Genomic DNA, 57,671 nt, shown 5'->3' with positions numbered 1-57,671 from the left:
CGAAGAAAGCGTGACCGGGGAAGACCTGATCGATTCGGACCTGTTTCAGGGCAACTACGACCCCCATATCTGGTTCGACGTGCCCCTTTGGCAGGGTGCGGCGCGGCGCGTACAGGAGATTCTTGCGGAAGCCGATCCGCTCCGTGCCGCAGCCTACCGGGAACGTCTCGCCAGCTACCTTGCCGAGATGGACCGCACGCATGCGTACGTCCGGGAACGGACCGCCGCGGTTCCGGCGGACCGACGCGTGATCGTCACGTCGCATGACGCGTTCGGGTATTTCGGCAGGGCGTACGGATTCGAGGTGCATGGGCTGCAAGGCATCAGCACGGCGGCGGAAGCCGGCACGGCGGATGTGCAGCAACTGGCCGATCTGGTGGCCGCCCGCAGGATTCCGGCCATGTTCGTCGAATCCTCCATTTCTCCGCGCGGCATAGAGGCCGTGCAGGAAGCGGTGCGGGCGCGGGGTTTCGAAGTAGGGATCGGAGGAACGCTCTACGGCGATGCCCTCGGAGATCCCGATTCGCAGGCGGGGACTTACCTCGGCATGATGCGCCAGAACATCGACACCATCGTGGCCGCCCTTGCCGGGGACCCGGTGTGAATATCCGCGTGAACGACACGGCGGCCATAGAAGTGCGCGACCTGACGGTCGCCTACCGGGACCGGCCTGTCCTGTGGGACATCGACCTTACCGTGCCCTCCGGCGTGCTCATGGCGGTCGTGGGTCCTAACGGCGCCGGAAAAACCACCTTCATCAAGGCCCTGCTGGACCTCCTGAAGATATCCGCCGGGCGCATCCGCTTCTTCGGATCCCCGTACGAGGCATGCCGGCAGCAGATCGCCTATGTGCCGCAACGGGGCAGCGTGGATTGGGATTTCCCGACCAGCGTACTCGACGTGGTGATGATGGGGCGGTACGGAGAGTTGGGGTGGATCCGAAGGCCGGGCAGACGCGAGCGCGAACGCGCCCGGGAAGCCCTGCGAAGGGTGGGGATGGAAGATTTCGCCTCCCGGCAGATCCGGCAACTGTCCGGCGGGCAGCAGCAGCGCGTTTTTCTGGCGCGCGCACTGGTGCAGGATGCCCGGGTCTACCTGATGGACGAACCGTTGCAGGGGGTCGACGCCGTCACCGAACGCGCCATTATCGACCTGCTGCGCGACCTGCGGGAAAGGGGGCGCACGCTACTGGTCGTACACCACGACCTGCAAACCGTCACGGAGTACTTCGATCATGTGATGCTGCTGAATGTGCGGCGGATCGCTTCCGGTCCGGTGGACGAAGCGTTTACGCCGGACAACCTGCGCCTTGCGTACGGCGGACGCATCGCCTTTCTGCGGAGTGCGGACGCCGCCGGAGGGAGTGGCCCCGCGGACGTTATCGCCCCGTAGATATTCCTCAGGACATTCCCCGAAACACGTCCGAAACATTCCCCCGTAAACCCTGCCCGAAACATTCCCCGGGAAACGCCGATGGAGCAACTGTTCAGCGATTATACGCTGCGGATGGTGGCGCTGGGCTCCGCCGTACTGGGCATCGTAAGCGGCGGACTGGGGAGCTACGCCGTATTGCGCGGGCAAAGCCTGCTGGGCGACGCCATTTCCCATGCGGCACTGCCCGGCATTGCGATCGCGTTTCTGCTGACGGGAAGCAAGGCGCCCCTTGCGCTGATGATCGGCGCGGCGCTGGCGGGATGGCTTTCGACGCTCTGGATCATGTCTGTCACCGGAACCACCCGGATCAAGTACGACAGCATGCTCGCCCTGACCCTGTCCGTATTCTTTGGCGTGGGCCTGGTGCTATTGACCTATATCCGGCAGCGGGGCGGAGCCGCACAGGCCGGCCTCGACACGTTTTTGTTCGGGCAGGCCTCCTCCCTCGTCCGGCGCGATGTCATTACGATGGCCATTCCGGGGGGTGGAGCACTCCTCCTGATGACCCTCTTCTGGAAAGAACTGAAACTGCTGGCCTTCGACCCGGAGTTCGGGCGTACGATGGGCCTCCCCATGCGCCGCGTGGATCTTTTTCTGACGGCGCTGCTCGTCGTGGCGATCGTGATCGGGTTGCAGACCGTCGGTGTCGTGCTGATGAGCGCCATGATCGTGGCGCCTGCGGCGGCCGGACGGCAATGGACGGATACGCTGTGGAAAATGGTACTGCTGTCCGCCGGGTTCGGCGCGGCGGCCGGCGTAACCGGCGCGGTGCTCAGCAGCGCGGAGACCGGCCTGCCCACCGGCCCGCTGATCGTGCTCTGCATGGGCGTCATCATGGTCCTGTCGCTATTGTTCGCGCCCAATCGCGGTTTGGCGGCGCGATACCTTCGGGCCCGCCGGAGCACGGGGCGTTTCCAACTGGAAACCGTGCTGCTGGATCTCTATGCCCTCGGCATGCAGCACAACGATCCGCTGCGCCCCCACCCGAAGGGGGCCGTGCAGGCCATGCGCGCGAACGAGGTCCCTGTGGAGCGCCTGCTGGGGCGTCTTGAAAAGGACGGCCTTGTCCGTCGAGCCAGAAACGGGTGGGCGCTCACCGACGCCGGCCTGCACAACGTGGAAACCCTGAAAGAGGAGCGGACATGACCCAGGGCGAGATTGAAATTCAACTCCTCGCGGTGGTGGTGGCCGCGGCGTGCGCGCTGCCGGGCACGTTTCTCGTGCTGCGCCAGATGGCCATGATGAGCGACGCCATCAGCCATGCGATCCTGCCGGGCATTGTAATTGCCTTCTTCCTGACCCACAACCTCAACTCCCCCCTGCTGATTCTGGCCGCAGCCGCCACGGGCGTGCTCACCGTGATGCTGGTCGAACTCCTCATGTCCACCCGACTGGTCCGGGAAGATGCGGCCATCGGGCTGACATTTCCCGTGCTGTTCAGCATCGGCATTATCCTTATTGCCCGCTATGCCGGCGACGTACACCTCGACACCGATGCGGTGCTGCTGGGCGAACCGGCCTTTGCGCCCTTCGACCGGCTGATCGTCGGGGGCAGGGATATCGGACCACGCGCCCTGTACGTAATGAGCGGCGTCGGGCTGGCGAATGTCGCCTTCATCGCGCTCTTCTACAAGGAACTGAAGATCGCCACGTTCGACGCCGGGCTGGCGGCCGCGCTGGGTTTCGGGCCGGTGCTTATTCATTACGGCCTGATGACCTTCGTGTCCATCACGGCGGTGGCGGCGTTCGACGCGGTGGGATCGATCCTGGTCGTGGCCATGATGGTGGCGCCGTCCGCGGCGGCCTACCTGCTCACCGACCGGCTCCGCGACATGATCCTGCTGAGCGTGGCCCTCGGGGCGGCCTCCGCCGTGGGCGGATTTCAGATGGCCCGCCTTTTCGACGTATCCATTGCCGGCGCGATGGCCACCGTATCGGGCATCGTGTTCCTAAGCGTCTGGCTGGGCGCTCCCCGGTACGGCATCCTTGCGGGACGGCAGCGGCGCATCCGGCAGAAGTGGGAGTTCGCGGAAAAGATGCTCGCCATCCACCTGTTCAACCACGAAGGACTGCCCGAGGCGGACATAGAACATCGTATCGGGCATCTCGAGGAACACCTCGCCTGGGAACGGGACTTTGCGCGGCGGGTCGTCCGCAGGGCGCAGTCGAACGGACTGGTGCGGCAGGTCGATGACGATATGCTGGTGCTGACCCCCCGGGGCCGCGAGGCAGCTTCCGAGGCGATCGAGAACCTGTAAAGGATACGCTGATCAAAATCGCTTCGCTCAGCACGTCACGTTCATGCGTGATGCGCTCTTCGGGAGGCTGAGAGAAGTGCGGTCTTAATCGGAGTATCCTTTGATTACGACGCGTCTCCGGCGCCGGATGTGCGTGCTGCCCGCCGTGCACTGTGGCGGTTATCCGCATAGCGCCGGTACGCCGCGAATCCGAAGCCGCCGGTAAGGAGCAGGAACCCGAACCACAGGAAGTTGATGAGCGGCTTCTCGTAGGCCTGCACGATGAGCCAGTCGTCGGCCTCTACGGCAACGCCTTCCAGAAAGAGGCGGATGGAGCCGGTATCCACGTTCATCCCCGTAAACGTGACGGTCAGGCCCCAATCGCTCACGCGATTCTGAATGTATTGCTGGGTGCGATCCTGCATGATCAGGTAGACCGGGCTCAAACGGCGGGTTTCGCCGGTTTCGAGGTGGGTTACGTCCAGCAGGGCCGCTACGCCGATCTCCGTGGAATCGGGCAGATCGGCAAGATCCGTCTGGTAATTGATGAACTGTATGGCGAATTCGTCGTCGCCCACCACGGTGGAATCGCCGCGTGAGATCGTGAGTTCGCCCTGCCGGGCTACGGGATTGGCCGGATCGTCGCCGGATGCCCTGGCGTCCTCCTGCATCACCCTCGGCGACACCGCCACGAAGATGTCCTTGTCCGGATACATTTCGTGGTCGGGGTGCTGGATCCACTGGGCCTGATCGCTTTTATACACGACCGGCCTGACCGTGAATTCCCGCCCGTTCGGATCGATGAAATCCAGCACGTACACGGGCCGGTTGCGCGCCGTGCGCTCGCGCCCCGAATAGGTCACCTGGTACCCGCCGATCATGCGCGTTTGGCCGCGCTCGAGGACAAAACTGTCGCGGCCATCTTCGATGGGCACGCCGCGTACGGCGCCGATCGGCTTGCTGAACCCGCTTGACGCTACAATGGCAAGGACCATAATGGCGAAACCCACATGCGCCGTCGCGCCGCCCGCCATGCGCGGATTGCCCCGGCCGACCTTCCAGAGCACCATGCCGTTCCCGTACAGGGCGAAGAACGCCATGAACACGAGCAGCAGCAGGAGAATCCCCGTTCCGTAGACCTCCCCGAAATGTTGGATACCTTCAAGGAATCCGCCGCCGGCCCCGAATCCCGCCTGGGAAACATCCTGCGCCGGGCCCGCTGGCGAAAGGCCCGATGCCGAAAAATCAGGCCGCTGGACGGTTTCCGCCACGAACGGAGTAAAGATCAGCACCGCGACCGTGCTGGCCACGGCCCCCGCAATCGGCTTGATGAGCACCCGGTTCACCTGCTCGACATCCATTCTGTGCCACCAGAAAAGCTGCCCCAGACCCGCCAGGAACACAAGCAGGATGGAAATCGGGAGCGTCCACTTGTTGTAGAAGTCGATCGGCACGGTGGAGGGCGCTTCGCGGAACAGTTTCCCCAGAATCGGAGAACTGGTGCCTACGGTAACGACCGCCGCCAGACAGGCCAAGAGCAGCGCGCCGCAAAACGTCATGAACTCGCGCGAGAGCAGGTGGGGCTCGCGATCAGGCGCGGGAAGCTCCCGGTAGCGGTACGCGAAAAGGCCGAACCCGACGACGCCCATAGCCAGGATCCAGAGCAGGAGCTGGTTCATCATCCCCAGATCGACGAAGGAATGCACCGATATATCGCCAAGTATCCCGCTCCGCGTCAGGAAGGTGGAGTAAATGACCAGCATGTACGAAAGAATGCAGAAGAGGAAGGTGGATTTATGGCCTCTCCCGCTTCTCTTCCGGATAATCATGGTGTGTACCGCGGCGATCCCCGTAAGCCAGGGCACCAGCGAGGAATTTTCCACGGGGTCCCATGCCCAGTAGCCGCCGAACGAGAGGGTTTCGTACGCCCAGTACCCGCCCATCGTAATGCCGACGCCCAGCACCGCGGTGGCAACCAGCGCCCACGGCAGCGCCTGCGGAATCCACTCGGTATACCGGCGTTTCCATAGCGCCGCGACGGCGAAGGCGAACGGAACGGCCATCAGGGTGAACCCCAGAAAAAGCGTAGGGGGGTGAATGACCATCCAGTAATTCTGGAGCAGGTCGTTGAGCCCGGACCCGTCCGCCGGTATGAAACCGGGGATCTGCAGCATGGGGGCGTCCGGGAATTTCTCGGCAAGTGTGGCGAAGGGCGAGGCGCCGATGCGCAGCGGCCCCAGTTGCAGCCCTGAGATCATGGAAATAAGGAACCACTGCGACCCCGCTACGATCGCCATGACCGGAGCTTCCCACGCGCGTTTCGTGCGCATCAGGACCAGCCCGAGGGCGCTCATCAGGAGGATCCAGAGCAGAAACGATCCTTCCTGACCGGCCCAGAAAGAGGAAACCAGAAAATGGGTCGGCAGCGCGCGGGACGTTTGCTGATAGACGTAGGAATACTGGAACTGGTGTGTCAGAAGCAGGACCATCAGGATCACTGCCGCCGCCGCAAGGCTTGCGGTCATGGCGCCCCAGGCAGCCCGTCCGATCCACCGCCATTCCGAATTGCCGGTGCGCGCGGCCTGAAGATAGGCGTAGCCCGCAAGCGCGCAGACTACAAAGCCGAAAAGGACCAGAATTTGTCCAATGACGCCGGACATGAGAATCTGTTTTACGTACGAATCGACGCCGGCCGCGGCAGCGGCCGCGATAAACAGGGGCGTATGCACACCCTGTCGTTGATATAAAGAAACGCCCCGGCCCGGTCAGGCGCAACGAAGCGCCCGAAATCGGCGCCGGGGCGGCTCCCGAAAAGGGCGCGCTCCCGAGCGGTGGATAGAAGAACCTCTACCTTACATGAGCGGGAGTCGCTCGCATTCTTTCGATCGTCCCTGCCTTTCCGGAGAAAGGACCTCGCTTGTTTGCACAAGGAGGGTGGGCCTGCCGTCCGAATGTGAAGACTAACTCCCTGAAGATATCCTTGTCAGGTTCTTATATGCATCCGCACCAGGTGCGCGATATCCGCGTCCCTTTACGGACACGAACAACATTTTTAACGGCAAGGGGGTCGTCTGTTCCCTGCGGGCGGGGTGTAGAAGTTTTTGAAATGTCTGGGGCTGGCCCGGACCCCGGTTATAGGAGTTTTTGAAATGTCCGCTCACCACTCCAGGCGGAACCGGACGTTGAAGGTGCGGGGGGTCAGGCGCGTGGGAATCCGCTCCCAGATACCGGCATTGTCGGGCGTCCAGGTATACGTGACCGTGTTCGTCATATTGAACGCATTGAGCAGTTCCGCGGTCAATTCCAGGTGCATTCCGGCCCCGACGCCCACGATTTTCGTCAGGCCGAGATCCACGCGCCGGTACGGGGGATAGCGGGCCGAATTTCTTTCGCCGGGCACCTGAATCACGAATCTGCCTATCTGACGGTCGGGAACGGGCGGCGTGTACGGGAAGCCGCTCCCGAAGAGGCCGCGCAGATGCACTCTCCATGTGTCATCCCCCGGGATATAATCCTGCACAAAGAGCGAAATGGTGTGACGCTGGTCCGAGGGGCGCGGGATCGTTCCTTCCAGCACCTCCGACCGGTACTCCGGCAGAAAAGTCTCGACGGCATTCAGGTACGCGTAATTCAGCCGGCTTTCGAGCCCAGGTACGAGTTCGCCGTACAGATGCACATCCAGCCCGAACGCCTCTCCCTCCGCGTCGTTTTCCCCGGAATACAGGAGGCGCACGTTCCGCACGTCGTACGATATGAGGCGGTCCATATCCTTGTAAAAAGCCGTAGCGCGTACGTACAGCCGCCTCGAAGGCAGGAAATATTCCCCGCCCAACACATACTGTACCGACCGCTGGGACCGGATATCCCGATTGAGGGCCCCAAGAATCGTTTCGCCCGGCACGGGTTTGCCGCGGAATTCGCGGTAGGTCGGGGTCTGGTGGTAGTAGCCCCACGAGCCGGAAGTCGTGATGCGCTCGCTGACGACGTACCGCGCCGAGATTCTGGGGGCGACCGTCCATGCGCCGTTGAAAGAGAACCGGTCCGCCCGCATGCCGCCCGTGACGAGCAACCCACCCCGCTGGATCGTGTCCTGCAGGTACACGCCGGTTTTCCATGCGGAAAGCGTGGCTTCGTCGGAGAGGCGGTTCGCTTCGATGCGAACGGATTCGCCGCTCGTGTTCCTGCCGTACAGAATGGAGTGCTCGTCGATGCGGTCGGAAAAAGAAAAGGCGCGCACGCTCCAGCCCGCCTCCATGACATGCCGGCTGGCCTGGAACCGGTACCGGCCCTGTCCGGTCCATGCGGCGCTTTCTATGAGATTATCGGCAAATTCCTCTTCGGTGACGTTGCCGGTGGGAATGTGCCCCGCACCGGTAGCGGGGTCGCTATTCGGATTGACGCGAAACACGATGGAAGCCCCCTGGATATCGAAGCGTTCCGTCTCCGAAATGCTGAAGTAGGCCGCGTCGTGTTCCACGGACCAGGAAGCACTGACCCGGTTGATCAGGCGCACGCCGGCGAACCGCGTTTTATATCCGTCGTTTTCGTCGCCCTCATAGCGGGTCCAGAAGGAACGCAGGTCCGACGGCCTGTTGGGGTCGGCGCTCACAATGCCGAAATAGGTCTTGCGGCTCTCCGGGTCGAAGCGGAATACGTGGTTGGCGTAAATACCCAGCGCTTCGATTTCATGTCCCGGTGCGAAGCGCCAGGTCGCCAGCCCCTGCACATCCGTGTAGTCGGGGCGATAATCCCCCTTTTTTTCTTGCGTGCGGAAGAAGTGGCGGGCGCGCGCTTTTCGGAAACCGGCATTCCACCCGAAACGCCCCCCCGCAACCGCGCCCCGGTGCGAGAGGCCTGCATCGAGAAGGGAGGCCGTCGCGGACCCGCGCATGGATTCGCCGTCCGGGCGGTGGTAGCTGGTTTCCAGCACGGACGACAGTTTCCCCCCGTACTTCGCCGGAAATCCCCCCGTGTACAGCACGAGCCGGTCCGCCAACTCCGGGTTAAGCAGGCCGAGCCCCTCCTGCTCCCCCTGCCTCGGACGCAACGGCATGTAAACCTCGAAGCCGTTGACGAAAATAAGGTTTTCGTGAAAGCCCCCGCCGTGTACCGAGTACTGGTTGGAGAGTTCGTTGTTGGCGGCGACGCCCGGGAGTACGCTCAGCGCCTGGAACCCCTTGAAAGGAGAGGGCAGGTTGCGGGCGACTTCGGGCTCCAGTGCATACACCCCGGGTTCGGGGAAGAACAACTCGTCTTCCACCACGACATCCTGCATCTGTACGACCGACACATCGAGGCGAACATTCAGGACCGTCGTTTCGCCGGGCTGAACTGCTATGCGGTGCTGCGCCGTCTCGAACCCCACTGCCGAGAACTGCAACAGGTGCTCGCCCGAGGGCAGGCGGAGCGTGTAGGTCCCGTCCTCCTTGCTCGCGGTGCCGAATTCGGTATCGCTTACGAGGATGCTGACGTTAGGTACAGGAAAATTCTCCTCTGCGGACAGGACGTGCCCGGATACCATGCCCCATTCCTGGGCAAGGATGCAGGAAGGCCACAAGGCGGCTGCGACGGCGAGAAGAGCGAAGGCAGTGCGCACGAGACGTTACGCTCCCGGTTTGAATTCATGGCCGGATGAATCGATGTAGCCGTCGGTCGATGGGCAGTCCGATGGATGTGTTCTCCTGTAAAGACGTGCTTCCGCTAAAGGATACCCTGATCAAGTCCGCGAAGTTCAGCCTATCCTTAATAAGCCCTGGCGAAAACAACGCGGCGCTCCGACGGGTTACCGGTCAGCATATCCTTGCCCGCTTCCTTGTCCCCATTCATCGGGATACACCGAATGGTCGCTTTCGTTTCCTGTTTGATGCGGGCCTCGGTTTCCGGCGTGCCGTCCCAGTGCGCCAGCACGAACCCGCCATGCCGGTCCAGGGTGTTCTTGAACGCATCGTAGTCGTCGACGCGCCGGGTGGAGGCTTCGCGCATTTCCAGCGCCCGGTCGAACAAGTGCTGCTGAATATCTTCGAGCACGGCCCCGATCCGGTCCGCAAGCCCCTCCTGCGAAACGATTTCCTTCCCGGGCTGGTCGCGGCGCGCCAATTCCACCTTGTTATTTTTGACGTCGCGGGGACCGATGGCGAGGCGGATCGGCACCCCCTGCACTTCGTATTCGTTGAATTTCCAGCCGGGGCGGTGCGTCTCGCGGGCATCCACCTTGACGCGAACGCCCGCGGCGCGCAGCGCTGCCTGGATGCGGTCGGCTGCCTCGAGCACAGCGGTCCGCTCCTCGTCTTTCCGGAAAATGGGCACGATCACAACCTGTACGGGAGCGAGGCGGGGCGGCAGGACCAGTCCCCGGTCATCCGAATGCGTCATGATGAGCGCCCCGATCAGCCGGGTCGAAACCCCCCAGGAAGTAGCCCACACATATTCGAGCTGGTTTTCGCGGTTCTGGAATTGGCAGTCGAACGCTTTGGCGAAGTTCTGGCCGAGGAAATGACTGGTGCCGGCCTGCAGGGCCTTGCCATCCTGCATCATGGCCTCGATACAGTACGTGTCCACCGCGCCCGCAAAACGTTCGCTGGCCGTTTTCACGCCCCGGATCACCGGCATGGCCATCCATTCCTCGGCGAACGTGGCGTATACTTCCAGCATGCGCCGCGTTTCCTCGATGGCTTCCTCTTTCGTTTCGTGGGCCGTGTGCCCTTCCTGCCAGAGAAATTCCATCGTGCGCAGAAACAACCTCGTACGCATTTCCCAGCGCACGACGTTCGCCCACTGATTGACGAGAATGGGCAGGTCGCGCCAGGATTGGATCCAGCTCCGGTAGGCGTCCCAGATGATCGTTTCGCTGGTGGGGCGGACGATCAGATTTTCCTCCAGCTTGGAATCGGGATCGGGCAACAGCCCGTCCCCGGACGGGTCTTCCATAAGGCGCGAGTGGGTGACCACGGCGCACTCCTTGGCGAACCCCTCTACATGCTCGGCCTCCCGCGCCAGAAAGGATTGGGGGATGAACAAGGGGAAATAGGCATTCTCGTGCCCCGTCTCCCGGAACATGTCATCGAGCGCCCGCTGCATGTTCTCCCACAGCGCACAGCCGTTCGGACGAATGACCATGCACCCGCGCACCGCCGAATAATCGGCCAGCTTCGCATGCTGCACAATGTCCAGATACCATTGCGCATAATCTTTCTCGCGGCTTGTGATTACATCGGCCATAATATCGCACAGTGGGTGTCGTTTATTTAATACACTACAGGAGGAATGCGGCGGAAAAACGAAGGCGGCCCGGAGCGGATTCCGACGATATCACAGGAGGGAAGACCAGATATTTCGTGGAGTATCCGGGAATGGCCCGATGTTTGCGTTATGCCGTACCAAAGCCGTTGGAGCCGGATAGACGTCGTTCTTTCTTCGGGGAGAGCAATAAGTTCCGTCGTTTACTTGCAACTAATCCGGCGCTTGTGCATCATAACCTGTATACACTGTAACGGGACCACTGTCGCCAAGTTTTCAACAAACCGGGTGCCATCATGGAACAATCGACATTACACGAGCGGGGAACCTCTCCCTTCGCCTTGCGCGCGGCGCCCTTCGCCGCCGGACTGCTTGTGGTGCTGCTGGCCGGTTGTTACACCCAGTTGGGCACCGTACAGTACGAACGGATTCCGGATTACGTCGAGGTGGTGCAAAGCGCCGAGGACACCGTCGTCACGGAACGCTACTACAACGACCGGTATTTCTACAGCGGACCCTACAGCTACCGCCGGTACTTCCACCGGTTCGATTACGGGTGGAGCCCGCGGTACTACCGGGACCCGTACTGGTCCTATGGCTCGTTTTACGGGCCTTCCTGGTACGATCCCTGGGGATATGACCCCTGGGGGTATGATTACTGGGGATACAATCCCTGGGGATACGGATACAGCAGCTTTTACGCAGGCATTTCGCTCGGTCCGGGTTGGGGCTGGGGCGGATATCCCTATTATTACAGCCCCTACCGTTACCGTGGATATTACCCGGGCTACGCGCATACCTGGAATCCCTATTACGGCGGGTGGCGGTACGATTATCCGGGAACGATTCGCTCGAGAGGCGGACAATGGGGCCCGCGCGGCGCCTCAATGGGGCGCGGTGCAGGAGCCCGCGGCGGATATGCAGGCGACTTCGGGGGCAGCGGGATTCGTGAGGTAGGTACCGCAGGAAGCGTTTCCGCCGGAAAGACGCGCGGCGCCTCGACCGTTTCCGGAGAGCGCTCGGCGCGTTCCGGGAGATCGTCGACCGTGCAGGGCAATCGCTCGGGAACGGGCAGATCGACGGGAACTACTGTCCGCGATACGCGCCGGACAACCACCACGCGCAGCACCGGGTCCAGTGGACGCACCGTCGGATCGACGCCTTCCTCGCGCAGCAGCGGATCGAGCGGCCGCACCGTCGGTTCGACGCCCTCTTCGCGCGGAAGCAGTGGATCAAGTGGGCGCACTGTGCGCTCCACCGGATCCTCCTCGCGCAGCAGCGGGTCCAGCGGCCGCACTGTCCGTTCAGCGCCCTCCTCGCGAGGCAGCAGTGGATCAAGCGGCCGCACCGTTCGTTCGGCGCCCTCGTCGCGCAGTAGCGGGTCCAGCGGACGCACCGTCCGTTCGTCCCCGCCGCCCCGGTCTTCGTCGGGCAGCAGCGGGCGGTCTTCGGGCCGGTCCTCGTCCTCTTCGGGTCGTTCCCGCAATCGATAAGCGCACCGCAGCAACCAGCTAACCACGGCGTTGCAATCTACCCTGGAAGTGTTGTCAGGATCGGGCTTTTCATACGATCCCTAACCCTACCTGTACCCATGCGAATCACCGGATAGGCTCCCAACCTGTTCGCAACTCAGAAAACCAGACAGATACTCCCATGAAAAGGCGCTTCTTACCGGTATTTGCCCTTGCCTTGTTCGCGGTGTCTTCCACGTACGCACAGACGCCCAACGACGCCTATATCTTCGCTGCACGCTCCCCTGCGACTGGTCCGCGCATGATGGGCATGGCGGGGGTCGGCATTGCCGGCGTAGCGGACTACGGCGCATTGCGTACGAACCCGGCCGGTCTGGGCTATTTCAGCAACTCGGAAATCGGCGGTTCCCTGCATACCTTGTCGGCTACGGAGGACGCACAATATTTTACCGGCATCCGTACATCGTCCGCCGCGGAAGCCGATGTGCGCGCCACCCGCCTCAGCAACCTGGCCTACATACAGAAGCTTCCGACATCGCAAGGATCGTTCGTGCTGGGCCTCGCATTCAACCAGATCAATACGTTCGACCGTAATCTCGTTTTCGGAGGCACGAACGCCACCAGTTCCATCAGTACGTCGTTCCTGCCCTATGCGGACGAATTCACTGTGGAAGAGGACGCCAATGGACCTTTCCCGAGCTTTTTCAGCGATATCCCCGAACTGGCCTATGATGGGGGAGCGATCGAATTTTTGTTCGAAAACGTGGGAACGAACAACGGGCTTTTCTATGAAGCCGTTGCGCCGGGCACCCGAGTCGACCAGTTGGGAGACGTGCTCGAAAAAGGACGGATCAACGAATTGAACCTCGGCGGTGCGTGGGAAGCAAGCCAGGATGTAATGATCGGCATTTCGGCTAACTTCGCCTTCGGTTCGTACAACTTCGAAAGTATTTATGAGGAAGCGGACGCCTACAACGAAAACACTCCGGAAGACTATGAAGTCGCGCTGTCCGACGGCTCCCTGTTCGGATTTAACAGATTGCTGTACGAAGAAGGGTTCGAGTCAGATCTGAGCGGGTTCAACGTGCGCGGCGGAGTGTCGACGACAACGCTTGCGAGCGGGTTGCGCGTGGGTGCGGTGCTGGAGACCCCTACCTTTTACGAAGTCAGGGAAAATTTTTACCGGGAGCTTACCACCTGGTTCGACGAGGGAGGCTCCCTGGACGCTAACACCCATGGCGACTACGAATACGAGTTGCGCACCCCCTGGCGCATCGGGGCAGGCGCGTCCTGGGAAATCGGGGGCTTTCTTCTGGCGGGAGACCTGGAATATGTAGACTGGTCCCAGATGGAGTTTGACGGGGATGCGTCGGACGATAACCTGTTCAGGGATTTGAACAGGGAAATCCGGGACACCATGGACCCGGTCTGGAATATGCGTATCGGCGGCGCGTATGAATTCGGAAACTTCACGGTGCGGGGAGGCGTGGCCACCTATCCTGATCCATTCGACCGGAACGTGTCGAGGGGCGGCGACGAAGCCGATCGCGACCGGCGCTTCGTCTCCGCCGGAGTGTCGTACCGCTTCGCGCAGAATTTTTATCTCGATGCGGGATGGACGCGCATGAAATTCGACGACGAATACACCCCGTATGCCGATGTGGACGAGCCGCCTCTCGTCGAGGAAAGCGTCACGCAGAACCGGTTCCTGCTGGGCGTGCGCATAGGGTTCTGAGACATTTCACGGAACGGGTTTGCAGGGTTTGCGGGGAGGTGTTCCCTTGCAGACAACCCCTGTTGGAATCAGGCCCGCAACGGTTGTGCGGTTTCCTGACAGCCGAAGCCCTTATCCTTCCCCTTCCGCTGCCGCCTGTTCAGCGCGGCGCTGGCGCATGAGCGCATGGTAGCGGCGAGCGGCCCGGAGATGCTCCGTAAGAGTTCTGCTGAAATGGTGAGTACCGTCGCCGGTCGCCACGAAATAGAGAAAATCATGGCGGACAGGGGCCACGGCGGCCCGCAGGGAGGAAGCAGACGGATTGTTGAGCGGCGCCGGCGGCAATCCCCCGTGCAGATACGTATTGAAAGGGTGTGGAATGCGGTAATCGCTGTAGAGCAGGCGCCGCTTGCTTCCCTCCCGCTGCAGGATGATGTACTGTATGGTGGGGTCGGCGTCCAGTTTCATGCCGATGCGCAACCGGTTGTGGTAGACCCCTGCTATCATGGGTTTTTCCTCGGGGCGCAGGGCTTCCCATTCGATAATGCTGGCCAGGGTCGCCACATCCCGTTTCGACAGGCCCAGACTGTCCGCTCCAGCCCGCAGTTCACGCTCGAAGAACGCATCGAACGTTTCCGTGATGGTGCGGACTGCGCGTTCCGCACCGGAAAGCCAGTAGAAATGGTACGTTTCCGGCAGCATGTAGCCGAAGAGGCCGGCGGCGTCGGTGCCGAACGCGGCGGCGAGTTGCGTATCGGCGAGGGCTGCGGAAAAATCGTCCGGGGAAAAGAACATGTTGCGGGCTGCAACCGCGGCGGCCACCTCGGGGCGCACGCCGGGCGGAATCGTCAGGCGGACCGGCTCCTGCAGTCCGCGCCGCAGCACGCTCAGCATATCATAGTTGGAAACGCCGGCAGGGAAGGTGTAATGGCCCGCCTTGACCTGATCGCCCCAGCCCGTAGCGCGCGCCATGAGGCGAAGCGTGCCGGCCCGCCGGAGAATGCCGTTCGCGTGCAGGGAATCGACGACAGCTTCGAATTCGGAGCCGGGCGGAATGCGGACCGTGCGGCTGCCCTCGAAATCGGGGGTGTTGGACCAGACCGTAACCCATGCTGCCACTCCCAGCAGCGCCATACCCCCTGCCGTCAGGACAAGAACGATCTGCGCAATGAGGACCTTGCGGCGCATGAGGAAAGCAGTCTTGTCCAAGTGTATTCGGTACCCTAAAGGATACGCTGATTACGTCCGCAAATCTCAGAGTATCTTAAACGTCTCCCTCCTGAGGACGGAGCAGCAATTCTTCCACCACGGTGCGATCGCTCAGACGCCAGACATCGAGCATCGCCTGCGCAATGTCTTCGGGGGGTATGAGACGTTCTTCAGGTACGTCGCTTCCATACCAGCTGGGCGTCCAGGTGGCGCCGGGCAAGACCGCCGTCACGCGCAGGCCGTGCGCCCGCGTCTCTTCCCGCATGGCGCGCGCCAATCCAAGCACCCCGTGTTTGGCGGCGCAATAGGCGACCGCGCCGGGATAGGCCTTCAAGGAAGCCACAGAGCATACGTAGAAGAGATGGCCGCTGCCCCGCTCCAGCATCTCCCGGAGAAAAACCCGGGTGACCATAAACGCACTCGTCAGATTCACCGCCACCTGACGATTAAAGGTCTCGACCGTCATATCGACCACGGCGCCCGTTTCGAAAAGCCCTGCATTATTCAGAACAATATCCGGCGTGCCGAATGCGGCATGCACAGAGGCCGCCATCTCCTCGACAGCCGCCTCGTCCGTCACATCGCACGGAAAAGCCCGGGCTTCCGCACCGTGTGCGCGAGACAGATCGCAGGTTTCCTGCAGGCGCTCCTCGTTGCGCGCCACAAGCGCAAGACGGGCGTCGGGCAGCGCCGCAAACGCCTCGGCCGCCGCGCGGCCCATTCCCTGGCTTGCTCCGGTTATCAGTATGGTCGGCATGGATTATCGTGCTTTGTAAACAGGCAGCGTCCCATCAATCTTTGTGGATCAGCCGCATGAATTCGGCACGCGTCGGCGTTTTCATAAACTCGCCGCTCATCGCGCTGGTCGTCGTCACCGCATTTTGCTTCTCAGCGCCCCGCATCATCATGCATAAATGGATCGCTTCGATCACGACAGCCACCCCAAGCGGTTTCAGCACGTCGGACAGGACATCCCGTATCTGCAAGGTAAGCCGTTCCTGCACCTGAAGGCGGCGGGCGAACACCTCCACCACACGCGGGATCTTGCTCAAACCCACAATTTTACCGTTCGGGATGTAGGCCACATGGGCGCGCCCGTGAAAGGGAAGCATATGGTGCTCGCACAAGGAAAATATCTCGATCTCCTTCACCAGAATCATCTCGCTGTAATCCTCTTCGAACAGCGCGGATTTCAGAATGGCTTCCGGGTCCATCCCGTACCCTTGCGTAAGGAATTGGAGCGAACGGGCCACGCGTTCAGGGGTTTTGAAAAGCCCCTCGCGGGCAGGGTCTTCATTCAGCAGGGGAAGCATGTCTGCTACATACCCGGAGATGGTCTCTGTCACCGCCTCGTCGTAGATATCCTGCCTCTGGTAGCGGCCGTGGGCATGCTCGTCAGAGGCGTATGAGACTGTTTGCTTCGTTTCCCGATCTTTCAAGGAGTGTATAGGCATTGTCGTACGAATGGGTAGGGGTTACTCACCGAAGTATTCCACCGAATTGTTGTTCGTTTCCGCGAGCCGGACCTTATGCAAGGCGCCCGCGGGAAGGGCATCTTCCAGCTCGCGCCAGATAGCCATGGCGAACTGCTCGGTAGAGGGCAAAATGCCCTGCATGAAATCCACGTCCAGATTCAGGTGGGCATGGTCGCACTTGTCCACGATTTTCTTCTGCACGATACGCTTCAGGTCGGACAAATCAAGGACGTACCCGGTGTCCTTATCGGGTTCGCCGGCCACGGTCACCTCCAGCACGTAATTGTGCCCATGCCCGTTCGGGTTATTGCACCGACCGTACGTGCTGCGATTCCAGTCGTCGGACTTTTCCGGATTGTGCAGCCGGTGCGCCGCGTTGAAATGCACCGTACGGGTTACGTAAACAAGCGCCATAGGAAATCGGACGTCATGCCGGCGGATACAAGAACCGGGGACATAGCGCAGGCACAGCCCCGGACAGGCCCCGGTTTCCCTTTCACGTTGAAGCCTGTCCGATGTTCGTTTACAAAAATACTCTGAGCAAAACCACTTCGCTCAGCCTCTGAACTTCGCGGACTTAATCAAAGTACCCTATATTCAATCAGGCAGGCACGACCAAACACCGGTGCACGGAAAAAACAGCCGCCTGCAGAAGATATTCCGGGCGATCCCACGTTTCCACGCGACATGGCCGATACAAGAACGCTTTTTCAAAAAATCGCGGATGGAGACATTCCGTCCGATATGGTGTATGAGGACGAACAGTGTTTCGCATTCCGGGATATTGCTCCGCAAGCGCCCGTACATATCCTGATCGTCCCCCGGAAACCCATTCCGGAGCTGAACGATCTCACCGAAGCGGATGAACAACTGGTCGGACACCTTTTCACGGTGGCGCGGAGGTTGGCCGCTCAGGAAGGACTTGCCGAGGGGTACAGGACGGTATTCAATTGTGGACCGGCAGCCGGACAATCCGTGGATCATATCCACCTGCACCTTCTGGGCGGGCGATCCCTGGGCTGGCCGCCGGGCTAACGTCGAAGCCCCCGTGCATTTTTCGAAAAGGCGCGGGCGAAAACTTCCGTCTTCCCGGTCCTGTATCGCTGTTTCCGTAGGTCTCGCCATGCGTGCATTCCTTCGAATGGCCTTTCGTACCGGCGCCGGACATGTCGCACTGGCGGGCATGCTGGCAGGCATGCTGGCAGTTTTTGGAACGGCACAAGCGCAGGTGCAGGCGCCCGCGCAAATCGTACCGCAAACCGGCGCTGAAAGCCAACTGCTCGAAACCGGCTTCGAACGGGACATCAACCGGTATCGCTGGACCGCCAGAACCCTGCTGTCCCAGGACATCGGGAAATGGAGCGCCACGCTCGACAACCGGTTCCGTTCGGACGCATTCGTCCTTTTCGGGGACCGGCTGAGTTTTCGGGACGAAAATCTCCTCAACTGGCACATCGGTCGACCGCTGGGCACGCGCTGGGGAGTACAGGCGCGGGGACGTTCCCTATGGTACACGCAAAGCCGCGTGTTTTCGCAGGAAGTGTACTCCGGCATGCGGTTCCAGCCGAGGCGAAATCTTCGTATCGAGCCGGCTGCCGGCCTGGCATGGGATCGCCGTCCAGGGATCGGAAGCGGCCCCGGCGAGCCTCCGCTGCGCATGGATATCGGGCCCGCGTACGCCCTCGGCGTGGCATGGTCTCCCGCACCCATGAACGCCTACCGCATCCAGGTAGCAGGGGATGCAGCGTACCAGTTCATCGATCCGCGGCGGGGTCGCGCGGTACGCATGGAGGGGAACGCGATCCGCTCGTTCGAAAATCTGCGCCTCACGACGGATGTGCAGTACAGCAACTACCGCCGCGACGCCTATCAGTCCGTCTCGTTTTTGAATCGAACCACGGAAGATCGCGTCTCGGAAACCGTGGAGGCCACCGCCGGAGATACGCTGAATGTGAGCATGGAAATCGAAGCCCCGATCTACCGATCCGTACGGCTGACAGGACGTATGGATGCAGGAACGAACAACCGCCGGATCCGAACGCTGGGCGCTCCGGAGAATGCGCTCTTCTTCGATACGGCATTCAACCGGCGTCTGGTGGACGGTCAGATCGGCATCGGATACGGAGTACAGAACGCCGGGCGTTTCATGCTGAACCTTTCGGCCCGGGCCGGCGCCGAAGTGGAACGGCGGCGGCTGACGAACCGGGAGGATCTCCCCCAGGCCCAGATAGCGCAAAAAGCGAACCTGCTCCAGCAGGCGGATTACGACCAGGGCCTGTTCGCCCTGCAAGCGCGCGGGCGAGCCGGGCTCGGGCGGCTCACCCTGACCTTCGACGGCAGCAGCAGCATCCTTCGCCACGATACGCCGGAATCGAATCTGGACGACCGGGACGAATTGTACCATAACGGTCAGATGGCAGCGCGCATTGCGATAAACCGGAGGTTGAGCACGGAGATGCGTTTGCTGGGCACCTGGTACCACACCGTCTACCTGAACGCCGCCCGCTCGGTGGAAAACAATGTCCGGCGCTCCCTGCGTCTGCGCCCCGCCTTCACATGGACCCCCGGAAGCCGTACGCGCCTGCGCATGGGAACGGAAATCCGCGCCACCTATACCGTGCACGATTTCGTGCTCCCGGGCCGGAGAGCCATCGATCAGTCTGCGCGGGAACTGCGGTACGAACTGGACGGGGAGCACCGTTTCCGGAGCGGACCCGCCATCTATGCCGACGGCAGCTTCAGCGATCTGCGCCTCGGAAATCTTGTTTGGGATCGCTTCGCGGAAATCCCGTTCGACACCTTGCGCACGTATAGCGCGCGGGTGCGCCTGCAGGTGCGTACGCGGCAGGGCATTACCGCCGCTATCGGGATGCGCCTCTTCATTCGCAGCGACTTTGAGCGGGCCGCCACGGTACGGTACGACATCCGGAACGAAGACGGCTCACGACGACTGGACAATGCCGGAAAACCGGTCACGGCAAGGATCACGCGGCCGGGACGAACCATCATTGAACAAATGGGTCCAATTTGTTCGATTTCCTGGCCGATGCCGGGCCGGTCGGTGCTCCGGCTGAACGGCTGGTTGAATGTGCAGCACGTCCGGCGGCGCCTTTTCGGGATGCTCCCTGAAGCACGGGCCGATCATATCCGGCAAGCGGCGCGGTCCGGAGATCGCAAAGTCATTCCGAACATTTCCATGGTCGCGTCCTGGAGATTGTAATCACCCCGAAACCATGAAGCGACTCGGCGTTACGGGCGGAATCGGAAGCGGCAAAACGACCGTATGCCGTATGCTGGAGGAGCTCGGCGCGCAGGTGTTCTACGCGGACGACGAAGCGAAACGGCTGCTCGCAAGCGATGCCTCGATACGCCGGAACGTGATCGACCTTTTCGGGCCGGAAAGCTACCTGCCCGACGGCAGCCCGAACCGGCGCTTCATTGCCCGGATGGCGTTTGCCGACAAAACCCTGCTCGACCGGCTCAATGCGGCGGTGCATCCGCCGGTGCTGAGGCGGTTCGAAGAAGCGGCGCAACAGGCGCAGCGCGAGGGGGCGCCGCTCATGGTCAAGGAGGCCGCCCTGATCTTCGAAGCGGGAGCAGATCGCCAGCTGGACATCGTGGCGGTGGTGGAAGCCCCTCTTCAGGTGCGGATCGAGCGGGTGTGCGCAAGAGACGGGGTCTCGCAGGAAGAGGTGGCCGCCAGAATGACGCATCAGGCCGATCCCTCCGTCCTGCGGGAACGGGCCGACATCGTGCTCGCGAACGACGGGGACCCGGAACAACTGCGGCGCAAGGTGGAACGGTTGTACCGGGATATGACCTCCCGGTGATCGGCTTCCCTAACAGGAAAACAGGCCCCGCAGAGCGCCGCTGCATAGTGCTTAACAGGCCCTGAGTTTACAAAGCTCAGAGTATCCTACAGCACCTTTCTGAGCATGGCGCGGTCATGCTCGTCCACCTCACCCAGAATCAGGTGGCCCATGCGGTCCCGCTTGGTCTTGAGATAGTGGTGGTTTACCGTGTTCGGAGAGGTCTCGATGGGAAGACGTTCCACGATTTCAAGTCCGTAGCCGGCCAGCCCGACCCGTTTCGTCGGATTGTTCGTCAGGAGACGGAGCTTTCGGATCCCCAGATCGCGCAGAATCTGGCACCCGATGCCATAATCCCGATGATCCATCCTGAATCCGAGCGCCTCGTTGGCCTCCACCGTATCCATTCCCTCCTCCTGCTGCAATTTGTAGGCGCGCAGTTTGTTAAGCAGGCCGATACCGCGCCCCTCCTGCTTCATATACAACACGGCGCCGCACCCTTCCGCTTCCACCTGCTGCATCGCCATGGCGAGTTGCTCCCCGCAATCGCACCGCAGCGAACCGAAAATATCTCCGCTGACGCATTGCGAGTGTACGCGTACGAGCACCGGTTCTTCTTCCGTCCAGTTCCCCTTGACCAAAGCGAGGTGGACTTCCTCGCTAAGGATATCCTGGTAGGCAACCAGCCTGAAATCACCGTACAGCGTGGGTAAATCCACCTCCACGACGCGCCGTACGAGACATTCCGTCATCATCCGGTGCGCAATGAGGTCCTTGATCGTAATAATGCGCAGGCCGAACCGGTCCGCCATCTCCATCAACTCGGGGGTACGCGCCATCATGCCCTCCTCGGTCATGATTTCCACAAGCACCCCCACCGGAGCGCACCCGGCCATGCGGGCCAGATCCACCGCAGCCTCGGTATGTCCGGCGCGGCGCAGTACGCCGCCTTTCCGGGATCGAAGAGGGAAGACATGGCCCGGACGCGCAAAATCCGATGGACTGCTTGCCGGATCGGCAAGGGCACGGAAGGTCCGGGCGCGGTCCGGGGCCGAAATGCCCGTCGTGGTGCCGGTCTTGAAATCCACCGATACCGTAAACGGGGTGTTGTAGAGCGAGGTATTGGCGTCGACCATCATGTCGAGGTTCAGAGCCGCCGCCCGCTCCCGGGTAAGCGCCGCACAGATGAGCCCGCGGCCATGCGTCGCCATGAAGTTGACGGTCTCGGGGGTAACCTTGTCCGCAACGCCTACGAAGTCCCCCTCGTTTTCGCGATCCTCGTCATCGACCACGATGACGAGCCGCCCCTCCGCCAATTCCCGAACAGCGTCTTCGATCGTGTCGAAAGACCGCTTCATCCAGTCCGTGTCGGGTGTCTTTCCCATAACGCTTTACTCCATGTCATGCATGCCGAATCGATGGGTCTTTCGGCAAAATAAACCGCCGGAAACAGGAAATGCCCCGCTTCCGGGCGAGTACGGATTACCCCTTCGTATCCACGCTCGCAATAGCGCTTTTTTCGATACGCAGTTTGACGTTCGTATCCGCCTGAACGAGCACGCTGGTTTCATCCACCTGGGTCACCGCGCCATGCACGCCGCCAAGCGTAATGACCTTGTCCCCCTTGCGGACGGCTGCGATCATCTGCTTACGCTCGGTTTCCTTTTTCTTCTGGGGGCGGATAATGAAAAAGTAGAAAACGACAAAAATCAGGATCAACGGCAGGAACATGGCCATCGGGTTCGCATCGCCGTTGGCCGGTCCTCCCATCAACAACGTCTCGTATACGTATAAAGGCATGAGCAAGGTTGCGTATGGTGTCGGAGTCAAAAAAGAGGGGCAAGCTACCCGTATCGCGTCGCTTCAACCTATTTACTGCTGCTGCCTTCCGGCCCTGACAGGATTCACAGGGAGCAGACCGTGCGGAACTTGCCCTTGACGAAGAAACCCGCACAGGTCGGCAGGGTTCCGGCGGAAGACGGCGACGTAGGGTCTGTTAACACTATACAGCGGCGCTCTGCGGGGCATAGTGGTAACAGGCCCTAACGCACTCCGACGGTCAGAAAAAGCCGACCGGGTCTATGTCGATGTTGACGCGGCAACCGGCCGGAAGCGAACCCATTCTCTCCTCCACCGTCCGCAGGGCCTCCTGTAAGGAGATGCGGTCGCCGCGACGGCACTTCACAATGGAATGATACCGGTACTGCTTCTTTACCCGGCTTATGAAGGCCTCTTCCGGGCCCATCACCTGGGCGCCGGCTGCTTCTTTTCTGAGCGCATCCGTCCAGCGCCGGGCCAGATCGGCCACATCCCGGGCGCGGGGTCCCCTGAACGCGATGCCCGCCATGCGCCCGAACGGCGGATAAAAAAGCGCCCGGCGTTCCGCTAACTGGCGCGCGGCGAACGTTTCGTAGTCATGATCGCGGGCATAGCGCAGAACAGGGCGATCGGGATTCCGTGTCTGTATCACGACTTCGCCGGGCAGGGAAGCGCGTCCGGCCCGCCCGGCCACCTGCGAAAGCAACTGGTATGTGCGCTCTTCGGCGCGAAAGTCGGGCAGCAGCAAGCCGATATCCGCATTGATTACCCCGACCAGCGTTACGCGCTCGAAATCAAAGCCTTTCGCAACCATTTGCGTGCCCACCAGAATGTCCGCATGTCCTTCCTCGAAGCGCCGGAGCAGCAATTCGTGTGCATCTTTCGCGGAAGTGGTGTCCAGGTCCATACGTATGATGCGCGCTTCCGGAAAACGCGTTTCCAGTTCCTCCTCGACGCGCTGCGTGCCGGTTCCAAACCCCTCCATGGACGTCTCGCCGCAATTAGAACAGCGTGCGTGCAACGGCGCCGTGCGCCCGCAATAATGACACCGCAGGCGATTGCCGCTCTTGTGGAAAACCATGGTGATCGAGCAATCCTCGCACTCCGGAGACCAGCCGCAACGCACGCATTCGGGCAGCGGGGCATAGCCCCTCCGGTTCTGAAGCAGAATAATCTGTTCGGATCGGGCAAGTCGTTCCCCGATAGCCTTTTCGAGCCAGGGCGACAACGAGGTGGAGGAGGGCGTGCCCCGCAGATCTATAATGCGCACGTCCGGCAAAGAGACCGGCTTGTCCGCAGAGCGCCTCGCCCGTTCGGGCAGGGACAGCAACGTATACTTGCCGCGGTGGGCATTGTAGTGACTCTCCAGGCTGGGCGTGGCCGATCCGAGAATGCACACGGCGTCGTTCATGCGCGCCCGCATGACGGCCACATCGCGGGCATGATAGCGCGGCGCCGGATTCTGCTGCTTGTAGGACTGGCCATGCTCCTCGTCCACGACAAGCAAGCCCAGGTTCGACAGGGGCGCAAGGACCGCAGATCTCGGCCCGACGACGGCGTCGAACCGGCCCGCCCGCAAGAGCCGCCAGGTATCGAATCGCTCGCCTGCACTCATGCCGGAATGAAATACGGCGATGCGGCTTCCGAAATGCGCCCGGAAGCGGCGTACGATTTGCGGGGTGAGCGCAATCTCGGGTACCAGCACGATGCCGGTACGGCCGCGCCCGATCGTTTGCTTCAGGGCTTCGATGTACACTTCCGTCTTGCCGCTGCCCGTTACCCCATGCAGCAGAAAGGGGTGAAACCGCCCGGCGTCGATACATGCGGAAACGGCATGCAGGGCTTCGGCCTGCGCAGGATGCAACGTACGATCCGGGAGCGCCTCGGCCTTCCCTGCATCTATGACCCCGGCGCGAACCGCTTCCGCCTCTACAATCTCGAGGACGCCGCGCTGCACAAGACTCCGGAGTGTAGGAAAAGCAGCGCCTGCACGGGCCAGTAAATCAGCCTGCCGCGGATCCTGCAAGCCTTCGGCGGCATATCCGGCCAGGGATTCGATGACCGCTATCTGCCTGGGGCCGCGCAAGTCGGCGCGCAAGGCGTCCACAGCCTTTGCATGCCGCCACGCAGGAGCGAATCGTACGCGCCGTTCGACCCGGGTTTTGGCCGGATTGCCCGAAAGCATTCCCGCCGGCATCATGACCCGGAACACCTCCCCCCAGGAACAGACATAGTAGTCCGCCATCCACCGGACGAGATCAAACAGTTCGGCGGAAACCGAAGGCAACGTATCCAGCGCCGCGAGCAGGTCTTTCGTTTGCCCGACCCCGGCGGCATCCCGGCGCAGGTCCGTAACGATGCCCGTCATACGGCGCGGGCCGAACGGCGCAAGCACCCGAGCGCCGACGTCCACGCCGGACATCCCCGGAGGAACGCGGTAGATAAAGAACTTGGGAAGCGGAAGGGGAAACGCCACCTCGGCAAACATGCGATCAGGCTTCAAGAGCAGCCGCATCCCGAAGCGCCTGCACATTGTCGGCTATGGAAGCGCCGCCGAACACCGCATTGCCCGCTACCACGACCGTGGCCCCGGCCCGGACCACCTCGCGGATATTGCCCGCATAAACCCCCCCATCGACCTGCAACCAGGCGCGGGAGGCGATCTGATTGAGCATGCCTCGGAGCCGGCGGATTCTCTCTGTCGATTCGGGGATGTATTTCTGGCCGCTGAAGCCGGGATCGACCGACATGACCAGCGCCATGTCCACATCGGGAAGCACCTCCGCGATCGCGGAAAGCGAAGTGCCCGGATTGAGGGTGACGCCGGCCATGGCTCCGCGAGACCGGATATGCGTCAGGACGCGGTGCAGATGCGTACAGGTTTCCACATGCACCGTAACGAGGTCGGCGCCCGCGTCGATGAAATCGTCCAGATACCGGCGGGGCTCCTCGATCATCAGATGTACATCCAGTTTGGCTCCCGTTTCGTCGGCCAAAGGCCGAAGCGCTTCCACCACAAAGGGGCCCACCGTAATGTTCGGCACGAACCGTCCGTCCATCACATCGATATGGAGCCAGTCGACGCCGGCATCCAGCGCTTCCCGCGCCTGATCTCCAAGGCGCGCGGCATCCGAGGCAATGATGGAAGAAGACAGTATCAAAAAACCGCGCGGAAAAAGATCATGCCGAGGGCTACCGCCACGACATTAATCAGGGCGATCGGAAGCAGGACCTTCCAGCCCAACTGCATGAGCTGGTTGTATTTGAATCGGGGCAGCGTCCATCGCACCCAAATAAACAGAAAGGCGAAAAACGCCACCTTGGCAAGCAGGGACAATACCTGGAGCGCTCCAAGAAGTATACTGCCGGCGAGTTCCGGAAAAGCCTCTATCAACAGGGGCTCGAACGGCACCAGATACCCCCCGAAGAAGAGGGTTACAATGACGAACGACGCAACCCACCAGTTGACGTACTCGGCAAGAAAAAACATACCGAATTTCATGCCGCTGTATTCCGTGTGGTACCCGCCGACCAGTTCCTGCTCCGCCTCCGGCAAATCGAACGGGGCGCGATTCGTTTCGGCAAACGCCGTAACCACGAAAAGAACCGCTCCGATCGGATTGCGAAACACATTCCAACCCAGAATCGCCCATCCCCCCGCCTGATCCTCGACAATACCCGTGACATTGAGCGTCCCCGCAAGCAGAATCACGGACACGACAGCCAGTCCCATCGTCAATTCGTACGAAATCATCTGCGCCGCCGAACGCAGCCCGCCCAGCAGGGAGTATTTGCTGTTCGAACTCCATCCCGCCAGGGTAATACCGTAGACGCTGATGGACGTAAGCGCAAGAATGATAAGGACGCCCGGCCCCACATCGGCAATAACCACCCCGCGCGCAAAGGGAATCACGGCGGGGACGGACATGGCTATGACGACCATGACTACCGGGGCCAGCGAATGGATAAAGGGGTTCGCCGAAGCGGGTCGGATATCTTCCTTGAAAAGCAGCTTGAGCACATCGGCGAACGGCTGGAAAAATCCTCTGGGCCCCACGCGGTCGGGACCGGGCCGGAGCTGGATATACCCGGACACCTTGCGCTCGGCGTACACGAGCACGGAAGCCGAGAGCATCATCAGATTCAGCACGACGAACGCCACGATCGCCGTCCAGTAAAGAGGTATATCCATGCGTGGTTTTCTAAAAAAATTTCCGTGCGCGGCGCCGGTTACACGGTGGCTCCGATCTCCGCCAGACGAACCCCGTGCGCCCCCATGCTTTCGTAGTCAGCGCCCTCGAAACTTCCGATCGTCTGCGCGACTTCCTGCATAATCGCTTTCGGGGAGGCATCCTCCTCCTGCAGGCCCATGCTGCGCGCAATCGCAGGCAGCATTTCCCAACTCGGTTTGCAATTTACCTGATTCGATTCATTATGCCAGCGGTCGAACGGCGTACCATGCGAATCCGGACGGCTGATGCCCATTTCCATGCGGAGCGTCCGGTTGACGCCCCTGATGGCCTTGGCCGGCCACACCCGCTGTGCGTATCCGTCCACGCTCACATACGTGCCCACGGTCTCCACGACCATCGCAGCCGGCAACACCACATCGGCGGCGGCAATGGTTTCGTTCGTGGTGTGATAGGTATGCAGAATGACCGGAATGTCCTGCACGTCAGCGGCCTGGAAAAGCCCGCTGGCTACCGGATCGTCTTCCAGAACATATACGGCCGCGATCTCGCCTGCCTCGAGCCGGGCGCGCACGAGTTCCGGATCGACCGGATGGATACCGAGCCGCCGGCATCCCTCGGCATTCGGCGTTTTGTCATCCGTGATCAGCCACCCGTCGCCGGCGCCCGGTTCGACATGGGGAATGTACGCCGGGGCGGAAGCGCCCAGGGAAGCAGCCAGCTTGCCAAGAAGGTAGTTGTCCTCCACGGTTGCATACGGCGATCCCAGAAAGAGAATATTCGATCCCTCCACCGAACCGAGCAATTCGGACACACGGGCGTACGCAGCTTCCCAGTCGACGGACTTCAACGCCCCGGCCATGCGAACCTGAGACCCTTCCGGGCGATGTTCATTGAACCGCGGCCAGACCGCGCGATCCTCGTCCGGTAACCAGTACTCGTTGATATCCAGGTTCGTACGGGGCGTGATGCGCAGCACCAGATTGTCGCGCACCCAGTAGGAACAATTGGCCCCCTTTGCATTGGTGACCGTGATGGACGGCGCCGAACTCATCTCCCATATCCGGGCGCGGAACCGGAAGTCGATGGATGTGAGCGCGCCCACCGGACAGATGTCAATGACGTTCATCGAGTAGGGTTCGTCGAACACTTCGCCCGGCGCGGTCATCGGATAATTTTTTACGCCCCGTTCGATGATAGTCAACTGGTGGCTCTTCGACACCTCGTCCGTAAATCGCGTGCACCGCGTGCAGTTGATGCAGCGCTCGCCGTCCAGCATCACCCGGGGGCCCAACACCACCTTCTTGGGCTTCTGGACCTTGAGAAATTCGAAACGGGACCCTTCGGGACCGTACTTGTAGGTCTGGTTTTGCAGCGGACAGTGACCGGCCTGATCGCAAATCGGACAATCAAGCGGATGGTTGATGAGCAGGAACTCGAGGTTGTCTTTCTGAGCCCGCTCGACCTGTTCGCTGGTCCGATGCGTCCGGACCACCATGCCGTCCGCCATATCCACGGAGCAACTCGTGGTCATCTTCGGCATCCACCGGATCACGGGCTCCCCGTCGTCATTCCGTGTGATCTCGCCGGTCTCCCTGTCCCGAACCGGCATGCCCACTTCCACAAGGCACTGCCGGCAATTGGCGGGAATCGAAAGCGCCGGATGATAACAGAAATGCGGCAGCTCCACACCAAGATCCAGGCAAAACTGGAGCAGCTTCGGCTGCCCCTGAAATGCATACTCCTTGTTGTCTATCGTAATGGTCGGCATGATTGGAACGTACGTCGCCGGCATATCACGCCATGGCGTATATGCTTTGCCGGCATTTGGCTTCAAATTCTTCCCGGAAACGCTGGATGGTATTGCGGACGGGCCAGGCTGCCGCATCGGCAAGAGCGCACACCGTTCGGCCTTCCATCTGATCGCAAAGGTCCATCAGGATATCCAGGTCGCGCAGGGTCCCTTCCCCCTCGTCGATGCGGGTAACGAGGTTCTCGATCCATCCGGTCCCTTCCCGGCATGGCGTACACTGCCCGCAGCTCTCGTGATGATAAAACCGGGTGACCCGGCGAAGAAACTTGACCATGTCCGTGTCCTCGTCCATCACCAGCATTCCGGCCGTTCCCATCATGGAACCCGCTTCGCGCAGCGATTCGGTATCCATCGTTACGCCATCGATCATGTCGGCGCGCAGGACCGGCACCGAGGCGCCGCCCGGCACGATCGCCTTGAGCTTCTTGCCGCCGCGCATCCCCCCGGCGACTTCTTCGATCAGATCCGTGATCAGCATACCTGTCGGATACTCGTACACGCCGGGGCGCTCGACATGCCCGGATAGGCCGTAGAGCACGGGGCCGGGGTGTTTTTCCGCGCCGATGCCCGCAAACCATTCGGCGCCCCGGTTAATGATAAGGGGCGCGCAGGCCAGGGTCTCCACGTTATTGACCGTGGTCGGACAGCCCCAGAGTCCCTTTTGCGCGGGAAACGGCGGCTTGATGCGCGGATAGGCGCGCTTGCCTTCGACGGACTCGAGCAGGCTGGTCTCTTCCCCGCAGATGTACGCGCCCGCTCCCTTGTGGATAATGATCTCGCTGGAAAAATCCGTCCCCAGAATCCGTTTGCCGACATAGCCTTCTGCATAAAGCTTCGCCAGTTCATGTTCCATATGGCGAATCCAGTCGACATACTCCCCGCGGATGTAGAGATAGGTCGCGTCGATCTGCATGGCCCGGGCCGCAATCAGGATCCCCTCGAAAATGAGGTGGGGGTTGTATTCCATGAGCTGCCGGTCCTTGAAGGTCCCCGGCTCGCTTTCGTCGCCGTTGCAGGCGATATAGCGGGGCGTTCCGGGATCGACCGGCGGCATGAAACTCCATTTCAGCCCGGTCGAGAATCCTGCGCCGCCCCGACCGCGCAGGCCGCTTGCCTTAACCGCCTCGGTCACCTTGTCCGGCGCCCATTTTTTACTATGGGTCAATACCGCGCGCAACGCCTCGTAGCCCCCATGTTTTACATACACCTCGAACCGGTGCAAATCACGAACCGGAGGCAGGAGTACGCGCTCGTAGTTGCGCCAGTCGCCGGCTTTGGTAGCTCCGTTTCTGCTGGGTGAAGGCATTTTCATACGTGGTAGTCCGGGCGCGATGCAGGTCCTCCGGATACGTTATTCGAGTGTTTCGGCAATGGGCGGGGTCCGGCCTGTATCCGTCGCCTCCGCATCCGACCGCCGGTTTCCGTCCAACGCGTCTTCGTCCTGCGGCAATGTGACGGATACGAACGGGGGCATATCTCCATCCTTCAGCGCATCGATCAGCGCATCCAGTTTTTCCCTTGAAAGATTATGTACGTACGGTCCGTTCGTAACCTGTAGCATCGGCGCCGTGCCACAGGCTCCGAGGCATTCCACGCCCTGAATTGTGAACAACCCGTCTTCGGTCGTCTCTCCCTCCCGAACGCCAAGTTTTTCTTCAAGGTAGTGCAGCATGTCGTATCCACCGCACAATTGACAGCTGAAGCACGTGCATACGTCCAGCACGTGGGACCCTTTCTTCGCCTTGTAATACTGCGTATAGAACGTCGCCACACCGTATGCAAGCGAAAAAGGAATCTCGATCGTATCGGCCACGAGACGAATCACCTCGGGAGGCAAAAACCCGAATTTCTCCTGAGCGAGCCAGAGCGTTTTCATTACGGCGCCTTCAGGCGTGGGATACTGCCCCCGAAATTCCTCGATCTGCTCCTTTTCCGCATCCGTGAACACCAGATCTTTTTCGGAAAAGACAGGTTCCGGGAGGCGATCCGGTAACGGGACGACAGGATGTTTGATAAAATCGCTCACGGTCGGCTTATTTGTCGGCTTCTCCCATGACCGGATCAATGGAGCCGATGAGAATGACCGCATCGGCCACCAGAGACCCTTCCAGCATGTGTTCGAGTCCTTGTAAATTCGTAAAGGAAGGCGCGTTGACCTTCGCCCGCCAGGGATTGCCCGTACCGTCGGACTGGAGGTACCACCCCAGTTCCCCCTTCGGCGATTCGATCGCCTGATAACAGGCGGCGCCTTTCGGCGGCGCGACCCCTACATCGGTATACAGAAAATCGTGGATCATGCCCTCCATGGAGTAATACACCTCGTCCTTCGACGGATAGGCCCGCTTGGCGTCGTCGGCGCGAATGGGGCCGTCAGGCAAGCGATCCAGACATTGCCGAATAATCCGAAGACTTTCTTTCATCTCTTCGAGCCGCACAAAATACCGCGCGAGGGAATCCCCCGCTTCACGGGTCGGGACATCGAAATCCACTTCCCCGTAAAACATATATGGTTCGAAACGGCGAATGTCATACGGTTCGCCGCTGGCCCGCAGATTCGGCCCCGTAAGCCCGATCTCCACGGCTTCCTGGCGGGTAAGCGTGCCCACATCGCGGTTTCTGTCGATCCATATACGGTTCCGGTTGAGCAAGGCTTCCCAGCCTGCTATCTCCTGACCGAAATCGTCCACAAACTGGTGGATCAGGCGGAAGGCTTCCGGCGTCAGGTCCGAAAACAGTCCGCCGATGCGGCTGTGCGATACGGTGAATCGGGCGCCCGCCACTTCGTCAAAAATACGGTAGAGATCCTCGCGCCCCTTGAAGGTCCACAGAAAAACGGACACGGCGCCGGCATCCATCAATCCGACCCCCAGCCAGAGCAAATGCGACGAAATGCGCGCCAGTTCGCACATAATCATACGAAGCCACTGCGCTCGTTCGGGTACCTCGATAGCAGCAAGTTTCTCCACGGCCAGGCACCATGCCACATTGTTGGCATACGGCGCAAGGTAATCCATGCGATCCGTGTAGGGCATGAATTCCTGATAGGTCTTGTGTTCGGCAAGTTTCTCGATGCCGCGGTGCAGATAACCGATGTCGAGCACCGATTTCTCAATGGTTTCGCCATCCATTTTGACCACGCACCGGAGGACGCCGTGGGTGGCCGGGTGCTGCGGCCCGATGTTGAGGATCATCTCATGCTCGAGCGGATCCCCCTCGTTCGCCTCGTTGCGCTGCGCCTGCTCCAGCCACACATGCTTGCTTTCGAGGCGCTCGTAGATCGCCTCGTTATGCCGGGGCCAGAACCGGAAAACCGATTCCTCTCCTGATGTCCGGAAACCCGATGCGGCGCTCATTCTTCCTCGGTAATCTGTGACGGGGGTTCCTGGTAACTCTTCGGCGTCGGGCCCTCATGGGCCGTCGGAAACGGGTCGTACTGGAGGGGTCCCTCAGGGGTCCGGGGGGGCAGCGGCAGCGATCCGGGAATACCCAACTGGGGAAATTCTTTCCGCTGCGGATAGTATTCGAAATCTTCCGGCATGAACATCCGGCGCATATCCGGATGCCCCTCGAAGCGAATGCCCAGCATATCGTACACCTCGCGCTCGTTCCAGTTGGCGGCGCGATATACATCCGTTACCGTAGGCACCGTCAAGGCGGCCTCGTCCACCCGAACCTTCAGGCGGATACGTTTTCCCTTTTCAAACGATACGAGGTTATAGAACACCTCAAACCGGTCCTCTTCCACGAACCGATCCGCGCCGCCTACATCCGACAGATACAGGAAGCCCTGTTCGTCCTTCAGAAAACGGCATACATCCGCTATGCGCCGTGCCTCGACCAGAACGGTCTGCTCCCCGGCATACTCCTCGACACCCAGAATGGCCTTGTCGAACCGGGCGCATAACGCCTCAATGATCTCAGAGACGTGCGTAGTGGGCTGGGAAAGCGGGTTGTCCCCGCCGGGAGTCGCCGCGTCTTCGGGCGTAAAAAAGAAATCAAGCACCCGGTGAGACGGCATGCCTTCTTCCGCCGGGGGGCTATGTTCGGCGTCCGTGGACATCTCAACCAATACCGTTACCCGTCTGCCCTGCCGGAAGTGCATGTCCCTGCACGTAATCCTGCGTAACGGAATACTCGTTACGGATCTTCTCCTGGATATCCATCAGAGCATGTAAAAGAGCTTCCGGACGAGGCGGACATCCGGGGATATACACATCTACCGGCAGAAAATTATCGCACCCCTGCACCACCCCGTAGCAACGGTGCATCCCGCCCGTCGAGGCGCAAGCCCCCATGGCGATACACCATTTCGGGTCAGCCATCTGATCCCATACCCGGCGGATGGCATGCGCCATCTTGTACGATACCCAGCCGGCCACAATCATCAGATCGGCCTGGCGCGGTGAAAAGCGCATAGCTTCGCTTCCAAAACGGGCTGCATCGTACTTGGGACCTGCAAAGGCCATCATTTCAATAGCGCAGCAGGCAAGCCCCATGGGCATCGGCATAAGTGAATTGGAGCGCGCCCAATTCAATACGGCATCCACTCTGGTGGTAAGAAATCCCTCGTTCCGGGGGCCTTGCGAAACCATGGTATTCAGTATGATGGGTCTTCGGAAAACGAAACACGCAGGGTCAATCGAACTCCAGCCCGCCCTTTTTGACATCGTACAGCAGACCGACGCCAAGAATAAGGATAAACAGGCAAACAACCGCAAGGGCTCCAAGGGCAACCCCCGCATCCATGAACTCGTGGAAACTTACGGCCCACGGATACAAAAAGACGACTTCCACATCGAACACGATGAAGATCATCGCCACCAGGTAAAATTTCACCGAGTAGCGTTCATGGGCCGTGCCCACAGGATCCATCCCGCTCTCGTAGCTGCTCTGCTTGATCAGATTACGCCGGCGCGGCCCGAGCCAGTCGGCGCCCTTCAGGAGCGTCAACGCCATCCCCGACGCAAGCGCCATCATAATAAGCAGGGGAACGAAATCCGCAGGCATAGTTCGTGCAGACAGTGGATACGACTATGATAGACTATGCGCCAGAGGAACAAAACAGGCGGCACCACGCCTGTACAGCGCCTCCGTCCGTAAAAGAGCCCCGGAGAACCGGATGTAAACGCGTAGCATGGGCAAAATACCCCACGTAAGCAGGTCAATCAACGCGAAACGGCCATGAATATCCCGTCAAGGAGAATGGATAGGGCTACAGGGTACGGAATCAGCCTATCCTTCTATATTTCCAGGGTCATCTGTACAAGCCCCATCCGCCCTATCTCCGGCGAGCCGACGAACTCGCGGTGCCGTTGATCCAGCACATTGAACAGGGACAGATTCATGCGCAATCCGGACACATAGTCGCCGAGATCGTATCCGGCGCCGACATCCAGCAGCGTATGCTCCGGCACGGGCCCTGTGTACAAACCCGATCGAACCTCGAAGCCCCCGGTATGCCGCACGGATGCATGGACGCTCCAGTTGCCGGAAGATTCGTAGGCAAATCCGCCCTTGACCTTCGTAGCAGGGGCATTCATGGACAGTTCCAGCGTTTCTTCCTCTTCGCCAAGCTCGCCGGCGTCAAAAAAATTGTCGCTGACCCAGGACAGGTTTCCGAAAACGCGCAGCCGGTCGCCAAGCAGCAACTCGGTGGACACGTCCATGCCGTAGTATTCGATCTCCCCCATGCTCCGATAGGTCATCAGAAGCTGGCCGGGTACCATGTTTTCCACAGGCTGCACGATGGCAATGGGCGTATTCTCCGGAAGAAACGCCGCAAAGTCGGGCCGGGCAAGCTCCACGATGAGCGACGATATGTCGTCTGCCGAGAATCCTACCGCCTGCAAGGCCGCATGCAGGGTCTCATTGCCCGCGATTCCGTCGGCGAGCGCCGCTTGCAGGTCGCCGAACAACAAGTCATGATTGGGCACCAGCACGAAGGGCGTCTCTACCCGCAACGGGCTGACGAAATTCTTCCGCCGGGTGTAATACCCGTCCACGGCAACCAGCAGCCGCTCCCCTAACAACCCCTTGTATCCTATTTCGAAGATCTCGCTGGACGTGTATTCCAGGGAAGGGACATCCACCACATCCTGGGCTATACTGTTCGGATCGATATCGAATGTGTTCAAATCCACATATCCGATATTGGCCGGCGTCAGGCCCGTCACGGTGATGCCCCCGTCCGGACTGAGCAGGCCGATAAACTGGTCAATGAGCACCGCCGGTATGTTTAAGCCCTGCGCCGCAAGCAATCCTTGCAAATCAGACACCGGAATACTCGAAAGCGCTCCGTACATCTCACTATAGAGCAAACCGAGAGGGACGCCTACGGGCACGGGCGCTCCGAAAATATCCGGAAACATACTGGAGGCGATCAGGCCGCCCTGTGCATCGCGCTGGAAATGAAATCCGTCCAGTGATCCCCGGGCCTGGATCGTAAGCGGTCCGGCCGCGCCCGCATTGAAGTCCAGAAAAAGGTTATGCGTGCCGGGCGAAGCGAATGCCCGGTTGAACGTGGCGCGAATGCTGTGTGCGGGATCCGGTTTGAAAACGAGGGCGGCCCGGGGAGAAAACTGCACCCCGTCGAACAAATCGTGCCGGTCCGCGCGCACGGCGAGGGTCGCATTCAACATTGGACTCAGCCGAACGACGCTCTGAAGATAAGCGCCTGTCTCGGCGAATCGGTCACGATCTTCGTTGCGGCCAAAGACCGTGGACTTCGTAACCGGATTGGTCAGTTCGTATTCCGCGCCGAGCACAAAACGGAACCGCTCGTCCAGAATATCGAAGTCGTACTGCCCCTGTACATTGATCTCGGTCGAGTTGTCCACTACGTCATCGACCGATCCCTCCCGATAGACAAAGGAATCGCCCGCATCGTTGAAATTCGCATAGGCCTGGGCGAAAAACCTTCCGGCGTCGAGGCGAAGCTGCCCGTACGTATATCCGAACCCTTCGCCCTGAATCGTACCGATCGATGAAAGCCCGATGGTCTTGACCGCCGAAAATCCGCCATTGGCCGTCAGCGTGACGTTCGAGCGAGGCTGCCAGGAAAGCAGACCCGACAGGGTATAGTTATGGTTATTGTAATCGACGGGAAGCGCCTCCTCTCTGAACGTGCCGAGTTGTATGGCATCCAGGGGATCCTCCGGATCGAAGGCAAAGTCGTTGGCGCGCTGAAAATCGGCGACGACCTTGTAACCCAGTTTGCCGCCCGCAACCCCCGCATGGCGCAGGGAGGCCGTCAGTGCATTGCGCAAGCCTCCACCCACGCGTACCGTCGTACCCGGATGCGTAAACGGATCCTTGCTGATGAAGTGGATCACGCCTGCATCGACCCCGGCGCCGAAGAGTGCCGATCCCGGACCCCGGACCACTTCGATGCGCTCCAGATCGATCTGGCTGATCGGCATCAGGCTGTAATCGTTCAGGCCCAGAGACGCCACGGCCGCCCGCCGGTAATCCGTCATGACATACGTGGCTCCGGTGAAGACGTTATTGAACCCTCGCAGCACGACCTCATACCGGTTGACGCCCGTCTGCGCCATATCCACCCCGGTTACATTCCGAAGCAACATGGCGGAGGACGGCAGGGCCACGCTTTCGATTTCTCTTGTATCCAGGACGGAGATCGAAGCCGGGGCGTCCAGCACCTTCTCGGAGGCGCGCGATGCACTCACGACCACGGCATTGAGATCGAAACCCGTCGGGCGCAAAGCTACGTCCGCCGTGAGGGATTCGCCGGGCTGCAAGGATATCTGCATCTCTTCCTGCTCGTATCCCACAAAACGCACCGAAAGCACGTAATCGCCCGGAGGAATTCCGGAAATCTCATACGATCCGTCGGCGTCCGAGGCAGCGCCTGCAATCACGACACCATCCACCAGCAACACCACATTGGCGTCTTGCAGAGGCGCCTCCGACGACGCGTCCGTAACCACGCCGTGAACCGATACGTCGGCTTGCGCCTGCGCCGATCGGGGCGCGAACGCACCGAATGCAAGAAAGCAGAACAGGGAGGTAGCGAGCAGATAGCGCAGCATGGCGTTCATGATAAAATGGGGAAAGCAATGAACCTGTTCAAACAAGGGTTCTCAAGAGATCATATCCGACCTGCATATCCCAGTGCGAATAACGCCCGATTAAATATAAATATGTCTCCCTACCGAAACTGTCAAGAAATATACCGGCGACCCGTGAAAATGATCGGGAGCGGGTGTCCGGCACGCGCTGGCGGAGCATCAACGGCCAAGGCCGGCCCGCTCGAAAATAAAGTCGATCCGGCGAAGATGGTACGATAGATCGAAGGCCAGTTCCACCTCTTCCGGCGACAAATGCTCCATGAGGGCAGCGTCCCCGGCGACAATCTCCCTGAACGGGCGTTTTTCTTCCCATGCCCGCATCGCCGCCGGTTGGACCAGATCGTAGGCCGCCTCCCGGGACATCCCCTTGTCGATCAGCATAAGCATGAGGCGCTGGCTGTGATACAGTCCATAGGTCCCTTCCATATTTGCCCGCATCGCCTCGGGATATACGACCAGCGTGTCCATGATGCCCGCAAACCGGTGCAGCGCATAGTGAAGAATCGTCGTGGCGTCGGGAATGATGACTCTTTCCACGGACGAATGAGAAATGTCGCGTTCATGCCAGAGCGCCACATTTTCACAGGCCGACACCATGTAGCCGCGAAGGAGCCGGGCGCAGCCCGTGATATTCTCCGAGCCCACCGGGTTCCGTTTGTGCGGCATGGCGGACGACCCCTTTTGCCCTTTCCCGAAGGCTTCCTCGACCTCCCGGACCTCGTTTTTTTGAAGCCCCCGCACTTCCACCGCCATCTTTTCGAGCGAAGCGCCGATGAGCGAAAGCACGGACAGATAGTGTGCATGCCGGTCCCGCTGGAGAACCTGCGTCGAAACGGCCGCAGGCCGTAAACCCAGCTTCTCGCACACCATCTGTTCGATCTCGGGCGGAATGTGCGCAAAGGTGCCTACGGCCCCCGACAATTTCCCCACGGCCATATCCTCGGCCGCAGCCGCGAACCGGCGGCGGTTGCGCATCATCTCGGCATGATACAGCGCCATTTTCAAACCCCATGTCGTCGGCTCGGCATGGACGCCGTGCGTGCGGCCCATCATAAGGGTATACCGGTGCTCGCGGGCCTTGTCCGCCAGCACGTCCAGCATCCGGTCGATGGCCGTCAGCAGAAGATCGTTCGCCTTTTTGAGCTGGACCATCAGCGCCGTATCGACCACATCGGAAGACGTAAGGCCGTAATGCACCCATTTTTTCTCCGGCCCCAGCGATTCGCTTACCGCGCGCGTAAAGGCCACCACATCATGCCGCGTCGTCTTCTCGATCTCATGAATGCGCTCCACATCGAATGAGGCCTGTTCGTAGAGCAGGGCAACATCCTCCGAAGGTATGACGCCCAGCTTCGACCACGCGTCACACGCGGCCAACTCGACATCGAGCCAGGACTGGAACCGGCTCTGTTCGCTCCATATTTCCCCCATTTCGGGGCGGGTGTATCGGGGTATCATTGTTCAGAACGGATGCGGAGGATAGTGGTAACAGACCCTAAAGCAGATGGCGCTGGTCACGCAGGTATTTGTTGAGCAACTCGCGCGCCCGGAATATATGCGCCTTCACGGTGCCCAACGGCAAATCGAGTTCCTGCGCAATCTCTTCATAACTTTTTTCCTGTTGGTGGCGCAACACGATCACGCGGTGGTATTTCGGGGGAAGCGCATCGATGGCTTCCTGAATCAGGGTTTTGCGTTCGTCTTCCACGATGTGCCGATCCGGCCGGTACGTAGTGTCCGGCAACTCCACCGACATTTCTCCTTCATCCGTCTTGATGGGCTGGTCAATGGACAGCGTGGGGAGTTTTTTCTTGCGGACGTAGTCGATCGCATGATTCGTCGCAATCTTGTACAGCCAGGTGGAAAAGGCATACTCGGGAGAATACGACGGAAGCGCCGCGAATGCCTTGACGAAACTGTCCTGGACCAGATCGTCGACCTCCATCCGATCCCGGGCGATTTTCCGGATGTGCTGGTGAAGCGCATTCCGGTACTTGTCGAGCAATTCGGAGTAGGCCGTCTCGTCGCCGGCGAGCGCGCGCGCCACGCACCGCTTGTCCTGTTCGGCAGATTCAGAAGGGATCGTTTGGGGCTTCTTTTCAGGCATGACCGAACAGGCCGTTTCACCCGTTCCGGAGAACTTTCCGTGTCTGACGGCATGAAGCGGACGCCGGGCAATGCCGGAAATATCCGCCGCCGCGATGCAACCGAAGATGTACGAAGATAGCCATTACCCGACCTATTTGCGCCGTTTCGCCCCTATACCCTGTGAAAGATGTGAAGAACCCTCCGGAGAATACCATGTTAGCGCCGGAGCGCGTAGATTTAGTTTCATCCCCCTGATTCTCACGATGCTATAGGGTGTACCGTTCGCCATGGCCGGTCATAACAAGTGGTCCAAGATCAAGCGGCATAAGGCCAAAACCGACCAGCGCAGATCGAAAATCTGGGCGCGGATTTCCCGCGACATCACGGTAGCCGCCCGGGAAGCAGGGGGTGATCCCGGTATGAACGCTTCGCTGGCGCTGGCGGTCGAAAAGGCAAAGGCCGAAAACATGCCGAAGGATAATATCGAGCGGGCCATCAAGCGCGGCACCGGGGAAATTCAGGGCGAAGATTACGAAGAGGTTACCTACGAGGGCTATGGACCGCATGGCGTAGCGGTGTTCGTGGAAACGCTGACGGACAACCGAAACCGGACGGTAGCCGACTTGCGCCATCTTTTCAGTAAAGGGGGCGGAAGCCTCGGCAAGTCCGGATCGGTGGCATACCTGTTCGAACGCAAGGGCGTCATAGAAACCTCCTCCTCCGGACAACCGCATGATGAACTGGCCCTGTTCGAAATCGTTGCGGAAGCAGGCGCCGAGGACATGCAACAGGAGGGGGATGCGTATCTGATCGTCACGCCGCCCGACCTGCTGGAAGACGTACGCAGGGCGCTCGAACGCGCCGGCGTGGAAATCGGCGAGGCCCAATTGATCCGGGAACCCTCAACGACCGTGGCCCTTTCCGGAGATGATGCCCGGAAGGTATTGCGCCTCATCGGGCACATCGACGACCACCAGGATGTACAGGCAGTCTTCACCACGCTGGATATGAACGAGGAAACCCTCGCTGCCCTATCCTTCTGACAAATCTTCAAGGGCATACAGTTGGATACTCTGATCAAAACCATCTCGCTCAGCACGTCACGTTCGCAAATACAGACATCATGATTCCATCGTTGAAATTAGCGAAAAACACTGTGGATTCGGGGCATCGCGGACGTGACGTGCCCTTCGGGAGGCTGAGAGGGGTGCGCTGGCCGCGTCATTCCTCATTGTGTGGGGCCTGCCACACTGCTTCGTCATTCCTTGCCAGCGCACCCCTCTCAGCCTCTGAGCTTCGCGGACTTAATCAGAGTATCCAATGATCGTACTTGGCATCGACCCCGGGTCGCAATACACAGGGTACGGCGTCATCACCTGCGATGGCTCCGGGGAGCGCGCACTGGAATATGGCGTGCTGCGCCTTGACCGGTACGACGAGCACCCGCTTCGCCTCAAAAAGATTTACGACGAGATCACGGCGATCGCCGCACGCGTTTGCCCGGACGAATGCGCCATCGAGATGCCCGTATACGGAAGCAACCCCCAATCCATGTTGAAACTCGGGCGCGCCCAGGCGGCGGCCATGATCGCCATGCTGAACCGGGAAATTCCGGTAACCGAGTACACCCCGAAGCAAGTCAAGAAAGCCGTCACCGGGCGGGGCAACGCCTCGAAGGAACAGGTCCGCTATATGGTGCGCGCTATTCTCTCGATCAAGGACGAGAACGACGGCAAGGCCATGGAAGCCGATGCGTCCGACGCCCTCGCCGTCGGGTTATGTCATGCGCACCGCCGCGCGAAAGGCGAAACCCGAGGACCCGCCAGTTGGAAAAGCTTCCTGCGAGCGAATCCGCATATCGTCATTGAATAAGCGGCAGCCCGTTCAATCGTAGAAATAGCCTCGTTCCTCATCCCGGACGCGAACGACCTCGGCAAGTTCGGCCTCGTCGACGCGTGCCCCCATTTGCTGGATGAGGCGGGAAATCTGACGATCCTTTTGCGGCGCCTGATTCCACTCCGGGTGGGCCTGCTCCACAATGCTGACAAGAATGCGCAGATAGGGATACCGTTGCTCCGCGGTATCCAGATCGTTGATGGCCCGTGCAAACAACTCTGCATTGCGGCCGACCTGGCGATCAACCATTTTCGTGTCGAAGTCGGTGGAACTCATGCCGATATGAATTGCATCATGTCTGATAAATCCGGAACGGGCGCGCGGCACAAGGAGTCCGCAAGCAAACTCTTCGCCCGGAATACCCTCCGTCGGGACCGCAATAATAACGAATGCCGGGACCACAACCAAGCCGGGACCGTATTCCGTTTCCCGCGACAGGCGGATTCCGGCGGTCGTGAACTTTTATCAATAGGTGGCGGAGGTCCTGCGCATACCATACCTTTCTGGAAAATGATTTGACAAACGACCCTTGAACAAATCCCTGCCATATCGACTGGACCTGCTCCCGGTGATCCCCTCGTTTCACCGGCGCGCCCGGTACAAGAAGGCCTTTCGGGAAGGTCAACTGGTCTATTATGGTCCACATCCGCCCTATTACGGAATCGGAGAGGTAAAACAGATTGTAGGATCGTACGTAGCTGTGGATTTTCGCGGCACCGGCGAGTTCGGCGTACACGAAGATGTACTCGAACACAATTACCTCATTCCGATTTCCCACCACAGACTGGCGGCGATATAGCACACGTACGGACCGCGGGGCGCCGTTCCCGAACGACAGCGGCCATCGCTTGTGCGCAAACACCACACTGCTTCGTCATTCCTTGCCGGCGCACCCCTTTCGGCCTGTGAGCCCTGCGGACTTAGGGCCTGTCAACACTAATCAGAGTATCCCATGCAAACCCACATTAACCGGATCAGCGACGTAACCTGCGACCTTGAAATCGAGGCCGCAGCGGAAGAACTTGCGTCCGATTTCAAAGCCGCCCTGCAACGGCAACGGACGCGCACGGAAATGAAAGGCTTCCGTCCCGGCAAGGTCCCGGTGGGTCTCGTCAAAAGAATCCATGGAGAAGAAATCGCTTACATGCTTGCCCACGAAAAGGTGCAGGAAGCATTCCGCAAGGAAGTGATTGAAAGCAAGCAGTACGATGTGGTGGGCCGACCCGTGCTCACCACGCTCGACTACGAAATGGATGGGGATTTGCGGGCGGTGATCCGGTTCGGAATCCGGCCCGAAATCACGCTAAAGGACCTCTCCGGCGAAAAAATCCCGCGTCTCAAGCGCGACGTCACAGACGAGGATGTAGCGGAACATCTGGAGCGCATCCGCAGAAGCCGCGCCACGCTGGTCCCTGTTGAGACGGATGAAATCACGGAAGATTTTCAGGTGATCATGGACATGCAGCGTCTCGACGACAAAACCGGCACGCCCGTCATCGGAGAGAAAGAAGAAGGAATAACTTTCTTTGTCGACGACGAGGATCTGCACGAAACCATCCGGGAAGGCGTGCTCGGCAAACGGGCAGGAGAAACATTCCCCGTGGAAATCCCTCCTGACAACGACGTCAAGGGACCCGTACGCCGGTATCAGGCCACGGTCAAGGAAGCAAAACGCCGGGACCTGCCCGATCTCGACGATACGTTTGCCGAGGAGGTTACAGACGGAAAAGTAAGCGATCTGGAGGAATGGAAAAGCGTCATCCGCCGCCAACTGAATGCGCTTTGGGAAGAGCGCACCCAGGAATTGCTTGTCGACCGCATCGTCGATCGCATGATGGCCTTGCACGACATTCCCGTTCCCGAATCCGCGGTGGAAATGTATCTGGACGGTTTTGTCGATGACGTGAAAAAACGTAACAACGGCAAGGAACCGGAGGATTTCGACGAGCAGGCTTTCCGGGAAGAGCGCCGCAGCATGGCGGGACGGCATGCCAAGTGGAAACTGCTTCGCGACGCCTATATCGAACACGAGCAACTGGAGGTAACCGAGGACGATCTCGACGCCTGGTTCGATAAGGCTACCGGGGATAACGATGAACTGGCCCCCGAAACGTTGCGCCGGTACTACGAACGCACAGGCGCCATGGACGAGATCCGGGAGCGCCTGATGAGCCGCAAGGTGTTCGCCCGCCTCACTGACGCCTTCGAGATAGAAGACAAGGATCCGGAAGCCTTCCAGGCGCTGCTCGATGAAAATGCTTCCTCGGATTCCTCCATCGTGATCCCTGCCTGATCAGGAGCATCCGTACCAGGCACGGAGACGGCGGAACTCCCTTCCGGGGATACGGTAGCATCATCCCCTTCGAACATCACGTATTCTTTCCGCCGCACATGGTAGACGATTTTGTCAAATTCTCGCGGGACCTCTCTGTCCCGAGCAGCATCTACAGCGGCCCTTCCCGCGAGGAATCCATCGCCACACTCGTACCGATGGTCGTCGAACAAACGAACCGGGGCGAACGCGCCTACGACATCTTCAGCCGTCTGCTGAAGGAGCGCATCGTCATTCTGGGAACTCCCGTGAACGATCAGATTGCGAACCTCGCGGTGGCGCAACTTCTGTATCTGACGAGCGAGGATTCCGAGCGGGATATCAATATGTACATCAACTCGCCGGGGGGCATCATATACAGCGGCCTGGCGGTATACGACACCATGCAATGGGTCAGCGCCCCGATCGCCACCACCTGCGTGGGGCTCGCCGCCTCGATGGGCTCGATTCTGCTTGCGGCAGGCGCCGCGGGCAAACGCGGCGCGCTGCCCAACTCCCGCATCATGCTGCATCAGCCGCTGGGCGGCACACAGGGGCAGGCATCGGATATCGAAATCCAGGCAAAAGAGATTATTCGCCTCAAGCAGGTATTGTACGAAATCCTTGCCCGGCACACGGACAAGACGATCGAACAAATCGAGAGCGACGCGGACCGCGACTACTGGCTCAGCGCCCAGGAAGCCAAAGACTACGGCATCGTGGACAATGTGCTGAACCACCAGCAAAAAGCAGAGGAGGAACCGGAGATGTAGGTAAGAGAACCTCTGCTAAATCATATGAAGATCATATAAGGATACTCGGATTAAGTCCGCAAAGCTCAGAGGCTGAGAGGGGTGCGCTGGCAAGAAATGACGAAGCAATGTGGCAGGCCCCCACATAATGAGGAATGACGCAGCCAGCGTGCTCTTCGCAGCCTCCCGAAGGGCGCTTCACAATCGTGAAGCGCTGAGCGATGTGGTTTTGATCAGAGTATCCTTAATAGTACCGCGTACGGGATTCGAACCCGTGTTACCAGCGTGAGAGGCTGGCGTCCTGAACCCCTAGACGAACGCGGCGGATCGACGGAAGCAGCCAGCAACAAACCGTATAAACAACATACGATTAAACGACCGCACCCTGACACTTTGCAACGCAAATCTCTCTGAAGAGTTTCAGAAAACGGCATCCAGACCTCTGCATCCCGCATGTCGCATCCGGTGATAACCATACCATCCATGAACACTTCTGTCCAGTCTTTCATCCGATCTTTTTCCGCGCCTGTCCGCGCCGGTACCGCGCTTTGTCTGCTGCTTCTGCTTGCGGCATGCGGATCCGACGAAGAAACATCCGAGCAAACCGACGACGTGCAATATGCCATGGGGGAACCGTTGTCGGATGCCTCGCTTGCGGTCGTCGTAACCTCCGAATTCGGAGCCGACACCCTCTCCACGCAAACTTTCGAGGAGCAGGTCCTGTTTGCTGCGACGCAATTCGGTATCCTGGGCAATGCGGAAGAAACCCGCAGACTCCGAAAAAGTCTGGTGGAAGAATTTGTGCTGTTGGAGCATCTGGTCTTTGGCGAAGCGGATCGCCTCGGCCTTACCGCCACCGATGAATCCGTAGAGGAGCGAATGCGGCAAATCGTGGCGCAATTCCCCGACGAGGAAACGTTCAGACAAGCCCTCGCGGGAGATAACCTGACCGAAGAGGGTCTCCGCGAGCAGATCGGCAACGACATCACGCAGCGGGCCATGCTCGACCATTTTGCGGCGAATGCCGAGGAACCCGAACCGGATGAAATCGTGGCGTTCAGCGAATCGCGGGCCGAGGAAGTGCGCGCTTCGCACATCTTGTTCATTCCCCCTCCGTCGGCAACTGCCGAACAGAAGGACTCCACACTAAACAGGGCCGTAGCGGTGCTCGACAGCATCCGGACGGGCGCAGACTTCGCAGAAATGGCGCAACGGCACTCGCAAGGGCCTTCCGGGCCCGGTGGCGGGGATCTCGGTTTCTTCAGCCGGGGAGACATGGTGGAGCCCTTCGAGCAAGCCACCTACGCCTTGAGAGATTCGGGAGATGTTACGCAAGAACCGATCGAAACGAGCTTCGGGTATCACCTCATCAAATTGACCGGACGGCGGACCGCTACCCTGATGGACTCCTCCGAGGCGCGCCAGATGATTCTCCGGGAACGACAGCGTGATGCGGTTCAGAACGAAATCGACCGGCTCCGCGCAAGTGTAACCGTGCATGTCAACCCGGATGTGGTGGACGTCGATCTGAACGCACCCGAAGAATAGGATACTCTGATCAAAACCGCTTCGATCAGCGCTTCACGTACGAACGTGAAGCGCCCTTCGGGAGGCTGAGAGGGGTGCGCTGGCTACGTCATTCCTCATTATGCGGGGCCTGCCACATTGCTTCGTCATTCCTTGCAGGGCCCCCGGTCGCAGCGGACCATCCCGATGTGCGGGATCCCGACTTCTTCGAACGGATCGCCGACGGATTGGAAACCGAACGATCGGTAGAAGTCCTCAAGATGTAACTGGGCATGGAGAATGTATTCCCCAAGGCCGGTCCGGCGAGCATCCTCTATAACCCAGGATACCAGGGCCTTTCCGTACCCTTTCCCGCGGTAGTCCCGCAGCACGGAAAATCGTTCCAGTCTGGCAGCGGGACGCTGCTTATACGCCAGCATACGCCACCTTGCCGCCGCCATCGGCTCGCCGTCTACCGAGCCAAGCACATGGCGACTGATCTCCTCATACTTGTCCCACTCCAGCTCGTACGGGCAGTGTTGTTCTTCGATAAAAACCTGCGTGCGAATGGCTTTCACGGCTTCCCATTCCTTGCTATGCCTGTACGCGATGCGCACAGTCATTTCACCAGTGGAAAATCCACTCATAGGATCCATTATGTTGACCTGTCGGCGACGCGACGGCCCTATTCGCCTTTATCCCAAGGCCTCCATCCCGAATTGCTCGATGGCCTCCAGCGTCTCGCGCACATCGTCCCAGGTCGTCGTGTGATTCACGATGCAGAGCCTGAGCGAAAACTTCCCGGCGAGCTTCGTCGATGACATGAACGCACGCTCCTCCCAAAACACGCGGGCGAGCACATTCCTGTTGATCTCCTCCAGAGCCTCTTCGTCAAGGTCCGTGTCCTGAGGGTTGAACCGGAAACACACGATCCCCAGCGACGCAGGATTCAACACCTCCATCGTCGCACTCTCCCGAATGTACTCCTCGGCCTGCGCGGCCAACTCCATCCCCTTCGACACCGCCCGACGGAACGCCGCCATCCCGAACGTCTGAACCGACATCCATATCTTCAACGCACGGACCGAACGGCTCAGTTGCAAACCCCGATCCGAAAAGTTCGGATGGTTCGCCCCCCAAATAGTGTCCTGAAGCATATCGTGCGGTATCACGAAAGCGTTCGTGAGCGTCTTTACATCCTTCACCAGCAAACAGCCCGCCTCGTACGGCTGGAAAAACCACTTGTGGGCATCGATCACGATCGAATCGGACCGCTCGATCCCGCGCAGAAGCTCCTTGCCGCGCTCGGTCACCGCGCCAAAGCCGCCGTACGCCGCATCGACGTGCAGCCAGATGTCTTCCGCCTCGCAATAGTCCGCCATCTCCTCAAGCGGATCGATGGCGCCCGTACTGCCTGCCCCGGCATTCGCACACACCGCAATGGGAGTAAACCCCGAAGCGCGGTCCGCAGCCACGGCGCGGGCGAGCGCCTCCACGTCCAGACGGAAGCGATCATCGCAGGCGATCTTTCGGATGCACTCCGCACGAACACCGATGATGCGGGCCGCGCGCACCTGCGCACTGTGACTCTGGTCGCTCATGTACACGGTCGCGCGATCAGGATCTCCAGCCGCCTCCCGCGCCGCCACGAACGCATTGAGACTGGCCGCCGAACCCCCGCTCGTCAAAAGGCCTCCGGCGCTCTCCGGATAGCCCAGCCAGCTACGAATCCAGTCGACGACCACCAGCTCGAGCTCGCTCGGACCGCTTGAAGTCAGCCACGTACACTGGTTCACCTGGTGTCCGGCTACCATGAAGTCCGCCAGTATCCCCGGCCAGGTGGGCGACGAAGGGATAAACCCGAAGAAGCGGGGATGGTCGTTCCGGGCCGCGATAGGCAGAATATCACGGGCAGCCTGCTCGATCACCTCCAATGCAGGCCGACCCTCCTCGGGCGGAGCCTCCGCCAACTGGCCTACGAGCTCCTCCCTGAACTCTCCATCCCAGGCATTCTCTTCAGGAAGGCGCTCCATCCGCTCGACCAAAAGCTCCGCCACGCGGCGCGCAAGATCCAGCATCACCTCGGGCGACATCCTCAGATCGTCGCGCACTTCGCTCGATGCGTCTGCAACCGTTCTTTTGTCACTCACTTGTCCCATCGGATTCTTCCGGTAACCGCAGGATATATCACAGCAGGGGGTGTCCGGCGCCCGCAAGATCAGCCGGCCGCGGACAGACTTCGTCCGCCTGTGCAAAGGCAGGGCGTACACCGGAGAATATGCCTGCGAATACCGGCAAGCACACCAAAAACACGGATAATTCAGCCTTCATGGTTCTGTACAGAGTTTTGTTCGGGAGAACTGCAAAGGCAAAAAAAGATAAACAAATCTGAGGAAAGGACAACCTAAGCTACATCGACAAACTACCTGCGCGTTCGCAAAGCCAGGATTACCCGATCCGGCTTAGAAACAACATGCTGTGGTTGGACAGGGTGTGTCCCTCGAATGGCCTTATTAGTATTCGTCCGAAAGAACCCGGTCAATATCCCTTCCCCGTCCCAACGTCCCCCACGTCGAGAAAGTATCTATCCGGGTAGCCCCTCCGCTCCGGCTCACCGCAAACAAGGACTCGTCCGGAAGTACATCGGACAAGAGCGGTGAATGGGTGGTGACGATGCACTGGGTCTGTTGCAGGGCCTGCTGCGTTTTCAGCAGGTCCGCAATGCATTGGATATGACGCGGGTGGATGCCGTTTTCCGGCTCTTCGAGCCCCACGAGGCCGGGGGCTTCCCGTGCCCCGATCAGGGCCAGCAATCCCAGCATCCGAAGCGTACCGTCCGAAAGCATCCGGGCAGACATGGCCGCACTGCCCTCTATCAGGCACAGTTCGGCCTCGCCGAATTCGTTCACCTGCACATCGATCCCATCGATATCCGGCAGAAGCGCGTGCAAGGCTTTCTCCATATCCTGAAGCCGATCCGGATCCGTGGCCTTGAGCGTATTCAGAAAAGCGGCCAGGTCTTCACCCATCGGGCCGATATGGGACACTTCCCTGAGCGGGGCGGCGGTGCGCATGCGCTCGCGCGGGTCAAAACAGAAAAATCGCCAGCTTTCCAGTTCGCGCCGCGCCGCCGCAACATGCGGATAATACGGCAGATAATGGGGCATGGAAAGGATACTGCGATCCAGATACCGGTCGTAATAGGTGGGATGCGCCTGCCCGTCAAGCCGCAAATGGATCCTTTCGCCTTCTCGTCCGAAAAACGGCTTGCGCTTACCTGTAGGATTGCCCTTCCTGTTCAGGGCGGCCAGGGATTCGTCCGCCACGCGCAGAATGCCGGACCCGGGCAGCATTTCGATTTCGATGCGGTAACGCAGGTCGCGTTCATGCACTTGCGGAAGCCGCTCCTTGCCGTTTTCGGGGGGTGATACGGCGCCGCTCGGACGACGCATGTCCCGTATTTCCTGATTGACCGCGTGCACGACCGCATCCGAAAGCCGCAGATCGGCTTCGAAGGAAAACGTCAGGTGCTCCCGGGCACGCAGCTCCTTGAGCCCCCCTTCCCGCATCGTGAACGATTCGAGGGGTTTCCCCCTGTACGGCGCATCAAAAGCGTCCTTCAGCGTTTTGCTGGTGCCTAGCCTGGACAATAATTGCAACGCATCGAGCACATTGCTTTTTCCGGCGGCATTCGGGCCGAACAGCACGGTTAGCGGCTCGATATACGCCTCGACATCGAGAAGAGATTTGTAGCCTTTGATGTGAACGCGCTTAAGCATGGCATCCCTGTGCTTCCGGTTTCACACCGTCGCATCCTGCATGCGATCCGGCAGATACAGTATAAGACACTCTGATCAAAACCACTGCGCTCAGCACGTCACGTTCGCGCGGACAGGATATCATAATTGCATCGTCATTCCTTGCCAGCGCCCCTCTCTCAGCCTCTGAACTTCGCGGACTTAATCAGACTATCCTTAGCGGGAAACGCTTCGGATTCGGGGCATCGCGGACATGACGCACCCTTCGGGGGCTGCAAGGGATATATCCCCCGTTGCGTGCGTTATAGTATATTGTTCCTGTTCGATCCCCCACATCCATCCTCTGTGCGGTAATCGCCCGTCTGCGGCCGGCGACCCGCCCATCACGGTCATGAAGGGTATCGTCTACCTTGATTACAATGCGTCCACGCCGGTGGACGAACGCGTCCTGCAGGCCATGCTGCCCTGGTTTTGCGGGCAATACGGCAACCCCTCCAGCAAAGGACATCCCATGGGCTGGGCCGCGGAGGAGGCCTGCGAACAAGCCCGGGAGCAGGTGGCCGCCGCCGTTGCGGCGGAACCGGGGGAGATCGTGTTCACCTCCGGGGCTACGGAGGGGGCCAATGCGGCCATCAAGGGGGTAGCGGAGATGTACGCGTCCAGAGGACGCCACCTCGTTACGGTACAGACCGAACACCGGGCAGTGCTCAATACGCACCGGGCGCTTGAACGAAAAGGGTACGAGGTCACCTACCTGCCCGTGGATGCGCACGGGCTACTCGATCTCGATGCATTGGAGAGCGCCCTCCGCGACGACACGATTCTCGTTTCCGTGATGTGGGCGAACAACGAGGCGGGCACGATCCAGCCCGTAGAACGCGTATCGGAAATAGCCCGCTCCCGGGGCGTGCTCTTTATGACGGACGCCACCCAGGCCGTGGGGAAAGTACCTGTCCAGGCCGGAGTGGCGGACCTGCTTGTCTGCTCGGCGCACAAGTTCTATGGCCCGAAGGGAGTCGGCGCCTTGTATGTGCGCCGGCGCGATCCCCGGGTGCGCATCGCACCGCTTCTGGACGGGGGCGGTCACGAAAACGGCCGCCGTTCGGGAACGCTGAATGTGCCGGGCATCGTGGGCATGGGGGAAGCCGCCGAAATCGCCTGCCGGGAAATGGAAGACTTCAGGGAGCGTATGGAGCATCTGCAGAACCGCCTGGAAAGTCGCCTGCTCCAGCTTTCCGGCGCGCGGTTGAATGTGCCGCCACAGGTCCCTCGCCTCCCGCAAACGTCCAGCATCCGATTCGAAGGCATCGGGGGCGCTCATATGATTACGGCATGCCGCAACCTCGCCTTTTCCGCCGGGAGCGCCTGTTCCAGCGGCAGCGGCGAACCGAGCCATGTGCTCCGGGCCATGGGCCTGTCGAGCGAACAAGCCCTGTCCACGCTGCGTCTCAGCCTCGGACGATTCACTACCGAAGACGAAGTGGAACGCACCGCCGATCAGATCGGGCAGTGCGTCCGGAACGCCAAGCAAACGGCATTGGCTTCCGCCTGACCTGGCGGGAAAATAGACCCCGCAGAGCGCCGCTGCATAGTTTTAACAGGCCCTAACCCATCCTTATTCGACATGGAACCGATTCAGGGGGAAATCACCAATCGTGTGGCCCAGAGCGACCTGGTCGTGTTCAATCTGGAAGACCTGTGGGATAACCGGCCTGTCACGGAATTCGATATCGCCCCTTTCCTGTTTCAGGAGATGATCCTGCGTGAGAAGGACTTCCGGACCGCCATGAAAACGCATGACTGGGCGCAGTACACAGACCATCACGTGGCGGTCTTCTGCTCAGTGGATGCGATCATTCCCACCTGGGCATGGATGCTCGCGGCATCAAAACTGGAATCCGTCGCCCGGTCCGTAGCTCTGGGACGGGCGCATGACCTGATCCGGGATCATTTCGCGCGGGCGCTCGAATCCACAGACTGGTCCTCCTACGAAGGAAAGCCCGTGGTCGTCAAGGGATGCGGCAGCGGCGTCGTGCCGCCCGCCGCCTACCTGCTGGCCACGACAAAATTGCAGCAGGTGGCCGCCAAATTGATGTACGGCGAGCCCTGTTCGTCCGTCCCGCTGTGGAGAAAACCGCGAGAGATATCCCGGCCGGCCGCCGCCAAAAAAGCAAGCGCCGCACCCCCGCTTCCGGGCAATATCAGGCGCGCCCCGTAGCCGAACCGCCCCCGCGTTCAACCGACACGGGAAAGCCCCATCCCCCGGTCCCCATACACGGCGTAAAGGTGTTCCCGCACCGCCGCGTGCCCGGATTCCGTCAGGTCCGGATCGCGGGTAACCAGTTCAAAAGCCATGTCGCGAGCCTGCGTGAGGAGCTCGACATCGCCCGGCAACTCGGCAATTTTCAACTCCGGCAAGCCGCTCTGCCTGGTGCCGAAAAAATCGCCGGCGCCGCGAATCTTCAGATCGGCTTCGCTGATCCGGAAGCCATCGTTCGTATCCACCATCACCTGCAAGCGCTCGCGGGCTTCGTGCGTACACTTGTAATCCGCCATGAGAATGCAGTAACTCTGCTCCCCGCCCCGGCCGACCCGGCCTCGTAGCTGGTGCAACTGGCTCAGCCCGAACCGTTCGGCATGTTCGACGATCATGATGGTGGCGTTCGACACGTCCACCCCCACCTCGATCACCGTCGTAGCAACCAGCACCTTGAAATCGGCCCGGTGAAAGAGGGTCATGGTATCCTCTTTCTCGCCCCGGGACATCCGTCCGTGAATCAATCCCACCTTGTGCGGAGCAAATATCTTCTTCAGCTCCGCATGCCCGGATTCGGCGTCCTTGAGGTCCATTTTTTCGGACTCTTCCACCAACGGATATACGATGTAGCATTGCCGTCCCTTTTCGATCTCGTCCCGCACGAAGGCATACACCTGCTCCCGGCTTTTGTCGTAGCGAAGCGCCGTGCGCACGGGGCGTCTTCCCGCCGGCATTTCCTTCATGATCGATACATCCAGATCGCCGTAGAGCGTCATCGCGAGCGAGCGCGGAATCGGCGTAGCGGTCATGAGCAGCATGTGCGGGCGCGTCCCCATTTCAAACATGCGGGCGCGCTGCATCACCCCGAACCGGTGTTGTTCGTCGACAATCGCCAGACCCAGCCGCCGGAACGCCACATCTTCCTGGATGAGCGCATGGGTACCGACCGCAATGCTCGCCCGCCCTTCCGCAATATCCGCCAGAATCTGTTCGCGTTCCGCCTTGGGCAAGCCCCCGACAAGGAGCCGTATCCGCACGTCCAGCGGGTCGAGATACTTGCGCAAATTGGCGTAATGCTGCTCCGCCAGAATTTCCGTAGGCGCCATGAACGCGCTCTGGTAGCCGCTATCCAGCGCATGAAGCATCGCCGCAACGGCGACCACGGTCTTGCCGCTCCCCACATCGCCTTGCAGAAGGCGGCGCATCTGCTTGCCGCTCCGCATGTCCCGGGCAATGTCCTTCAACGCGGACCGCTGCGCTCCGGTCAATTCGAAGGGCAGTCCCTCCTGAAGAAACTGCCTCATATGCGCTCCCGGCGCATCGAACCGGGGGCCCGCGTGCACGATCCGGCGACGGCGCAACTGCGCCAGCATGATCTGAATGAAAAAGAGTTCCTCGAACTTCAGCCGGCGCTGCGCCGCTTCGAGTTCGTCCCTGTCTTCCGGAAAATGGATTGCGCGCAGCGCAGCGGGGCCGCCCATCAACTGCGCGGCCTCACAAATATCGGAGGGCAGCGATTCCGGAAGCTCCGCCCCGTACTGCGTAAGGAAATCATGGATGATCCGCCGGAAGGTACGACTGGTCAGTCCTACCTTGGTCAGCGCCGCGCCGCCGGGATACAACGCAATGATGCGTCCGGTATCGAGCGCCTGACTTTCCGCGTCCAGTTTGTCGAAGTCCGGGTGCGCCATCGAAAACATGTCCCCATAGCGCTGGGGCTTCCCATGAAACGCAACCCGGTCGCCTTTGGAGAAACGCCCCTGTATCCACTTGACGCCCTTGAACCAGACGCATTTCATGACCTGACCGCCCTCGTCCCGTACGACCAGTTCGAACCGCTGCCCGGTTCGTCCCCTCGCCGTGCCTGCAAGAATAACCTCGCCCACCACCGTAATCGAAGGCATGTCGCCGCGCAACGCCCGAATCGGAACGATGGAAGACCGATCAAGGTAGCGCCGCGGATAGTAGTGCAGCAGGTCGCGGACCGTCCGCACCCCTGCATCCGCAAGCACATCCACGCGGCGACCCGTGATCCCCTGCACGTGCTGTACCCCCTGCTCCAGAAGGCTTATCGACATGGCGACGGGAATTGGTTCAGGAGATTCCTTGCTCCTTACAATATAACCAGCGGCATTCCACCCTTATACAACGCAGTCTGCTATTCCGCATCCAGAAGACGCTCGTCAGCCTGGAACCGTCCCGGACGGCGGAATTGCACATCCACCGCGTCGTCGGCTTCCAGTATTCCGAAAAGCCGGGCTTGCATTTCGAGGATCCGTTCCTGGTGATCCGGGCTGTTTATGAGGTTATGCTGCTCGAACGGGTCGAGTTCGAGATCATACAATTCATTCAGGTCCCAAACCCCGTGGTAAAACATGTATTTGTACCGGTCGCCCCGGAGCGCATACACCGTGGGAGTATGGGGAAAGGGAAATTCCCAGAAGTATTCGTACACGAATTCGGTCCGCCAGTCAGGAATGGATCCGCCGGAAAGGAGCGGCAGAAACGAACGTCCATCCATCCTCGCGGGCGTCTCCACGCCGGCCAGCGTCAGGAAAGTCGGAGCGACATCTATGTTCAGGATCATCTGGTCGAGCACGCCGCCCGGCGCAATATGTCCCGGCGCATACGCGAGCATCGGTACGCGCATGGACTCCTCATAGGCATTCCGCTTGTCGATCAGTCCATGCTCGCCGAACAGGAACCCGTTATCCCCCATGTACACGACCAGCGTCTCGTCCGCAAGGCCATGCTCTTCGAGGTAATCCAGGACGCGCCCGATACTGTCGTCAATGCTCAGCAAGGTTTCCGCATAGCGCCGGTAGAACTGGTCGTACACAAGATCGCCGTGGTACATGTGATCGACGCCGTGCCAGCTATAACGCTGCTCCTTGACCCACCGGGGTTTGGAGAGATAATTCTGCTCCGTGTTCGCCATGGTGACGGGATACTCCAGCGGCGTGTCCGCATACCGGCCCGCGTGCCGCTCCGGAGGAATGAACTCGGCATGCACGGCCTTGTGCGAGAGATACAGAAAGAACGGACGATCCGCATCCCGGCTGTCCAGCCACCGCAGCGCGTAATCCGTAAGCAGGTCCGATGTGTGACCGAGATGCGGGCTGCGCGACCCGTTGACGTTCAGTTCGGGATTCATGTAGACGCCCTGCCCCCGGAAACTCACCCAGTAATCGAAGCCGGGGCGGGGCGCATCGGTGGAAGAACCCATGTGCCATTTCCCTACGAAAGCGGTCTCGTAGCCCGATTCCTGGAGCAATTCCGGGAAAAACGTAGTGCCCTCCGGCACCAGCCGCTGGTTGTCCACCACGCCATGGTTATGCGCATACTGCCCGGTAAGAATGGAGGCGCGGCTGGGCGAACACAACGCCGTGGTCACGAACGCATTGCGCAGATGCAGCCCTTCCCGGGCCATGCGGTCCATGTTCGGGGTTTCGAGAAAATCGGGGGCCCGCTCATGGAACCCCATGAAGTCGTACCGGTGGTCGTCGCTCAGGATAAACACGACGTTCCGGGGAGCGTCGCCGGACTGGGCCCGGACAGACAACGCGCCGGCAAACGCAAGAACGAAAACAAGGAACGTATGGACGAAAAAACGCATGGTTTTACAGAAGGTCGAGGAATCCGAAGGAATGGTTACAGGGATACTCTGATTAAGTCCGCGAAGTTCAGAGGCTGAGAGAGGTGCGCCTGGCAAGGAATGACGAAGCGGTGTAGTGTGGCGGCCCCGCATAATGAGGAATGACACGGCTCGCGAACCGGTACAGAATACGACATCGGGATACAACATAACGTCTTTTGATCCGTTCGATGGAGCGGGTCCGCGATAGCGGTCGGCCTGACATGAAACCCCGGCGAATGGTATACTCCACAGTATACTTCGATATACCGTATAGTATACTATAAGTATACCGCGCATTCCGAAAGCGCCTGTGTCCTCCGAAAATCCTCGTTCGTTTTTCATGCGGCGGTTCGTTTCCGCGCGCCTTATCCGGCGGATGTTCGTTCGGTCCTCCGGCCAATTTCGGTCCTCTGGCCGATTCAGCGGATACGGCGCGATCCGGCGGCTGTTTTCCGATAGCGAACCCGCGGCGGCAGGCGGATTTACTATACCAGGGCCTGTCAACACTATGCAGCGGAGCTCTGCGGGCCTTAACCGGATTGGCCTGATTGGCTTGACCTGCCTGGTCGCTTTTATCGGAGCCGGGTGCGGCCCGGACCGCGCATCCCCTGCCGCTTCCACCCCGGGGTATGTGGGCCGCGAAGTCTGTGCCGGATGTCATGTGGAAGCCGCGCTCGCATGGGAAGGATCGGATCATGACCGGGCCATGGAAGAAGCCATCCCGGAAACCGTGCTCGGGGATTTCAACGACACCGTGTTTCGTCACTGCGGCGTCGAAACGCGCTTTTTCCGGGAAGAAGACGGCTTCTTCATCCATACGCAGGGAGCCGACGGAACCATGCAAAGCTGGCCCGTCGCCTATACCTTCGGCTACGAACCGCTCCAGCAATATCTCATCCCGCTGGAAAACGGGCGCCTGCAGGCGTTCACGGTGGCCTGGGATACGCAGGGCGAACGGTGGTTCTCCCTCGCAGAAGACGAATGCATCGATCCTCCGGACTGGCTCCACTGGACCGGCGACGGGATGAACTGGAATTACATGTGCGCGGATTGCCACTCCACCAACCTGCAGCGCAATTTCAACCTGACTGCCGGCGCCTACGAGACCTCCTTTTCGGAAATCGACGTGAGCTGCGAGACATGCCACGGGCCCGGCGAAACCCATGTGGAAAACGTGCAATCCGGGACGTACGCCCCTGCCTCCTCCGGCCTCACGGCCACTCTTTCGGCGCCGCACCAGCAAGTGGAAGCCTGCGCGCCGTGTCATTCCCGGCGCCGGATCATCTACCCGGATCATATCGCCGGCAATGCCTTCCTGGACCACTACGAGCCCGAGTTGATCGAAGAGGAACTGTACTTCGCCGACGGACAGATACGCGACGAGGTGTACGTATACGGCTCTTTCCTGCAAAGCCGCATGTATGCGGAAGGCGTGATGTGCGCCGATTGCCACGATCCGCATACGACCCGGCTGAAATTCGAGGGGAATGCGCTCTGCGGACAATGCCACGAAGTGACCGTCTACGACACGTTCGAGCACCTCCGGCATCCGCAGGAATCGGCAGGGGGGCAGTGCGTCGATTGCCATATGCCTGAGCGGACCTATATGGTGGTGGACCCCCGCCGGGATCACAGTTTCAAGATTCCCCGGCCCGATCTCTCCGTCCAGACCGGCGCCCCTAATGTGTGCCAGGGGTGCCATGCGGACCGTTCCGCGGAGTGGGCTGCCGAACAAATCGAGGACTGGCATGGACCGGAACGCCCGTTCTCTTTCGCCGCGGCCCTTGCCGGCGGACGAGAGGGAAATCCCGAGGCCGAGCCGGAACTGATCCGTCTGATGGAGGACCCTGGCGCCCCGGATATCGTGCGCGCCACCGCGCTGACCCTGCTGGATCGCTATCCCACCGTCCGTGCTTCGCAGATCGCCATCGAGGCGCTCGGCGACAAAGCGCCGCTCGTGCGGGCCGCCGCCGTGCGCCGCCTCGGAGACCAAAATCGCGCCGAAACCGACCGCTCGGCCATCCCGGAACTGGAGCCCCTGCTGACCGATTCCGTGGGGCTGGTGCGGATGGAAGCGGCCCGCGTGCTCACGCAGATTGCGCCGGAGCGATACGTCCGGGACCATGAGAGCGAAACGGCAGCCGCCTGGCGAAATGCCCTGGAGGAATACCGCGACGGACAGCGCGCCCTGAACGATCAGGCCGCCTCGCACCTGAATCTGGCTATTCTCCACGAGCACCTGGGCCGGTCCGACTCGGCCGCGGCAGCCTACCGGACCGCCGTCCGCATCGACTCCACCTTCGTCCCGGCGCACCTGAATCTGGCCATGCTGCTTAACCGCATGCGGGGAGCGGGGGGCGCCGAAGCGGGAATGCTGGCAGCCGAAGCCGAAACCTCCCTGCGCGCAGCGGTGCGCATGCAGCCGGATGCAGCCGAAGTGCATTACACGCTGGGCCTGTTCCTCGCCGAAACGCCGGACGGGCTCGAAGAGGCTGCAACCCATCTCAGGCAGGCCGCGGCGCTGGACGCTTCGAACGCCCGCATGCAGTACAACGCCGGGCTGGCGCACCAGCAACTGGGCAACGCCGAACAAGCCGAGCGGCTTCTGTCCAATGCGCTTCGCCTTGCTCCGGATCACGCAGACTACCTGAATGCACTGAGCATTTTCCACGCCCAACAGGAAGCATGGGACGCCGCGCTCGAATACACGGACCGCCTGCTCGTACAATACCCGGACAACCCCGATCTGCTGCAACGGCGCGCATGGATTGTGGGGCAGGGGCGGTAGGTTTTATAAGGGGATGGCTACCTTCAACCTGTTCGTTAGTTCGTACTCCTCCATGCTCCGCAAACTGATTTTTATTGCCATGCTCGCGGGTGTGTCCAGCGCCCGGGTCGTACATGCCCAACAGCCCATACACATCGTACGCGGACAGGTCCTTGACGCACAGACAGGAGAGTCCCTGCCGTCG

At 60.3% G+C, this 57,671-nt stretch carries 47 protein-coding genes, 1 tRNA gene, 1 other RNA gene and 1 pseudogene (1 of these 50 running past the window's edge); 17 read left to right on the top strand and 33 right to left on the bottom strand.

The annotated features are described in order from the left end of the window. The 4 genes from F4Y00_06665 to F4Y00_06650 all read left to right on the top strand — a co-directional run. On the top strand, positions 1 to 604 hold the 3' portion of the coding sequence (locus F4Y00_06665; protein MYE04633.1) for a manganese transporter. It extends 344 nt beyond the left edge of the window; only the last 604 of its 948 coding nucleotides appear in the window; its start codon lies off the left edge, out of view; it ends in the stop codon at positions 602 to 604. Next, on the top strand, positions 601 to 1,392 hold the full coding sequence (locus F4Y00_06660) for a metal ABC transporter ATP-binding protein (GenBank protein MYE04632.1): 792 nt from the start codon (positions 601 to 603) through the stop codon (positions 1,390 to 1,392). The genes F4Y00_06665 and F4Y00_06660 overlap by 4 nt, the downstream gene beginning before the upstream one ends. An 81-nt stretch (positions 1,393 to 1,473) precedes the next feature. Further along, entirely contained in the window at positions 1,474 to 2,580 is a 1,107-nt protein-coding gene (locus F4Y00_06655; GenBank protein ID MYE04631.1) for a metal ABC transporter permease, read from the top strand. Next, on the top strand, positions 2,577 to 3,692 hold the full coding sequence (locus F4Y00_06650) for a metal ABC transporter permease (GenBank protein ID MYE04630.1): 1,116 nt from the start codon (positions 2,577 to 2,579) through the stop codon (positions 3,690 to 3,692). Before F4Y00_06655 ends, F4Y00_06650 begins: the two co-directional genes overlap by 4 nt. Before the next feature lie 104 nt (positions 3,693 to 3,796). Here F4Y00_06650 and F4Y00_06645 read toward each other — a convergent pair whose 3' ends face one another. From F4Y00_06645 to F4Y00_06625, 5 genes are all read right to left on the bottom strand, one after another. Continuing rightward, positions 3,797 to 6,331 carry a cytochrome C assembly protein gene (locus F4Y00_06645; GenBank protein MYE04629.1) on the bottom strand — a complete coding sequence of 845 codons (2,535 nt, stop codon included), beginning with the start codon at positions 6,329 to 6,331 and terminating at the stop codon, positions 3,797 to 3,799. Positions 6,332 to 6,828: 497 nt separating this feature from the next. Then, positions 6,829 to 9,192 carry a TonB-dependent receptor gene (locus F4Y00_06640; GenBank protein ID MYE04628.1) on the bottom strand — a complete coding sequence of 788 codons (2,364 nt, stop codon included), beginning with the start codon at positions 9,190 to 9,192 and terminating at the stop codon, positions 6,829 to 6,831. A 221-nt stretch (positions 9,193 to 9,413) separates the two neighbouring features. After that, entirely contained in the window at positions 9,414 to 10,889 is a 1,476-nt protein-coding gene (locus tag F4Y00_06635; protein MYE04627.1) for a proline--tRNA ligase, read from the bottom strand. 329 nt (positions 10,890 to 11,218) lie between these two features. Then, positions 11,219 to 11,449 (bottom strand): hypothetical protein, encoded by a 231-nt coding sequence (locus F4Y00_06630; GenBank protein MYE04626.1) that lies wholly within the window; start codon positions 11,447 to 11,449, stop codon positions 11,219 to 11,221. A 290-nt stretch (positions 11,450 to 11,739) separates the two neighbouring features. Further along, entirely contained in the window at positions 11,740 to 12,426 is a 687-nt protein-coding gene (locus F4Y00_06625) for a hypothetical protein (protein MYE04625.1), read from the bottom strand. Between the two features lie 134 nt (positions 12,427 to 12,560). Here F4Y00_06625 and F4Y00_06620 point away from each other — a divergent pair, with 134 nt between their 5' ends. Continuing rightward, positions 12,561 to 14,114: a hypothetical protein gene (locus tag F4Y00_06620; GenBank protein MYE04624.1), complete on the top strand. Its 1,554-nt coding sequence runs from the start codon at positions 12,561 to 12,563 to the stop codon at positions 14,112 to 14,114. A 111-nt stretch (positions 14,115 to 14,225) separates the two neighbouring features. Here F4Y00_06620 and mltG read toward each other — a convergent pair whose 3' ends face one another. From mltG to F4Y00_06600, 4 genes are all read right to left on the bottom strand, one after another. Further along, on the bottom strand, positions 14,226 to 15,281 hold the full coding sequence (mltG, locus tag F4Y00_06615) for an endolytic transglycosylase MltG (protein ID MYE04623.1): 1,056 nt from the start codon (positions 15,279 to 15,281) through the stop codon (positions 14,226 to 14,228). A 76-nt stretch (positions 15,282 to 15,357) separates the two neighbouring features. After that, complete coding sequence (locus F4Y00_06610) at positions 15,358 to 16,059, bottom strand: SDR family oxidoreductase (protein MYE04622.1); 702 nt, start codon at positions 16,057 to 16,059, stop codon at positions 15,358 to 15,360. A 34-nt stretch (positions 16,060 to 16,093) separates the two neighbouring features. After that, the gene (gene folE / locus F4Y00_06605) at positions 16,094 to 16,756 is read right to left on the bottom strand and encodes a GTP cyclohydrolase I FolE (protein MYE04621.1); all 663 of its coding nucleotides are present in this window, start codon (positions 16,754 to 16,756) and stop codon (positions 16,094 to 16,096) included. 21 nt (positions 16,757 to 16,777) lie between these two features. Beyond that, on the bottom strand, positions 16,778 to 17,191 hold the full coding sequence (locus F4Y00_06600; GenBank protein ID MYE04620.1) for a 6-carboxytetrahydropterin synthase: 414 nt from the start codon (positions 17,189 to 17,191) through the stop codon (positions 16,778 to 16,780). 273 nt (positions 17,192 to 17,464) lie between these two features. Here F4Y00_06600 and F4Y00_06595 point away from each other — a divergent pair, with 273 nt between their 5' ends. The 3 genes from F4Y00_06595 (at position 17,465) to F4Y00_06585 (ending at position 20,607) form a co-directional block, all read left to right on the top strand. Beyond that, the gene (locus F4Y00_06595) at positions 17,465 to 17,812 is read left to right on the top strand and encodes a histidine triad nucleotide-binding protein (GenBank protein ID MYE04619.1); all 348 of its coding nucleotides are present in this window, start codon (positions 17,465 to 17,467) and stop codon (positions 17,810 to 17,812) included. Between the two features lie 106 nt (positions 17,813 to 17,918). Next, a complete protein-coding gene (locus tag F4Y00_06590) occupies positions 17,919 to 19,997 on the top strand; it encodes a hypothetical protein (GenBank protein MYE04618.1) in 2,079 nt (692 codons plus the stop codon). Positions 19,998 to 20,010: 13 nt separating this feature from the next. Continuing rightward, complete coding sequence (locus tag F4Y00_06585; protein MYE04617.1) at positions 20,011 to 20,607, top strand: dephospho-CoA kinase; 597 nt, start codon at positions 20,011 to 20,013, stop codon at positions 20,605 to 20,607. Positions 20,608 to 20,693: 86 nt separating this feature from the next. Here the strand turns inward: F4Y00_06585 and F4Y00_06580 are convergent, their stop codons facing one another. From F4Y00_06580 to F4Y00_06505, 16 genes are all read right to left on the bottom strand, one after another. Next, on the bottom strand, positions 20,694 to 21,944 hold the full coding sequence (locus F4Y00_06580; GenBank protein MYE04616.1) for a bifunctional 3,4-dihydroxy-2-butanone-4-phosphate synthase/GTP cyclohydrolase II: 1,251 nt from the start codon (positions 21,942 to 21,944) through the stop codon (positions 20,694 to 20,696). A gap of 124 nt (positions 21,945 to 22,068) precedes the next feature. Then, positions 22,069 to 22,386, bottom strand: coding sequence for a preprotein translocase subunit YajC (gene yajC / locus F4Y00_06575; GenBank protein ID MYE04615.1), 318 nt, complete (start codon positions 22,384 to 22,386; stop codon positions 22,069 to 22,071). A 34-nt stretch (positions 22,387 to 22,420) separates the two neighbouring features. Continuing rightward, positions 22,421 to 22,521: signal recognition particle sRNA small type (ffs, locus tag F4Y00_06570), an RNA gene on the bottom strand. A gap of 124 nt (positions 22,522 to 22,645) precedes the next feature. After that, complete coding sequence (gene priA, locus F4Y00_06565) at positions 22,646 to 24,892, bottom strand: primosomal protein N' (GenBank protein MYE04614.1); 2,247 nt, start codon at positions 24,890 to 24,892, stop codon at positions 22,646 to 22,648. 4 nt (positions 24,893 to 24,896) lie between these two features. Beyond that, entirely contained in the window at positions 24,897 to 25,565 is a 669-nt protein-coding gene (gene rpe, locus F4Y00_06560; GenBank protein ID MYE04613.1) for a ribulose-phosphate 3-epimerase, read from the bottom strand. Continuing rightward, entirely contained in the window at positions 25,562 to 26,596 is a 1,035-nt protein-coding gene (nuoH, locus tag F4Y00_06555) for an NADH-quinone oxidoreductase subunit NuoH (GenBank protein MYE04612.1), read from the bottom strand. The genes rpe and nuoH overlap by 4 nt, the downstream gene beginning before the upstream one ends. A gap of 38 nt (positions 26,597 to 26,634) precedes the next feature. Next, positions 26,635 to 28,365 (bottom strand): molybdopterin-dependent oxidoreductase, encoded by a 1,731-nt coding sequence (locus tag F4Y00_06550; protein ID MYE04611.1) that lies wholly within the window; start codon positions 28,363 to 28,365, stop codon positions 26,635 to 26,637. A gap of 25 nt (positions 28,366 to 28,390) precedes the next feature. Then, positions 28,391 to 29,713, bottom strand: coding sequence for an NADH-quinone oxidoreductase subunit NuoF (gene nuoF, locus F4Y00_06545; protein ID MYE04610.1), 1,323 nt, complete (start codon positions 29,711 to 29,713; stop codon positions 28,391 to 28,393). A 45-nt stretch (positions 29,714 to 29,758) separates the two neighbouring features. Next, a complete protein-coding gene (locus F4Y00_06540; GenBank protein MYE04609.1) occupies positions 29,759 to 30,433 on the bottom strand; it encodes an NAD(P)H-dependent oxidoreductase subunit E in 675 nt (224 codons plus the stop codon). A 7-nt stretch (positions 30,434 to 30,440) separates the two neighbouring features. Continuing rightward, complete coding sequence (locus F4Y00_06535; protein MYE04608.1) at positions 30,441 to 31,760, bottom strand: NADH-quinone oxidoreductase subunit D; 1,320 nt, start codon at positions 31,758 to 31,760, stop codon at positions 30,441 to 30,443. After that, positions 31,757 to 32,425 carry an NADH-quinone oxidoreductase subunit C gene (locus F4Y00_06530; GenBank protein ID MYE04607.1) on the bottom strand — a complete coding sequence of 223 codons (669 nt, stop codon included), beginning with the start codon at positions 32,423 to 32,425 and terminating at the stop codon, positions 31,757 to 31,759. The genes F4Y00_06535 and F4Y00_06530 overlap by 4 nt, the downstream gene beginning before the upstream one ends. 43 nt (positions 32,426 to 32,468) lie before the next feature. After that, positions 32,469 to 32,999, bottom strand: coding sequence for an NADH-quinone oxidoreductase subunit B (locus F4Y00_06525; GenBank protein ID MYE04606.1), 531 nt, complete (start codon positions 32,997 to 32,999; stop codon positions 32,469 to 32,471). A gap of 43 nt (positions 33,000 to 33,042) precedes the next feature. After that, positions 33,043 to 33,414 (bottom strand): NADH-quinone oxidoreductase subunit A, encoded by a 372-nt coding sequence (locus F4Y00_06520; GenBank protein MYE04605.1) that lies wholly within the window; start codon positions 33,412 to 33,414, stop codon positions 33,043 to 33,045. A 233-nt stretch (positions 33,415 to 33,647) separates the two neighbouring features. Continuing rightward, complete coding sequence (locus tag F4Y00_06515) at positions 33,648 to 36,464, bottom strand: TonB-dependent receptor (protein ID MYE04604.1); 2,817 nt, start codon at positions 36,462 to 36,464, stop codon at positions 33,648 to 33,650. Between the two features lie 189 nt (positions 36,465 to 36,653). After that, complete coding sequence (gene purB, locus F4Y00_06510; protein ID MYE04603.1) at positions 36,654 to 37,952, bottom strand: adenylosuccinate lyase; 1,299 nt, start codon at positions 37,950 to 37,952, stop codon at positions 36,654 to 36,656. Between the two features lie 37 nt (positions 37,953 to 37,989). Next, positions 37,990 to 38,601: a sigma-70 family RNA polymerase sigma factor gene (locus F4Y00_06505; protein MYE04602.1), complete on the bottom strand. Its 612-nt coding sequence runs from the start codon at positions 38,599 to 38,601 to the stop codon at positions 37,990 to 37,992. A gap of 268 nt (positions 38,602 to 38,869) precedes the next feature. On the opposite strand from F4Y00_06505, the gene F4Y00_06500 reads away from it, so the two are divergent. Further along, the gene (locus F4Y00_06500) at positions 38,870 to 39,625 is read left to right on the top strand and encodes a YebC/PmpR family DNA-binding transcriptional regulator (protein MYE04601.1); all 756 of its coding nucleotides are present in this window, start codon (positions 38,870 to 38,872) and stop codon (positions 39,623 to 39,625) included. A 277-nt stretch (positions 39,626 to 39,902) separates the two neighbouring features. After that, positions 39,903 to 40,454 (top strand): crossover junction endodeoxyribonuclease RuvC, encoded by a 552-nt coding sequence (ruvC, locus tag F4Y00_06495; protein ID MYE04600.1) that lies wholly within the window; start codon positions 39,903 to 39,905, stop codon positions 40,452 to 40,454. 12 nt (positions 40,455 to 40,466) lie between these two features. On the opposite strand, the gene F4Y00_06490 is transcribed toward ruvC, so the two are convergent. After that, on the bottom strand, positions 40,467 to 40,754 hold the full coding sequence (locus tag F4Y00_06490; protein ID MYE04599.1) for a DUF4290 domain-containing protein: 288 nt from the start codon (positions 40,752 to 40,754) through the stop codon (positions 40,467 to 40,469). A 253-nt stretch (positions 40,755 to 41,007) separates the two neighbouring features. Between F4Y00_06490 and F4Y00_06485 the strand changes: the two genes are divergently transcribed. The 3 genes from F4Y00_06485 to F4Y00_06475 all read left to right on the top strand — a co-directional run bounded on the left by F4Y00_06485 (position 41,008) and on the right by F4Y00_06475 (position 43,562). Then, a complete protein-coding gene (locus tag F4Y00_06485) occupies positions 41,008 to 41,277 on the top strand; it encodes a hypothetical protein (GenBank protein MYE04598.1) in 270 nt (89 codons plus the stop codon). Positions 41,278 to 41,430: 153 nt separating this feature from the next. Next, positions 41,431 to 42,771 carry a trigger factor gene (gene tig, locus F4Y00_06480; protein ID MYE04597.1) on the top strand — a complete coding sequence of 447 codons (1,341 nt, stop codon included), beginning with the start codon at positions 41,431 to 41,433 and terminating at the stop codon, positions 42,769 to 42,771. Between the two features lie 98 nt (positions 42,772 to 42,869). Then, positions 42,870 to 43,562, top strand: coding sequence for an ATP-dependent Clp protease proteolytic subunit (locus F4Y00_06475; protein ID MYE04596.1), 693 nt, complete (start codon positions 42,870 to 42,872; stop codon positions 43,560 to 43,562). A gap of 230 nt (positions 43,563 to 43,792) precedes the next feature. Here the strand turns inward: F4Y00_06475 and F4Y00_06470 are convergent. After that, positions 43,793 to 43,865: transfer RNA gene (locus tag F4Y00_06470), tRNA-Glu, on the bottom strand. A gap of 129 nt (positions 43,866 to 43,994) precedes the next feature. On the opposite strand from F4Y00_06470, the gene F4Y00_06465 reads away from it, so the two are divergent. Continuing rightward, complete coding sequence (locus tag F4Y00_06465; GenBank protein ID MYE04595.1) at positions 43,995 to 45,089, top strand: peptidylprolyl isomerase; 1,095 nt, start codon at positions 43,995 to 43,997, stop codon at positions 45,087 to 45,089. Between the two features lie 25 nt (positions 45,090 to 45,114). On the opposite strand, the pseudogene F4Y00_06460 reads toward F4Y00_06465, so the two are convergent. The 4 genes and pseudogenes from F4Y00_06460 to F4Y00_06445 all read right to left on the bottom strand — a co-directional run bounded on the left by F4Y00_06460 (position 45,115) and on the right by F4Y00_06445 (position 48,826). Next, positions 45,115 to 45,168 (bottom strand): annotated as a pseudogene (locus tag F4Y00_06460) (hypothetical protein). Positions 45,169 to 45,214: 46 nt separating this feature from the next. Then, positions 45,215 to 45,670, bottom strand: coding sequence for a GNAT family N-acetyltransferase (locus F4Y00_06455; GenBank protein MYE04594.1), 456 nt, complete (start codon positions 45,668 to 45,670; stop codon positions 45,215 to 45,217). A 72-nt stretch (positions 45,671 to 45,742) separates the two neighbouring features. Beyond that, positions 45,743 to 47,206, bottom strand: a complete 1,464-nt coding sequence (locus F4Y00_06450) for an aminotransferase class V-fold PLP-dependent enzyme (protein MYE04593.1) — start codon at positions 47,204 to 47,206, stop codon at positions 45,743 to 45,745. 354 nt (positions 47,207 to 47,560) lie between these two features. After that, a complete protein-coding gene (locus F4Y00_06445) occupies positions 47,561 to 48,826 on the bottom strand; it encodes an AAA family ATPase (protein ID MYE04592.1) in 1,266 nt (421 codons plus the stop codon). A gap of 370 nt (positions 48,827 to 49,196) precedes the next feature. Between F4Y00_06445 and F4Y00_06440 the strand changes: the two genes are divergently transcribed. Both F4Y00_06440 and F4Y00_06435 read left to right on the top strand, forming a co-directional pair. Then, the gene (locus F4Y00_06440; GenBank protein ID MYE04591.1) at positions 49,197 to 50,357 is read left to right on the top strand and encodes a cysteine desulfurase; all 1,161 of its coding nucleotides are present in this window, start codon (positions 49,197 to 49,199) and stop codon (positions 50,355 to 50,357) included. A 72-nt stretch (positions 50,358 to 50,429) separates the two neighbouring features. Then, positions 50,430 to 51,023 (top strand): DUF2480 family protein, encoded by a 594-nt coding sequence (locus F4Y00_06435; GenBank protein ID MYE04590.1) that lies wholly within the window; start codon positions 50,430 to 50,432, stop codon positions 51,021 to 51,023. A gap of 17 nt (positions 51,024 to 51,040) precedes the next feature. Here F4Y00_06435 and recG read toward each other — a convergent pair whose 3' ends face one another. Next, entirely contained in the window at positions 51,041 to 53,140 is a 2,100-nt protein-coding gene (gene recG, locus F4Y00_06430) for an ATP-dependent DNA helicase RecG (GenBank protein MYE04589.1), read from the bottom strand. Positions 53,141 to 53,220: 80 nt separating this feature from the next. Then, positions 53,221 to 54,678: a sulfatase gene (locus F4Y00_06425; protein MYE04588.1), complete on the bottom strand. Its 1,458-nt coding sequence runs from the start codon at positions 54,676 to 54,678 to the stop codon at positions 53,221 to 53,223. 361 nt (positions 54,679 to 55,039) lie between these two features. On the opposite strand from F4Y00_06425, the gene F4Y00_06420 reads away from it, so the two are divergent. Beyond that, the gene (locus F4Y00_06420) at positions 55,040 to 57,487 is read left to right on the top strand and encodes a tetratricopeptide repeat protein (protein ID MYE04587.1); all 2,448 of its coding nucleotides are present in this window, start codon (positions 55,040 to 55,042) and stop codon (positions 57,485 to 57,487) included. Positions 57,488 to 57,671 lie beyond the last annotated feature (184 nt).

It is taken from the genome of Bacteroidetes bacterium SB0662_bin_6 (genome assembly GCA_009839485.1).
GTDB lineage: Bacteria > Bacteroidota > Rhodothermia > Rhodothermales > VXPQ01 > VXPQ01.
Note: the sequence above shows the minus strand (reverse complement) of the source record. Positions and strands in the feature narration are given on the sequence as shown.

What these genes read in the sequence shown, in the direction of transcription:
- F4Y00_06655 (MYE04631.1), top strand. Translation starts at nt 1,474, where the DNA reads ATGGAGCAACTGTTCAGCGATTATACGCTGCGGATGGTGGCGCTGGGC.
- F4Y00_06650 (MYE04630.1), top strand. Translation starts at nt 2,577, where the DNA reads ATGACCCAGGGCGAGATTGAAATTCAACTCCTCGCGGTGGTGGTGGCC.
- F4Y00_06645 (MYE04629.1), bottom strand. Translation starts at nt 6,331, where the DNA reads ATGTCCGGCGTCATTGGACAAATTCTGGTCCTTTTCGGCTTTGTAGTC.
- F4Y00_06640 (MYE04628.1), bottom strand. Translation starts at nt 9,192, where the DNA reads ATGGTATCCGGGCACGTCCTGTCCGCAGAGGAGAATTTTCCTGTACCT.
- F4Y00_06635 (MYE04627.1), bottom strand. Translation starts at nt 10,889, where the DNA reads ATGGCCGATGTAATCACAAGCCGCGAGAAAGATTATGCGCAATGGTAT.
- F4Y00_06620 (MYE04624.1), top strand. Translation starts at nt 12,561, where the DNA reads ATGAAAAGGCGCTTCTTACCGGTATTTGCCCTTGCCTTGTTCGCGGTG.
- mltG (MYE04623.1), bottom strand. Translation starts at nt 15,281, where the DNA reads ATGCGCCGCAAGGTCCTCATTGCGCAGATCGTTCTTGTCCTGACGGCA.
- F4Y00_06610 (MYE04622.1), bottom strand. Translation starts at nt 16,059, where the DNA reads ATGCCGACCATACTGATAACCGGAGCAAGCCAGGGAATGGGCCGCGCG.
- folE (MYE04621.1), bottom strand. Translation starts at nt 16,756, where the DNA reads ATGCCTATACACTCCTTGAAAGATCGGGAAACGAAGCAAACAGTCTCA.
- F4Y00_06600 (MYE04620.1), bottom strand. Translation starts at nt 17,191, where the DNA reads ATGGCGCTTGTTTACGTAACCCGTACGGTGCATTTCAACGCGGCGCAC.
- F4Y00_06595 (MYE04619.1), top strand. Translation starts at nt 17,465, where the DNA reads ATGGCCGATACAAGAACGCTTTTTCAAAAAATCGCGGATGGAGACATT.
- F4Y00_06590 (MYE04618.1), top strand. Translation starts at nt 17,919, where the DNA reads ATGGCCTTTCGTACCGGCGCCGGACATGTCGCACTGGCGGGCATGCTG.
- F4Y00_06585 (MYE04617.1), top strand. Translation starts at nt 20,011, where the DNA reads ATGAAGCGACTCGGCGTTACGGGCGGAATCGGAAGCGGCAAAACGACC.
- F4Y00_06580 (MYE04616.1), bottom strand. Translation starts at nt 21,944, where the DNA reads ATGAAGCGGTCTTTCGACACGATCGAAGACGCTGTTCGGGAATTGGCG.
- yajC (MYE04615.1), bottom strand. Translation starts at nt 22,386, where the DNA reads ATGCCTTTATACGTATACGAGACGTTGTTGATGGGAGGACCGGCCAAC.
- priA (MYE04614.1), bottom strand. Translation starts at nt 24,892, where the DNA reads ATGTTTGCCGAGGTGGCGTTTCCCCTTCCGCTTCCCAAGTTCTTTATC.
- nuoH (MYE04612.1), bottom strand. Translation starts at nt 26,596, where the DNA reads ATGGATATACCTCTTTACTGGACGGCGATCGTGGCGTTCGTCGTGCTG.
- F4Y00_06550 (MYE04611.1), bottom strand. Translation starts at nt 28,365, where the DNA reads ATGCCGACCATTACGATAGACAACAAGGAGTATGCATTTCAGGGGCAG.
- nuoF (MYE04610.1), bottom strand. Translation starts at nt 29,713, where the DNA reads ATGCCTTCACCCAGCAGAAACGGAGCTACCAAAGCCGGCGACTGGCGC.
- F4Y00_06535 (MYE04608.1), bottom strand. Translation starts at nt 31,760, where the DNA reads ATGAGCGCCGCATCGGGTTTCCGGACATCAGGAGAGGAATCGGTTTTC.
- F4Y00_06530 (MYE04607.1), bottom strand. Translation starts at nt 32,425, where the DNA reads ATGCCGTCTCACCGGGTGCTTGATTTCTTTTTTACGCCCGAAGACGCG.
- F4Y00_06525 (MYE04606.1), bottom strand. Translation starts at nt 32,999, where the DNA reads ATGGTTTCGCAAGGCCCCCGGAACGAGGGATTTCTTACCACCAGAGTG.
- F4Y00_06520 (MYE04605.1), bottom strand. Translation starts at nt 33,414, where the DNA reads ATGCCTGCGGATTTCGTTCCCCTGCTTATTATGATGGCGCTTGCGTCG.
- F4Y00_06515 (MYE04604.1), bottom strand. Translation starts at nt 36,464, where the DNA reads ATGAACGCCATGCTGCGCTATCTGCTCGCTACCTCCCTGTTCTGCTTT.
- purB (MYE04603.1), bottom strand. Translation starts at nt 37,952, where the DNA reads ATGATACCCCGATACACCCGCCCCGAAATGGGGGAAATATGGAGCGAA.
- F4Y00_06505 (MYE04602.1), bottom strand. Translation starts at nt 38,601, where the DNA reads ATGCCTGAAAAGAAGCCCCAAACGATCCCTTCTGAATCTGCCGAACAG.
- F4Y00_06500 (MYE04601.1), top strand. Translation starts at nt 38,870, where the DNA reads ATGGCCGGTCATAACAAGTGGTCCAAGATCAAGCGGCATAAGGCCAAA.
- ruvC (MYE04600.1), top strand. Translation starts at nt 39,903, where the DNA reads ATGATCGTACTTGGCATCGACCCCGGGTCGCAATACACAGGGTACGGC.
- F4Y00_06490 (MYE04599.1), bottom strand. Translation starts at nt 40,754, where the DNA reads ATGAGTTCCACCGACTTCGACACGAAAATGGTTGATCGCCAGGTCGGC.
- tig (MYE04597.1), top strand. Translation starts at nt 41,431, where the DNA reads ATGCAAACCCACATTAACCGGATCAGCGACGTAACCTGCGACCTTGAA.
- F4Y00_06475 (MYE04596.1), top strand. Translation starts at nt 42,870, where the DNA reads ATGGTAGACGATTTTGTCAAATTCTCGCGGGACCTCTCTGTCCCGAGC.
- F4Y00_06465 (MYE04595.1), top strand. Translation starts at nt 43,995, where the DNA reads ATGTCGCATCCGGTGATAACCATACCATCCATGAACACTTCTGTCCAG.
- F4Y00_06455 (MYE04594.1), bottom strand. Translation starts at nt 45,670, where the DNA reads ATGACTGTGCGCATCGCGTACAGGCATAGCAAGGAATGGGAAGCCGTG.
- F4Y00_06450 (MYE04593.1), bottom strand. Translation starts at nt 47,206, where the DNA reads ATGGGACAAGTGAGTGACAAAAGAACGGTTGCAGACGCATCGAGCGAA.
- F4Y00_06445 (MYE04592.1), bottom strand. Translation starts at nt 48,826, where the DNA reads ATGCTTAAGCGCGTTCACATCAAAGGCTACAAATCTCTTCTCGATGTC.
- F4Y00_06440 (MYE04591.1), top strand. Translation starts at nt 49,197, where the DNA reads ATGAAGGGTATCGTCTACCTTGATTACAATGCGTCCACGCCGGTGGAC.
- F4Y00_06435 (MYE04590.1), top strand. Translation starts at nt 50,430, where the DNA reads ATGGAACCGATTCAGGGGGAAATCACCAATCGTGTGGCCCAGAGCGAC.
- recG (MYE04589.1), bottom strand. Translation starts at nt 53,140, where the DNA reads ATGTCGATAAGCCTTCTGGAGCAGGGGGTACAGCACGTGCAGGGGATC.
- F4Y00_06425 (MYE04588.1), bottom strand. Translation starts at nt 54,678, where the DNA reads ATGCGTTTTTTCGTCCATACGTTCCTTGTTTTCGTTCTTGCGTTTGCC.
- F4Y00_06420 (MYE04587.1), top strand. Translation starts at nt 55,040, where the DNA reads ATGCGGCGGTTCGTTTCCGCGCGCCTTATCCGGCGGATGTTCGTTCGG.